The organism is Rhodococcus sp. NPDC127527 (genome assembly GCF_042672245.1).
Lineage (GTDB): Bacteria > Actinomycetota > Actinomycetes > Mycobacteriales > Mycobacteriaceae > Rhodococcus_G.
Map to the genome: position 1 here is coordinate 89,760 of NZ_JBHXVP010000007.1, position 40,824 is coordinate 130,583.

At 69.3% G+C, this 40,824-nt stretch carries 29 protein-coding genes (1 of these 29 cut by a window edge); 16 read left to right on the forward strand and 13 right to left on the reverse strand.

The annotated features are described in order from the left end of the window. The 3 genes in view from ACFVH2_RS13965 to rarD are tightly spaced (each overlapping or abutting the next) and all read left to right on the forward strand, a layout consistent with a single transcriptional unit that may run on beyond the window. Positions 1 to 734 carry the 3' portion of an RluA family pseudouridine synthase gene (locus tag ACFVH2_RS13965; protein ID WP_378426892.1) on the forward strand. It extends 193 nt beyond the left edge of the window, so the window shows 734 of its 927 coding nt (coding positions 194-927); its start codon lies off the left edge, out of view; it ends in the stop codon at positions 732 to 734. Next, a complete protein-coding gene (locus tag ACFVH2_RS13970; protein WP_378426893.1) occupies positions 727 to 1,416 on the forward strand; it encodes a hypothetical protein in 690 nt (229 codons plus the stop codon). The genes ACFVH2_RS13965 and ACFVH2_RS13970 overlap by 8 nt, the downstream gene beginning before the upstream one ends. Further along, entirely contained in the window at positions 1,413 to 2,342 is a 930-nt protein-coding gene (gene rarD, locus ACFVH2_RS13975) for an EamA family transporter RarD (RefSeq protein WP_378426895.1), read from the forward strand. Before ACFVH2_RS13970 ends, rarD begins: the two co-directional genes overlap by 4 nt. Before the next feature lie 4 nt (positions 2,343 to 2,346). On the opposite strand, the gene ACFVH2_RS13980 is transcribed toward rarD, so the two are convergent. After that, positions 2,347 to 3,354, reverse strand: a complete 1,008-nt coding sequence (locus ACFVH2_RS13980; RefSeq protein ID WP_378426897.1) for an alpha/beta hydrolase — start codon at positions 3,352 to 3,354, stop codon at positions 2,347 to 2,349. A gap of 166 nt (positions 3,355 to 3,520) precedes the next feature. On the opposite strand from ACFVH2_RS13980, the gene dnaE reads away from it, so the two are divergent. Continuing rightward, positions 3,521 to 7,060, forward strand: coding sequence for a DNA polymerase III subunit alpha (gene dnaE, locus ACFVH2_RS13985; protein ID WP_378426899.1), 3,540 nt, complete (start codon positions 3,521 to 3,523; stop codon positions 7,058 to 7,060). 33 nt (positions 7,061 to 7,093) lie between these two features. On the opposite strand, the gene ACFVH2_RS13990 is transcribed toward dnaE, so the two are convergent. Then, positions 7,094 to 7,336 (reverse strand): hypothetical protein, encoded by a 243-nt coding sequence (locus ACFVH2_RS13990; RefSeq protein WP_378426901.1) that lies wholly within the window; start codon positions 7,334 to 7,336, stop codon positions 7,094 to 7,096. A 112-nt stretch (positions 7,337 to 7,448) separates the two neighbouring features. Between ACFVH2_RS13990 and ACFVH2_RS13995 the strand changes: the two genes are divergently transcribed. From ACFVH2_RS13995 to ilvA, 3 genes are read left to right on the forward strand one after another with little or no spacing between them, the layout of a single operon-like run. Continuing rightward, a complete protein-coding gene (locus ACFVH2_RS13995; RefSeq protein WP_378426903.1) occupies positions 7,449 to 7,883 on the forward strand; it encodes a nitroreductase family deazaflavin-dependent oxidoreductase in 435 nt (144 codons plus the stop codon). 54 nt (positions 7,884 to 7,937) lie between these two features. Then, positions 7,938 to 9,713 carry a pyruvate dehydrogenase gene (locus ACFVH2_RS14000; protein WP_378426905.1) on the forward strand — a complete coding sequence of 592 codons (1,776 nt, stop codon included), beginning with the start codon at positions 7,938 to 7,940 and terminating at the stop codon, positions 9,711 to 9,713. A gap of 60 nt (positions 9,714 to 9,773) precedes the next feature. Beyond that, positions 9,774 to 11,114, forward strand: a complete 1,341-nt coding sequence (gene ilvA, locus ACFVH2_RS14005) for a threonine ammonia-lyase IlvA (RefSeq protein ID WP_378426907.1) — start codon at positions 9,774 to 9,776, stop codon at positions 11,112 to 11,114. Positions 11,115 to 11,149: 35 nt separating this feature from the next. Here ilvA and ACFVH2_RS14010 read toward each other — a convergent pair whose 3' ends face one another. After that, positions 11,150 to 12,679 carry a PucR family transcriptional regulator gene (locus tag ACFVH2_RS14010; RefSeq protein ID WP_378426909.1) on the reverse strand — a complete coding sequence of 510 codons (1,530 nt, stop codon included), beginning with the start codon at positions 12,677 to 12,679 and terminating at the stop codon, positions 11,150 to 11,152. Positions 12,680 to 12,885: 206 nt separating this feature from the next. Between ACFVH2_RS14010 and ACFVH2_RS14015 the strand changes: the two genes are divergently transcribed. The 7 genes from ACFVH2_RS14015 to ACFVH2_RS14045 are packed head-to-tail and all read left to right on the forward strand — an operon-like array spanning position 12,886 to position 22,167. After that, on the forward strand, positions 12,886 to 14,316 hold the full coding sequence (locus ACFVH2_RS14015; protein ID WP_378426911.1) for a gamma-aminobutyraldehyde dehydrogenase: 1,431 nt from the start codon (positions 12,886 to 12,888) through the stop codon (positions 14,314 to 14,316). Between the two features lie 49 nt (positions 14,317 to 14,365). After that, positions 14,366 to 15,721: a 4-aminobutyrate--2-oxoglutarate transaminase gene (gabT, locus tag ACFVH2_RS14020; RefSeq protein ID WP_378426912.1), complete on the forward strand. Its 1,356-nt coding sequence runs from the start codon at positions 14,366 to 14,368 to the stop codon at positions 15,719 to 15,721. Beyond that, on the forward strand, positions 15,714 to 17,666 hold the full coding sequence (locus ACFVH2_RS14025) for a primary-amine oxidase (RefSeq protein ID WP_378426914.1): 1,953 nt from the start codon (positions 15,714 to 15,716) through the stop codon (positions 17,664 to 17,666). Before gabT ends, ACFVH2_RS14025 begins: the two co-directional genes overlap by 8 nt. Then, entirely contained in the window at positions 17,659 to 19,116 is a 1,458-nt protein-coding gene (locus tag ACFVH2_RS14030; protein WP_378426916.1) for an NAD-dependent succinate-semialdehyde dehydrogenase, read from the forward strand. The genes ACFVH2_RS14025 and ACFVH2_RS14030 overlap by 8 nt, the downstream gene beginning before the upstream one ends. Before the next feature lie 52 nt (positions 19,117 to 19,168). Continuing rightward, positions 19,169 to 20,053, forward strand: a complete 885-nt coding sequence (locus ACFVH2_RS14035) for a universal stress protein (protein WP_378426918.1) — start codon at positions 19,169 to 19,171, stop codon at positions 20,051 to 20,053. Further along, positions 20,046 to 21,599 carry an APC family permease gene (locus ACFVH2_RS14040; protein WP_378426920.1) on the forward strand — a complete coding sequence of 518 codons (1,554 nt, stop codon included), beginning with the start codon at positions 20,046 to 20,048 and terminating at the stop codon, positions 21,597 to 21,599. The genes ACFVH2_RS14035 and ACFVH2_RS14040 overlap by 8 nt, the downstream gene beginning before the upstream one ends. 4 nt (positions 21,600 to 21,603) lie before the next feature. Then, complete coding sequence (locus tag ACFVH2_RS14045; protein WP_378426922.1) at positions 21,604 to 22,167, forward strand: hypothetical protein; 564 nt, start codon at positions 21,604 to 21,606, stop codon at positions 22,165 to 22,167. Between the two features lie 66 nt (positions 22,168 to 22,233). On the opposite strand, the gene ACFVH2_RS14050 is transcribed toward ACFVH2_RS14045, so the two are convergent. Both ACFVH2_RS14050 and ACFVH2_RS14055 read right to left on the reverse strand, forming a co-directional pair. Continuing rightward, positions 22,234 to 23,319: a hypothetical protein gene (locus ACFVH2_RS14050; RefSeq protein WP_378426924.1), complete on the reverse strand. Its 1,086-nt coding sequence runs from the start codon at positions 23,317 to 23,319 to the stop codon at positions 22,234 to 22,236. Positions 23,320 to 23,575: 256 nt separating this feature from the next. Next, positions 23,576 to 24,139: a TetR/AcrR family transcriptional regulator gene (locus ACFVH2_RS14055; RefSeq protein ID WP_378426926.1), complete on the reverse strand. Its 564-nt coding sequence runs from the start codon at positions 24,137 to 24,139 to the stop codon at positions 23,576 to 23,578. A 103-nt stretch (positions 24,140 to 24,242) separates the two neighbouring features. Here ACFVH2_RS14055 and ACFVH2_RS14060 point away from each other — a divergent pair, with 103 nt between their 5' ends. Further along, complete coding sequence (locus ACFVH2_RS14060) at positions 24,243 to 25,772, forward strand: MFS transporter (protein WP_378426928.1); 1,530 nt, start codon at positions 24,243 to 24,245, stop codon at positions 25,770 to 25,772. A gap of 10 nt (positions 25,773 to 25,782) precedes the next feature. Here ACFVH2_RS14060 and treZ read toward each other — a convergent pair whose 3' ends face one another. The 3 genes from treZ to ACFVH2_RS14075 all read right to left on the reverse strand — a co-directional run bounded on the left by treZ (position 25,783) and on the right by ACFVH2_RS14075 (position 30,381). Continuing rightward, the gene (treZ, locus tag ACFVH2_RS14065; RefSeq protein ID WP_378426930.1) at positions 25,783 to 27,540 is read right to left on the reverse strand and encodes a malto-oligosyltrehalose trehalohydrolase; all 1,758 of its coding nucleotides are present in this window, start codon (positions 27,538 to 27,540) and stop codon (positions 25,783 to 25,785) included. A gap of 65 nt (positions 27,541 to 27,605) precedes the next feature. After that, complete coding sequence (locus ACFVH2_RS14070) at positions 27,606 to 28,376, reverse strand: adenylate/guanylate cyclase domain-containing protein (RefSeq protein ID WP_378426932.1); 771 nt, start codon at positions 28,374 to 28,376, stop codon at positions 27,606 to 27,608. 172 nt (positions 28,377 to 28,548) lie between these two features. After that, positions 28,549 to 30,381, reverse strand: a complete 1,833-nt coding sequence (locus ACFVH2_RS14075) for a DUF222 domain-containing protein (RefSeq protein ID WP_378426934.1) — start codon at positions 30,379 to 30,381, stop codon at positions 28,549 to 28,551. Between the two features lie 230 nt (positions 30,382 to 30,611). Here ACFVH2_RS14075 and ACFVH2_RS14080 point away from each other — a divergent pair, with 230 nt between their 5' ends. Beyond that, entirely contained in the window at positions 30,612 to 31,304 is a 693-nt protein-coding gene (locus tag ACFVH2_RS14080) for a hypothetical protein (RefSeq protein WP_378426936.1), read from the forward strand. Positions 31,305 to 31,439: 135 nt separating this feature from the next. On the opposite strand, the gene ACFVH2_RS14085 is transcribed toward ACFVH2_RS14080, so the two are convergent. The 5 genes from ACFVH2_RS14085 to ACFVH2_RS14105 all read right to left on the reverse strand — a co-directional run bounded on the left by ACFVH2_RS14085 (position 31,440) and on the right by ACFVH2_RS14105 (position 40,614). Continuing rightward, positions 31,440 to 32,249 (reverse strand): mycofactocin-coupled SDR family oxidoreductase, encoded by an 810-nt coding sequence (locus ACFVH2_RS14085; RefSeq protein WP_378426938.1) that lies wholly within the window; start codon positions 32,247 to 32,249, stop codon positions 31,440 to 31,442. Positions 32,250 to 32,345: 96 nt separating this feature from the next. Then, positions 32,346 to 34,673: a malto-oligosyltrehalose synthase gene (gene treY / locus ACFVH2_RS14090; RefSeq protein ID WP_378426939.1), complete on the reverse strand. Its 2,328-nt coding sequence runs from the start codon at positions 34,671 to 34,673 to the stop codon at positions 32,346 to 32,348. Beyond that, positions 34,670 to 36,781 (reverse strand): glycogen debranching protein GlgX, encoded by a 2,112-nt coding sequence (gene glgX / locus ACFVH2_RS14095; protein ID WP_378426941.1) that lies wholly within the window; start codon positions 36,779 to 36,781, stop codon positions 34,670 to 34,672. Before glgX ends, treY begins: the two co-directional genes overlap by 4 nt. Positions 36,782 to 36,865: 84 nt before the next feature. After that, complete coding sequence (locus tag ACFVH2_RS14100; protein WP_378426943.1) at positions 36,866 to 38,569, reverse strand: Ig-like domain repeat protein; 1,704 nt, start codon at positions 38,567 to 38,569, stop codon at positions 36,866 to 36,868. Positions 38,570 to 38,625: 56 nt separating this feature from the next. After that, a complete protein-coding gene (locus ACFVH2_RS14105; RefSeq protein WP_378426945.1) occupies positions 38,626 to 40,614 on the reverse strand; it encodes an Ig-like domain repeat protein in 1,989 nt (662 codons plus the stop codon). Positions 40,615 to 40,824: the final 210 nt, after the last annotated feature.

Genomic DNA, 40,824 nt, shown 5'->3' on the forward strand with positions numbered 1-40,824 from the left:
TGCCGGAGCCGGCCCGACCCCTGACGGTCGAGGCGCAGCCGGTCGAGGGGATGGACATCCTCTACGCCGACGACGACATCGTGGCCGTCGACAAGCCGGTGGGTGTCGCGGCGCACGCCAGCGTCGGCTGGACCGGCCCCACCGTCGTCGGCGGCCTGGCCGCCGCCGGCTACCGCATCTCCACCTCGGGCGCCCACGAGCGGCAGGGCATCGTGCACCGGCTCGACGTCGGCACGTCCGGGGTGATGGTCGTGGCGACCAGTGAGCGGGCGTACACCGTGCTCAAGCGGGCGTTCAAGCAGCGCACGATCGACAAGCGGTATCACGCCCTGGTCCAGGGGCACCCCGACCCGAGCAGCGGCACCATCGACGCGCCGATCGGCCGGCACCGCAGCAACGACTGGAAGTTCGCCGTCACCGCCGACGGCAAGCCGTCCATCACGCACTACGACACGGTGGAGGCCTTCCAGGCGGCCAGCCTGCTCGACATCCACCTCGAGACCGGTCGGACCCATCAGATCCGGGTGCATTTCGCCGCCCTGCGTCACCCCTGCTGCGGTGACCTGACCTACGGCGCCGACCCCCGGCTCGCGGAACGTCTCGGCCTGGAACGGCAGTGGCTGCACGCCCGCTCGCTCGGCTTCGCGCATCCCGCGGACGGCCGCTGGATCGAGATCACCAGCGAGTACCCGAAGGACCTGCAACACGCGCTCGAGGTCCTGCGGGGTGCGTGACGGCGACTCGGTCGCTCCACAGGCTCCGCTCCGGGCCGGCGTGGCGACGAGCGTCGCCTGCGCCGTCGCCCTGGTCGTGCTCGTTCTCGTGCTCGGTGTGCTGAGGCCGCCCCGGCCGTCGTCGATCGCGACCGACCGGCTCGGCCCCGACTCGGGCGAGCAGGTCGCCGAGTACCTCGACCGCGCCCGCACGAGCCTCGCGGGCCCCGACGCCTCGAGCCCGCGGTGGGCGCTGGTCTCGTTCGATCCGGAGCAGACCGCGGCGCAGGCCTACCGGACCGCCGACGGCGTGCGGGTCTCCCAGGTCCTGTTCCGGGTGCCGCTCGACCGGATCCAGACACAGCTGATCGTCGTCGACGTCGCCGGCGAGGAATCGGTCCTGCGGGCACCGGCGGTCGCGGCGGGACGACTGTCCGGCAGCACCGGCGAGTGGGACCGGCAGGCCCGCATCGACTCGGTGTCGTCGTCGCGGCTGGCGCAGGACTGCCCGTGTGTGGTCGGTCTGACCGTGCGTGGCGACCCGGACCGGCTGCGTGCCCTGGCCGCGGCGCCCGGGGTGCGGGCGGTCGAGGCGCTGCCCGCGGACGGCGTGTTCGGCCGGTTCGCGGTCAACCCGTTGCTGCCCGAGCAGACGCAGACGGCCTCGCCCGGCCCCGACGACGGCGAGGTGCCGGCGCGATGAGCGTCGACGCGTCGAGTTCGGCGCGGCGGTCCGACGCCGAGATCGGCGTCGCCGCGGGTGTGGGCGCGCACCTGATGTGGGGGATGTTCCCCATCTTCTTCGGCCTGCTGGCCCCGGCCGGTCCGGTCGAGATCCTCGCGCACCGGATGCTGTGGACGCTGGTGCTGATGCTGGCGGTCGGCCTGGTCGCCCGCCGGATCGTCCGCTTGCGGTCGTTGACGCCGCGATCGATGCTGCTGGTCGCCGCCGCGGCGGCGATGATCTCCCTCAACTGGGGTGTCTACATCTACGGCGTCACGTCGGGCCGGGTCGTCGAGACCGCGCTCGGCTACTTCGTCAACCCGCTCGTCAGCGTGGTGCTGGGCATGGTGATCTTCCGGGAGCGGGTCAACCGGTGGCAGGCGGGCGCGTTGGGCCTGGCTGCGGTCGCGGTGCTGGTGCTCACCGTCGACTACGGCCACCCGCCGTACATCGCGCTGACGCTGGCGCTGTCCTTCGGCGCGTACGGGCTGATCAAGAAGGTGGTCCCGCTCGATCCCGTCACCAGTCTCACCGCGGAGGGATTGGTCACCGCCCCGTTCGCGATCGGATACCTGGTCTTTCTCGGGGTCACCGGTACCGGCACGTTCGTCGGCCACGGCGCCGGGCACGCCCTGCTGTTGATGACCGCGGGCGTGGTGACCGCGGCGCCGCTGCTGCTGTTCGGTGCCGCGGCCCAGCGGGTGCCGCTGGTCACGCTGGGGATCATCCAGTACCTGACGCCGTCCCTGCAGATGGCCTGGGGTGTCGCGGTCCTGCACGAGGACATGCCCGCGTCGCGCTGGGTCGGGTTCGCGATGATCTGGCTGGCGCTGGTCGTCTTCACCGGCGACGCGGTGCGGCGCGTGCGCGCCGCCCGCCGAGGGGTGCTCGAGCCGGTGCCGTGATCCGTCAGCGGGTGTGCTCCCGCAGGAACGTCACGGTCCGGTCGAGGGCGCGCAGGCCGTCCTCGTTGTCGAGGTTGAACTGGTACTCGTGCGGCAACGCCGGCTCGTGGTCCTCGGGATAGAACAGTGTGGTGACCGGAACGTCGAGTCCGGCGAGCTTGTCTGCGAGCGGTTCGGACTGCGAGTTCGTCAGCGGGTCGGCGTTGCCGCCGCTGAGGTAGGTCGGCGGGAACCGGTTCGTGACGTGCCCGAGCGTGGACATCTGGTCGGCGGGGGTCGAGCCCGCGTAATCGCGCAGGCCCGTGTACGCCCACATCGACCGGTCGACGCCCCAGCCGATGATCCCGGGACCGCCCGTCATCCGGCTCACGTCGTAGATGCCGCAGTTCAGCACCACGCCGCGCAGCTGATCGGGGTGCAGCGCCGGGGTGATCCCGAGTTCGCGGGCGTAGTCCGGGCTGGTGACGAGGGTGGCGAGCTGGCTCGACAGCTGGGCGCCCGCGGAGTCGCCGGCGAGCACGATTCGCGCCGGGTCGACGTGCAGCCGGTCCGCGTTCGCGAGGAGGTACGCGTGCGCGTCGTTGAGCTGGTGGACGGCGGTCGGGTAGGTGTGCTCCGGTCCGAGCGAGTAGTCGAGGGAGATCACCGTGAACCCCTGCGCGGCGATCAACCGGTAGTAGGGCGCGTAGTCGGTCTTGTCGCCCGAGATCCAGGCGCCGCCGTGGGTCCAGATCACGGTCGGCAGCGCGCCCGTGGTGCCGTCCGGAAAGTACACGTCGAGGAGGGCGTCACCGTCGCCCGGCCGGTACTGCTGGTCGGCGATCGACGCGACGCCCTCGGGAGCGTGCTTCTCCAGGGCCGCGGTCGTCCGGCCCGCGTCCCGGTCGAACACCGCGCGGACGACCAGGGCGCCCGGTCGCGGGCTGAGGGTGAAGGCGAGCACGACGGCGACGACGAGGGCGGTCAGCAGTCCGAGCGACCACCGCAACCAGCGGCCCGAGAGGATTCGCATCGGCCGAGTATCGCGCACCGCTTCGGCGGCGTCGGACATACCACGCGCGAGTTCGCGCACACCCCGGCGCGCATGCCCGAGGCTGTCGGAGCCACCGCCTACACTCGGGGCACCCCAGTCCTCCCCGGTCGACGCGACCGGTGACACCGAGCACGGAGAGGCGCGCGTGGCTGACTCGTTCGTTCATCTGCACAATCACACCGAGTACTCGATGCTCGACGGCGCGGCCAAGGTCGGTCCGCTGTTCAAAGAGGCTCAGCGACTGGGGATGACGGCCGTCGGCATGACCGACCACGGCAACATGTTCGGCGCCAGCGAGTTCTACAACGAGGCGAAGAAGCACGACATCACGCCGATCATCGGCATCGAGGCGTACATCGCGCCGGAGTCCCGCTTCAACACCAAGCGGGTGCTGTGGGGCGACCGCAGCCAGAAGTCCGACGACGTTTCCGGTAGCGGCGCCTACACGCACATGACGATGGTCGCCGAGAACGCGACCGGCGTCCGGAACCTGTTCAAGCTCTCCTCCCGCGCCTCGATCGAGGGCCAGCTCGGCAAGTGGGCCCGGATGGACGAGGAGATCATCGCCGAGCACCACGAGGGGATCATCGCGACCACCGGCTGCCCCTCCGGCGAGGTGCAGACCCGGCTCCGTCTCGGCCACGACCGCGAGGCGCTCGAGGCCGCCGCGAAGTGGCAGGAGATCTGGGGCAAGGACAACTTCTTCCTGGAGCTGATGGACCACGGGCTGTCCATCGAACGCCGGGTGCGCGAGGGCCTGCTCGACATCGGTCGCAAGCTCGGCATCCCGCCGCTGGCCACCAACGACTGCCACTACGTCACCAAGGACGCCGCGGAGAACCACGAGGCGCTGCTCTGCATCCAGACCGGTAAGACCCTCAGCGATCCCACCCGGTTCAAGTTCGACGGCGACGGCTACTACCTCAAGTCCGCCGAGGAGATGCGCGCGATCTGGGACGACGAGGTGCCCGGCGCCTGCGACTCGACGCTGCTGATCGCCGAGCGGATCCAGCCCTACGACGAGGTGTGGGAGCACCGGGACCGGATGCCGATCTTCCCGGTGCCGGAGGGTCACACCCAGGAGAGCTTCCTGCGCGCCGAGGTGCTCCGCGGACTGGACCGGCGCTTCCCGGACGGCCCGCCGCAGGAGTACCTCGACCGCGCCGACTACGAGATCGGCGTCATCAACAAGATGGGCTTCCCGGCCTACTTCCTGGTGGTCGGTGACCTGATCAACCACGCGAGGGAGGTCGGCATCTGGGTCGGTCCGGGACGTGGCTCGGCCGCCGGTTCGCTGGTGGCCTACGCGATGGGCATCACCAACATCGACCCGCTTCCCTACGGGCTGCTGTTCGAGCGGTTCCTCAACCCCGAGCGCATCTCGATGCCCGACATCGACATCGACTTCGACGACCGCCGTCGCGGTGAGATGGTCCGCTACGCCACCGAGAAGTGGGGCAGTGACCGCGTCGCCCAGGTCATCACGTTCGGCACCATCAAGACGAAGGCCGCGATCAAGGACTCGGCTCGGGTCCAGTTCGGCCAGCCCGGCTTCGCGATCGCCGACCAGATCACCAAGGCGCTGCCGCCGCCGATCATGGCGAAGGACATCTCGGTCTCGGGCATCACCGACCCCGAGCACGAGCGGTACAAGGAGGCCGTCGAGGTTCGGACGCTGATCGACACGAACCCCGACGTCGCGAAGATCTACCAGACCGCGAAGGGCCTCGAGGGCCTGATCCGCAACGCGGGCGTGCACGCCTGCGCGGTGATCATGTCCTCCGAGCCGCTGACCGACGCGATCCCGGTGTGGAAGCGCGCGCAGGACGGCGCGATCATCACCGGCTGGGACTACCCGTCGTGCGAGGCCATCGGCCTGCTCAAGATGGACTTCCTCGGCCTGCGGAACCTGACGGTCATCGGCGACACGCTCGAGAACATCAAGACGAACCGGGGCATCGACCTCGACCTCGACTCGCTGCCGATGGACGATCCCGCCACGTTCGAGCTGCTCTCGCGGGGCGACACCCTTGGTGTGTTCCAGCTCGACGGCGGCGGCATGCGCGAACTGCTGAAGCTGATGCAGCCCACCGGGTTCGGCGACATCGTCGCCGCCCTGGCGCTGTACCGCCCTGGCCCGATGGGTGTGGACGCGCACACCTCCTACGCCAAGCGCAAGAACGGGCTCGAGGAGGTCAGCCCGATCCATGCCGAGCTGGAAGAGCCGTTGGCGGAGATCCTCTCGGAGACGTACGGGCTGATCATCTACCAGGAGCAGATCATGCACCTGGCACAGAAGGTGGCCGGCTACTCGCTGGGTCAGGCCGACCTGCTGCGCCGGGCGATGGGCAAGAAGAAGAAGGAGATCCTCGAGGAGGCCTACGGCGGCTTCCAGCAGGGCATGCTGGACAACGGCTTCTCCCAGCCCGCCATCACCGCGCTGTGGGACACGGTGCTCCCGTTCGCCGGCTACGCGTTCAACAAGTCCCACTCGGCCGGCTACGGGTTGGTCTCGTACTGGACGGCGTACCTCAAGGCCAACTACCCGGCCGAGTACATGGCCGGCCTGCTCACCTCGGTCGGCGACGACAAGGACAAGTCGGCGGTCTACCTCGCGGACTGCCGGAAGATGGGCATCACCGTGCTGCCGCCGGACGTCAACGAGTCGGCGGTCAACTTCGCGTCGGTCGGCAGCGACATCCGCTTCGGCATGGGCGCGGTGCGCAACGTCGGCGCGAACGTGGTCGCCTCGATCATCAACGCGCGCACCGAGAAGGGGAAGTTCACCGACTTCTCCGACTACCTCAACAAGATCGACGTGATCGCCTGCAACAAGAAGGTCACCGAGTCGCTGATCAAGTCGGGGGCGTTCGACTCCCTCGAGCATCCGCGCAAGGGCCTGTTCCTGATCCACACGGACGCCATCGAGTCGGTGCTGGGCACCAAGAAGGCCGAGGCGGTGGGGCAGTTCGACCTGTTCGGTGACGCGGGCGGCGGCGACGAGTCGCTGTCCTCGGTGTTCGCGATCCGCGTACCGGACGAGGAGTGGGACACCAAGCACCGTCTGGCGCTCGAACGGGAGATGCTCGGCCTCTACGTGTCCGGGCATCCGCTCAACGGTGTCGAGCACATCCTTCGGCAGCAGTCCGACACCTCGATCGCCTCGATTCTCGAGGGCGAGGTCAAGGACGGCGCCCAGGTGACCATCGGCGGCATCGTCGCCTCGGTGGACCGCCGGGTCAACAAGAACGGTCTGACCTGGGCCATCATCCAGCTCGAGGACCTCGTCGGTGGCATCGAGGTGCTGTTCTTCCCGCAGGCCTACGCGGTGTACGGGATGGACATCGCGGAGGACTCCATCGTGCTGGTCAAGGCGCGGGTCTCGGTCCGTGACGACCGGCTCTCGCTGATCGGCAACGATCTCGCGGTGCCCGACCTCTCGGCGGTCGGGGTGGCGAAGCCGATCGCGGTGACCCTGCCGACCCGGCTGTGCACCCCGGACAAGGTGGGGGCGCTCAAGCAGGTCCTGACCAGGCACCCGGGCACCTCGGACGTGCACCTGCGACTGATCAGCGGCAGCCGGATCACCATGCTCAAGCTCGACGACAGCCTGCGGGTCGAACCGTCGTCGGCACTGATGGGCGACCTGAAGGCCCTCCTCGGACCGAGCTGCCTCGGCGGGTAGCTCCTGGCGCCCGATCGTTTCTCCAGGACGCAATCAGTCGGAGCGGCCGGCCCAGTACAGGCGGCGGGCCCACCACACGGCGACCGTCGCGGCGGCGGCCGCGAGGACCGCGGGCTGCAGCGTCTGCGCGACGACGAGCACCACCAGGAACGTCAGCAGCCCGACAACCAGTGCCTCGAGCTTGTACAGCGGCCACCGCGTGCCGGCGATGTCCACGGTCGCGCCGGGCCGCACGGTGCCGCGGTGCGGCGCGGGAGAGTATCCGGCGGTGGTCATCAATTCAGGCTACAAGCAGATTCGATTTCGGTCTACCGAACAATTGTCTTCCGGCCGGCTGGATCGGGGTGTCGGGCTGCGCGGGTCGGCGTCCTGGTGTTGACTGGCGAACATGCCTCTCACCGGTGAGTACGAACCGAGCCCGAGCGCGTGGGCCGCAGACCAGGTCGATCTCTACGAGCGGTCCGGAGGTCGGGAGGGGACGGTGATGCAGGGCAAGCCCGTCGTCATCCTCACGACCAAGGGTGCCAAGTCGGGCAAGCTTCGCAAGTCCCCGCTCATGCGCGTCGAGCACGGCGGCGAGTACGCCGTCGTGGCCTCGCTCGGTGGCGCGCCGAAGAACCCGGTCTGGTACTACAACGTCGTCGCCGACCCGCACGTCGAACTGCAGGACGGCCCGGTCAAGCAGGACATGACCGCGCGCGAGGTGACGGGCGAGGAGAAGGTCGTGTGGTGGGAGCGGGCCGTCGAGGCCTGGCCGGACTACGCGAACTATCAGCTCAAGACGGACCGTCAGATCCCGGTGTTCGTGCTCACCCCGCGGTAGTCCGGTAGCTTCGGCCCCCGTCGTCGGGCGGTTCGCTCCCGGAAGGATGGTCTCATGGCTGCGAAAACCGTTGCGGAACAACTTGTTTCCCAGCTGATCGACGCGGGCGTGCGACGCATCTACGGAATCGTCGGGGACAGCCTCAACCCGGTGGTCGATGCGGTCCGCAAGTCCGGCGGGGCGGCGGCCGGCGGCATCGACTGGATCCACGTCCGGCACGAGGAGGCGGCAGCCTTCGCCGCCGCCGCCGACGCGCAGCTCACCGGCGAACTCGCGGTGTGCGCGGGCTCCTGCGGTCCCGGCAACCTGCACCTGATCAACGGTCTCTACGACGCCGACCGCTCGGGTGCGCCGGTGTTGGCGATCGCCTCGCACATCCCGAGCGCGCAGATCGGCAGCGGATACTTCCAGGAGACCCATCCCGACCGGCTGTTCGTCGAGTGCGCCCGGTACACGGAGCTGATCAGCACCGCGGAACAGGCGCCACGGGTGGTGCACACGGCCATGCAGCATGCGATCGGACTTGCCGGCGTCGCGGTGATCATCCTGCCCGGCGACGTCGCGGACTGCCCGGCCCGGGGCACCGCACCTGCGTTGGTGCGCACCGGACCGCCCGCGGTGGTCCCGGCCGAACAGGACGTCCGCGCGCTCGCGGACGCCGTCAACGCCGCCGAGCGCGTCGCGATCTTCGCCGGTGCCGGGGTGTGCGGCGCCCGCGACGAACTGATCGCGCTGGCCGAGACGATCGGCGCACCGGTGGGGCACACCCTGCGCGGCAAGGAGTGGATCCAGTACGACAACCCGTTCGACGTCGGGATGACCGGGCTGCTCGGCTACGGCGCCGCGCACGACGGCATGCAGGACGCGGATCTGTTGCTGCTGGTCGGCACCGACTTCCCGTACGACCAGTTCCTGCCCGCCGACGTGCCGACCGCGCAGATCGACGTCGCGCCCGAGAAGCTCGGCAGACGAACCAGTCTCGACCTCGCCGTGCACGGTGACACGCTGAGCACCCTGCGGGCGCTCGCGCCTCTCGTGCGCCGCAAACCCGATCGAGCCTTCCTCGACAGCCAACTGGCCAGGCACCGCACCCTGATGGAGAAGGTGGTCGGCGCCTACACCACGCCGGTCAAACAGCGCACACCCATTCACCCCGAGTACGCGGCGTCGATCCTCGACGACCTCGCCGCCGAGGACGCGGTCTTCACCGCGGACACCGGGATGTGCAACGTGTGGACCGCGCGCTACCTGAACCCGAACGGATCCCGTCGGTTCCTCTCCTCGGCGCTGCACGGGTCGATGGCGAACGCGCTGCCGCACGCGATCGGCGCGCAGGTCGCCTGCCCGGGCCGGCAGGTGATCTCGGTGTCCGGCGACGGCGGACTGTCGATGCTGCTGGGCGAGCTGGTCACCGTCGCGGCCTACCGGCTACCGGTCAAGATCGTGGTGTTCGACAACTCGACCCTGGGCATGGTCAAGCTCGAGATGCTCGTCGACGGCCTGCCCGACTTCGGGGTCGACGTGCCCGCGGTCGACTACGCCGCCGTCGCCGCGGCGCTCGGAATCTTCTCGCGCCGGGTCGAGGATCCCGCCGACATCGAGTCCGGGCTGCGGGCGGCTTTCGAGCACGACGGTCCCGCGCTGGTGGACCTGGTGACGGACCCGATGGCGCTCTCGCTGCCGCCGACGATCACCGGCGGGCAGGTCAAGGGATTCGCCCTGGCCATGTCGCGGATGGTGATGAACGGAGGCGCGGGTGAGGCGGTGAAGATGGCGAAGTCGAACCTGCGCAACATTCCGCGTCCGTCGCAGTTCGACCCGCGCGGGTGATCCGTCGGGTCGATTCGCCGCACCTACCGGTCGAGTGGCAGCATTACGGGGGTGTCCAACATGCCGGAACTCGCTGACCTGAAGGCCGCGCTGCCGCTCGACGCGCGCGAAATCGATGCTGCCGCGGCGCGAATTTCCGACGTCATCGAGGCGACCCCGCTGCAGTACAGCGCGCGCCTGTCCGCGGTGACGGGCGCGAAGGTCTACCTCAAGCGCGAGGACCTGCAGGTGGTGCGCTCGTTCAAACTGCGCGGCGCCTACAACCTGATCGTGCAGCTCACGGACGAGGAGCGTGCCTCCGGTGTGGTGTGCGCGAGCGCCGGAAACCACGCCCAGGGCGTCGCGTTCGCGTGCCGCACGATGGGCATCCGGGGCCGCATCTACGTGCCCACCAACACCCCGCGGCAGAAGCGCGACCGGATCCGCGCGCACGGCGGCACGTTCGTCGAGTTGATCGCGACTGGGGAGACCTACGACGCGGCGGCCGCGGCGGCCGCAGACGACGTGCGCCGCACCGGCTCGGTGATGGTGCCGCCGTTCGACGATCCGCGGACCGCGGCAGGGCAGGGCACCATCGCCGCCGAGATTCTCGACCAACTCGGCGAGGAGCCCGGCACGGTCATCGTCCCGGTCGGCGGCGGCGGGCTGATCGCCGGCATCGCCACCTACCTGCACGAGCGTTCGCCGAGCACCGCGATCGTCGGCGTAGAGCCGAGCGGTGCGGCGTCCATGACGGCCGCGCTGGTCGCGGGGGCACCGGTCACGCTCCCCGAGATCGACCCCTTCGTCGACGGGACGGCCGTTCGCCGGATCGGCGACCTGCCGTTCGAGGTGATGTCGGCGCTCGGCGCGGACGTCGTCTCGCACGGCTCGCTGCCGCTGGTGGCAGAGCCGCGGTCGGGGGCGAGCGCCGGAACGTTCGCGATGATCCACGCCGACGAGGGCGCGGTCTGCACGGCGCTGCTCGAGCTGTACCAGAACGAGGGCATCATCGCCGAGCCGTCCGGTGCGCTGTCGGTCGCGGCGCTCGAGCTGGTGAAGGTGCGGCCGGATTCGACGGTGGTCTGCCTGATCTCGGGCGGCAACAACGACGTCTCGCGCTACGGGGAGATCCTCGAGCGTTCGCTCGTGCACCTCGGCCTCAAGCACTACTTCCTGGTGGACTTCCCGCAGGAGCCGGGCGCGTTGCGTCGCTTCCTCGGCGAGGTGCTCGGGCCCGACGACGACATCACCCTGTTCGAGTACGTCAAGCGCAACAACCGCGAGATCGGCGCCGCGCTGGTCGGGATCGAGCTGGGTGCGGCCGACGGGCTGCCGGCGCTGCTCGAGCGGATGGCGGGTTCGGGGATGACCGTCGAGCAGCTCGAGCCGGGTTCGCCGGCGTACCGCTACCTGACCTGAGCCGCACTCGACCGGGGTCTGGACGGCTCGGGCGGTCAGCGGGACTGCCAGGCGATGGTCGCGAGCAGCAGTTCCGCCCGCACCCGGGCCACGTCGAGTCGGCAGTCGAGCAGGGCCTCGACCCGGGCCATCCGGCTGCGCAGGGTGTGCCGGTGCACGCCGAGATTCGTGGCGGCGGACTCCCAGTGGCCGTTGGCATCGAGGTAGGCCCGCAGTGACACGACGAGCTCGGTGCCGTGCAGCCGGTCGTGTTCGGCGAGACCGGCGACCGTGTCGCGGGCCAGGTCGTCGAGCACCTGGCGCGAGGTGGGCGTGGCGAGCAGCGCGTTGCCGGTCAGCGCGGAGAACTCGAGCGGTGTGCCGCCCGACGTCGCGGCAGACGCCGCGAGGCGGGACTGCCCGACCGCGGCGCTCGTCTCGTCGAGCGGCAGGGCCGCGCTCACGCCGACCCGGAGTGATCGCAGCACCGGCGCGGGCAGCCCGCGCAGCAGCTTCCGGGCCGAGTCGGGTGTGTCGGATCCCCGGAGCAGCACGGCGACGTCGCTCTCGCGGCTGACCAGGAACAGCGGCCGGTCGGCCTCGCGCATCGCCCGGTCGAGGGCGCCGGCGACCCTGGGGACCGCACTCGGTTGCTCGCACATCACCGTCAGCGCGCGGACGGTGTCGCCGTCGTCTGCGGCGGCGCCGAGCAGCGACCGCGCCGGGGAGGTGACTTCCGATTCGGCGAGCACCAGGGCCAGGGCGCAGCCGTTGAGTTCGTTCTGCGCGGCGAGCAGGTGCTGCGGTTTCTCGTAGTCGAGGGCGAGCAGGGAGTTGGCGTGGCCGAGCAGGATCTGGTCCACGCTGCTCAGTGGCGCCGGGCTGAGCAGTGCCAGGTGGCCGTGCGTGGTGGTTCCGACGCCGATGCGCTGCACCGTGATCGACGAGCCGGACCTGCCGACCGAGACCCCCGAGGAGGCGGAACCCGTCTGCGTGGTGAGCACGGCCCGGATCTCGGTGGCGGTCGCCTCGTCGACCCGCGCCGGATGCGACGCGACGGATCGTCCTCGGCGGTCCAGGAGCACGGCCGTCGCACCGGTCGCCCCGGCGAGCTCGCGCAGGATCGCCGCGGCGCCGCCCTGCACGACGGCCCGGGTCATGCGGGGCTGGGCCCGGGAGGCGCGCAGCACGGCCTCGTACTGCAGTTCCGCGAGCCTGCCCATGATGCGTTTGGTGACCGCGGTGAAGGGCGTGGGCAGGGGCACCTCGAGCAGGGGCAGGCCCAGGTCCTCCGCCGTCGACACCATGTCCGCAGGCACCGTGGGGTGGGTCAGCCCGGTGCCGAAACCGACTGCGGCCACGCCGGATTCGTGGAGCCGGGCCAGGTAGCGCGCCCGGCCGGACCGGGTCAGCGGCAGCCGGAGTCCGGTGGTGAGGACGAATTCCCCGCCGGAGAGCCACTGGAACGGTTCGGGCAGTTCGGTGGTCAGGGCCAGCGTCACCTCGCGGTCGAGCCCGGACGTGCCTGCCTTGAGATCGAGCGCCAGTTCGCGCTGGGCGAGGATCCATCGCACCGGGACCGCCATCATTCCTCCTGCTCTCGCCCCGCCGGGCGTCAGCGCAACCGCGTCAGCGTCGCAGCGGGCCGACACTCGACGAAACGGAGCGAGAAGTGGTTTCGCACGCTCCATTTTGGCACGTGTCGAGGGCAGTGACGTGGCGCACACTTGTCACAACCCGCCACCGCGGATGCTGCTGCTGTGCCCGCCATCGGCCTGGAGGAATGGAACCCATGGGAACCGACCTGCTCGAGAACTTCATCAACGGCGAATTCGTGCCCTCGACCGCGGCGGAGACGATCGAGGTGATCAATCCGGTCGACGAGACGGTCGTGGCCAGGTCGCCGATCTCCGCGAAGGCGGACATCGACCAGGCGGTCGACGCCGCGAAGAAGGCCTTCGTCGCGTGGGGCAAGACCACGCCCGGCGCGCGGCAGGCGGCGCTGCTCGCGCTGGCGGACGCGATCGAGGCGCACAGCGACGAACTCGTCGAGGCGCAGAGCCGCAACACCGGCCAGCCCAAGGCGGTCATCGCGGCGGAGGAGGTCAAGGTCGGTGCGGACCAGCTCCGCTTCTTCGCCGGCGCCGCCCGGATGCTCGAGGGCAAGTCCGCGGGCGAGTACATGGAGGGCTTCACCTCCTACGTCCGGCGCGAGCCGATCGGAGTTGTCGGCCAGGTCACGCCCTGGAACTACCCGTTCATGATGGCGATCTGGAAGATCGGCCCGGCGCTCGCGGCGGGGAACACCATCGTGCTGAAGCCGAGCGACACCACGCCCGAGAGCACCCTCGTGTTGGCGCGTCTGACCAAGGGGATCCTGCCCGACGGCGTGCTCAACGTGGTGCTGGGCAACGGCGGCACCGGCGCGACGCTCGTCGAGCACCCGGCGATCGGCCTGGTCTCGATCACGGGGTCGGTCCGGGCCGGTATCGCGGTGGCGGTGTCGGCCGCCAAGCAGCTCAAGCGGGCGCACCTCGAACTCGGTGGCAAGGCTCCGGCCGTGGTGTTCGGCGACGTCGACGTCACGAAGGCCGCCGACGGGATCGCCGAGGCAGCGTTCTTCAACGCCGGTCAGGACTGCACCGCGGCGACGCGGGTGCTCGTGCACGAGTCGATCCACGATCAGCTCGTCGACGCGCTGGTCGCCAAGGCGAAGACGCTCAAGACAGGGCTGCCCGACGACCCCGAGACCTTCTACGGCCCGCTCAACAACGTCAACCACTTCTCCGCGGTGACCGGCAAGATCGCCGCGCTGCCGCCGTACGCCAAGGTCGTCACCGGCGGAAATCGGATCGGGGACAAGGGCTTCTTCCTGGAGCCGACCATCGTCACGGGTGTGCGTCAGGACGACGACATCGTTCAGGAGGAGACCTTCGGCCCGGTGTTGACGGTGCAGTCGTTCACCGACGAGGCCGAGGCCGTCGAGCTGGCCAACGACGTCCGGTTCGGGCTCGCGTCGAGCGTGTGGACCACCGATCACGCAACCGTGCAGCGACTCTCGGCCGCCCTGGACTTCGGTGCGGTCTGGGTCAACTGCCACATCCCGCTCGTCGCGGAGATGCCGCACGGCGGATTCAAGTACTCCGGCTACGGCAAGGACCTGTCCGCGTACGGGGTCGAGGACTACACCCGCATCAAGCACGTCATGAGCTCGCACGACTGACCGCGGCGACGAATGCCGCACGGCTACTTCCTATTCGAGGGATGAATCAATGACTGACATTCGCTACCGCCTCCCGCAGAAGCGGGCACTCGTCACCGAGCTGCCCGGACCGCGCTCGCTGGCCCTCACCGCCCGGCGCAAGGCCGCGGTGGCGGCGGGCGTCGGGTCCAGCGTGCCCGTGTACGCGGCCGACGCCGACGGCGGCGTCGTGGTGGACGTGGACGGCAACTCCCTGGTGGACCTGGGGGCCGGCATCGCCGTGACCAGCGTCGGCGCCTCCAATCCCGAGGTGGCGCAGGCGGTCTCGGAGCAGGCCGGTCACTTCACGCACACCTGCTTCATGGTCACGCCGTACGAGAGCTACGTGCGGGTGGCCGAGGAGCTGGCGGCGCTGACACCCGGCGATCACGAGAAGCGCTCGGTGCTGTTCAACTCTGGCGCCGAGGCGGTGGAGAACGCGGTCAAGGTGGCGCGACTGGCCACCGGACGCGACGCCGTCGTCGCGTTCGACCACGCGTACCACGGCCGGACGAACCTGACCATGGCGTTGACGGCGAAGTCGATGCCCTACAAGGCGCACTTCGGCCCGTTCGCCCCGGAGATCTACCGGATGCCGATGTCGTACCCGTACCGCGACGAGGCCGGGCTGACCGGTGAGCAGGCCGCGCGCCGGGTGATCAGCCAGATCGAGAAGCAGATCGGCGCGGACAGCGTCGCGGCGATCATCATCGAGCCCATCCAGGGTGAGGGCGGATTCATCGTCCCGGCAGCGGGATTCCTGCCGACCCTCGTCGCTTGGGCACGGCAGCACGGCGTCGTGTTCATCGCCGACGAGGTGCAGACCGGCTTCGCCCGTACCGGCGCCTGGTTCGCCAGCGAGGACGAGGACATCGTCCCGGACATCGTCACGATGGCCAAGGGCATCGCCGGTGGCATGCCGCTCGCCGCGATCACCGGCCGCGCGGAGTTGCTCGACGCGGTGCACCCCGGCGGACTCGGCGGCACCTACGGCGGCAACCCGGTCGCCTGCGCCGCCGCACTCGCCGCCATCGACTTCATGCGCGAGCACGACCTGCCCGCCCGCGCCCGGCACATCGAGGAACTGGCGACAAACCGGCTCCGCGCCCTCGCCGCCGAACTCGACGTGATCGGGGACGTTCGAGGTCGCGGCGCCATGCTGGCCATGGAATTCGTCGAACCGGGCGGCACCGACCCGGACCCCGACATCACCAAGGCGATCGCGGCCAAGGCGCTCGAGCAGGGCGTCATCCTGCTCACCTGCGGCACCTACGGCAACGTGATCCGGCTGCTGCCGCCGCTGGTGATCGGCGACGAACTCCTCGGCGACGCGCTCGACGTCGTCGAGGCCACCATCCGCACTCTGGCAGGGAGAAACCGTGGCTGACACCTTCCACCCGCTCGACCCGCTCGTCGCCGAGGAGTTCACCAAGGTCGCGGCCGTCCTTTCCCGCGCGCACGGGGTGGGCCCCGGCTGGCGGTACGCATCGATCGAGCTCGCCGAACCGAGTAAGGCCGCCGTCGCCGCGTTCGACGCCGACGGGGCGGTGCCGGACCGGCGGGCGCACGTGGTGTGTTTCGAGCGCGCCGAGAACAAGACCTACAAGGCGCTGGTCTCGCTCACCTCGGACTCGGTGGTGTCCTGGCAGCACGTTCCCGGTGTGCAGGCGAACTTCACCGTCGACGAGTGGGAGGAGTGCGACGAGGTCCTGCGCAACCACCCGGCCGTCGTCGCGGCCCTGGCCGAGCGCGGCATCACCGACATGTCCAAGGTGTTCATGGACACCTGGACCTACGGCGAGCCGGTGATACCGGAGCGGTACAAGGGCCGCAGGCTCGGCTGGTCCGACACCTGGGTCAAGGCGGCCGACGGCGCGAATCCCTATGCCGGACCGGTGAACGGCTTCCACTGCGTGATCGACGTGAACAGCATGGAGTTGCTCGAGATCGAGGACACCTTCCGCGTCGACCGTCCCGAGATCATGGGGGAGTACGTCCCACGGCACATCCCCGAGCGGATTCTGGGCGCCAGTACCCGGGAGCCGCTGAAACCCCTGGAGATCACCCAGCCCGAGGGGCCGTCGTTCACGCTCGAGGGCAACAAGCTCGAGTGGCAGAACTGGTCGCTGCGGGTGGGATTCAACTACCGCGAGGGAATGACGCTGCACGCGGTGTCGTACAACGACAACGGCCGCCGGCGCTCGATCGCGAACCGGCTGTCCTTCGCCGAGATGATCGTGCCGTACCGCGACCACTGCGACGACCACTACCGGCGCACCGCGTTCGACATCGGCGAGTGGGGCATCGGATTCATGACCACCTCGCTGGAACTGGGCTGCGACTGCCTCGGTGAGATCCGCTACCTCGACGCCACGCTGCACAACAGCAAGGGCGAGCCGTACACGATCAAGAACGCGATCTGCATCCACGAGGAGGACAACGCGGTCCTGTGGAAGCACGTCGACCACGACGGCGCCGAGGTCCGCCGGATGCGCCGGCTGACGGTCTCGTTCCACGTCACCGTCGCCAACTACGAGTACCTCACCTACTGGCGCTTCTACCAGGACGGCAACATCGAATGTGAGGTCCGGGCAACCGGAATCATGGTGGTCAGCCACTTCGACGAGGGCGCCGCGCATCCGCACGGCACGCTCGTCGACCGGCGCACCTACGCGCCGTACCACCAGCACTTCCTGGTCGCCCGGATGGACCTGGACGTGGACGGCACCGAGAACACCGTCTACGCCACCGAGACCGAGATGGTGCCGATGGGCCCGGACAACCCGTACGGCCTGTCGCTGCGGCAGAAGAACACCCCGCTGCGCACCGAGGAGGAGGGCAAGCAGGACTACGACTGGCAGTCGCAGCGGGCGTGGAAGGTGGTCAACGACAACACCGAGAACGGTCTCGGCACCTCGCCCGCCTACAAGCTGGTGCCCGGCGGGGCGATCCCGTCGATGTTCGACCCGGCCTCGCCGATTTTCCAGCGCACCCAGGTTATCGGGCACACCGTGTGGGTCACCCCCAGTGCCGAGGACGAGCGTTGGCCCGCAGGCGAATTCGTCAACCAGAGCGGCGTCGACCACGGACTGCCGGAATGGACCGAGGCCAACCGCAGCATCGAGAACACCGACGTGGTCCTGTGGTACGTCTTCGGCATCCACCACATCACCCGGCCCGAGGACTGGCCGGTGATGCCCGCGGACACCGTCAACTTCTGGCTCAAGCCGGTCGGCTTCTTCGACCGCAACCCCGCGCTGGACGTCGCACCGACGCCGCCCAAGGCCTGCCATGTATCCGAGCCGTGTCATGCAAAGGAAGATCATGAGTAACTTCGACGAACTCCTCGCGACCGTGCCGACCGGGCTGTGGATCGACGGCGGACCGTCCGACGCCGTCGACGGCGGCACCTTCCCGGTGCTGAATCCCGCCACCGGCGAGACGCTGGCCGAGGTCGCGGACGCGACCGGCAAGGACGCGCTGCGCGCGTTGGACTCGGCGTGCCGGGTGCAGCAGGAGTGGGCGGCCACCGCGCCGCGCAAGCGCTCGGACATCCTGCGGGCGGCATGGGAACTGGCCACCGCCCGCGCCGACGACCTCGCGCTGCTGATGACGCTGGAGATGGGCAAGGCGCTCGCGGAGAGCCGCGGCGAGGTGGCCTACGGCGCCGAGTTCCTGCGCTGGTTCAGCGAGGAGGCGGTGCGGATCCAGGGCCGATTCAGCGCGGCACCGTCCGGGAACGGGCGGATCCTGGTGACCAAGGCACCGGTCGGCCCCTGCCTGGCGATCACGCCGTGGAACTTCCCACTGGCCATGGGCACCAGGAAGATCGGGCCGGCGCTCGCGGCCGGCTGCACGATGATCGTGAAGCCGGCGGAGGACACCCCGCTGACCATGCTGCTGCTCGCGGAGATCTTCGCGGAGGCAGGGCTGCCGGCGGGCGTGCTGTCGGTGCTGCCTGCCTCGGACGCTGCCTCCGTGACGGCGCCGCTGCTCGCCGATCCGCGGTTGCGCAAGGTCACCTTCACCGGGTCGACCAGGGTCGGCAAGCTCCTGATCGAACAGTCCGCGCAGCAGGTGCTGCGCACGTCGATGGAACTCGGCGGCAACGCGCCGTTCGTGGTGTTCGATGACGCCGACGTGGACGCCGCGGTCGACGGCGCGATGGCCGCGAAGATGCGCAACGGCGGTGAGGCCTGCACCGCGGCCAACCGGTTGATCGTGGCCAATTCCGTGCGCGAGGAGTTCACCGCCAAGCTCACCGAGAGGATCGCGGCGATGACCGTCGGCGCGGGATACGAGGACGGCACCCAGATCGGCCCGCTGATCAACGAACGCCAGCGTGGCAGCGTCGCCGCGCTGGTGGACGACGCGATCGCGGCCGGGGCGCGGGTGCGAACCGGCGGCGGCGCCGTGGACGGGCCGGGGTTCTTCTACCAGCCCACCGTCCTCGACAACGTGCCCGCCGACTCGCGGATCGTCGCCGAGGAGATCTTCGGGCCGGTCGCCGCGATCACCGGCTTCGACACCGAGGACGAGGCGATCGCCGCGGCGAACGGCACCGAGTTCGGCCTCGCGGCCTACATCTACACGCAGAACCTGGACCGGGCGATGCGGGTCGCGGACGCGCTCGAGTCCGGGATGGTCGGCGTCAACCGCGGTGTGATCTCGGATCCGGCCGCGCCCTTCGGCGGCGTCAAGCAGTCCGGCCTCGGCAGCGAGGGCGGAACCGAGGGCATCGAGGAGTACCTCGACACCAAGTACGTCGCACTGACCCCGTAGTCGTCCCGTCGGGACGACTACGCCCCCTACCGATCGACGAAGGTTGGCCGACATGCGTTTGGTCGTTGGATATCTCGCCACCCCGAGCGGCGCCGACGGTCTCGCCCTCGCGGTACTGCTGGCCCGCAGCCTCGGGGCGGAGATCGACATCTGCCTCGTCCTCCCGCCGGAGGAGCCGGTGGGCGTGCGGATCCCGACCGAGGCCGCGTACGAGGACCTGCTCGCAGACCAGGCGGTGGAGTGGTTGGTCGAGGCCCGCGCCACCGTCCCGGACGACGTGGTGGCGCGCACCCATCTGCGGTATCACGAGTCCTTCGCGCAGGGTCTGCTCGATGCGGCTCGGGAACTGGACGCATCGGTGATCGTCATCGGCGCGGCCGGGGACGGGCTCCTCGGCCGGCACTCGATCGGCTCGGTCACCGGCGAGCTGCTGCACTGTGCGCATCTGCCGATGGCGTTGGCGCCCAGGGGGATGCGGCACTCGACCGCGAAACGGATCGGTCAGGTGACCTGCGCTCTGGGCACCCGCGCGGGTGCCGACGTGCTGCTGCGGGAGGCGGTGCGGGTCACCGAGCTCTCCGGGGCGCCGCTGCGGCTGGTGTCGCTGGTGTCGCTGGACGCGTCCACCCGCCGCCGGTCCGACACCCAGGCCTCCGCGCGCGAGCGCAGCCTCGCGCATGCCGACGTCGTCCTCGAGACGGCGAAGTCCGCTCTGCCGAAGGGGATCTCAGTCGAATCGCAGGTCGCGGACGGAACCAGCGTGGAGTCCGCGGTGAGCAAGCTGGAGTGGACGGACGGGGACGTGATGATGGTCGGCTCGAGCCGGCTCGCGCGGCCGCGCCATCTCTTCCTCGGCTCGACGGCGGCCAAGATGCTCCGTGTCGTCCCGGTCCCGATGATCGTCGTCCCGAAAGAGGAGTACTCCGACCATGACTGACGACAGCGAACGCGAATCCACCGGGCTGGTCTCCAAAGGACTCGCGGCCGGGAAGGTCGGTACCCTCTCCGGCGCGATCATCGGGATCTCCTGCGTGGCACCCGGTTACACGCTGACCGCGAGCATCGGCCTGATCGTGGCCGCGGTGGGGCTGAAGATGCCCGCGATCTTCATCGCCGGATTCATCCCGATGTTCCTCACCGCCTACGCGTACCGGGAGCTCAACTCCGAGTCGCCCGACTGCGGCGCGTCGTTCACCTGGTCCACGAAGGCATTCGGGCCGTACGTCGGCTGGATGTGCGGGTGGGGCATGGTGATGGCGACGATCATCGTGCTGTCCAATCTGGCCGCGATCGCGGTGCAGTTCTTCTACCTGTTCCTGGCGAGGGTCTTCGACCAACCGGGCATCGCGGACCTGGCGGGGAACAAGGCGGTCAACATCGCCACCACGCTCGCGTTCCTCGCGCTGGCCACCTGGATCTCGGGTCGGGGCATCACCACCAGCGAGCGGCTCCAGTTCATCCTCGTCGGATTCCAGATGGTCGTGCTCCTCGCGTTCGTGATCACCGCGTTCGTGCACGTGGCGAACGGATCAGCGCCCGCGAACCTCAGCTTCAGCCTGTCGTGGTTCAACCCGTTCAGCGGTCTCGCCATCGGGGCCTTCGTGGTCGGGGTGACCGGCTCGATCTTCGCCTTCTGGGGCTGGGACACCTGCCTGACGCTGGGCGAGGAGTCCAAGGACCCCAAGAAGACGCCCGGCCGCGCCGGCCTGCTGTGCGTGGTGTCGATCCTGATCACCTACCTGCTGGTCGCGGTCGCGGTGATGATGTACGCGGGGGTGGGGGAGGACGGGCTCGGGCTCGGCAACCCGGACAACTCGGAGAACGTCTTCGGTGCACTGGCGGAGCCGGTGCTCGGGCACTGGCCGGGGTTGCTGCTGTTCCTCGCGGTGCTGGCCTCCTCGGCGGCGAGCCTGCAGACGACGTTCCTGCCCGCAGCCCGCACCATGCTGGCGATGGGTGCGTACCGCGCGTTCCCGAAGAAGCTCGCCGAGGTCAACCCACGGTTCCTGGTGCCGACCTACGCCACGGTGGTGGCGGGCGTGGTCACCGGCGTGTTCTACACCGTCGTCACGTTGCTCTCGGAGCGAACGCTGCTCGACACCATCGCGGCGCTCGGCATCATGATCTGCTGGTACTACGGCATCACGGCATTCGCCTGCGTGTGGTACTTCCGCCGTGAGTTGTTCACCAGCGCACGCAACTTCGTGTTCAAGTTCTTGTTCCCGTTGCTCGGCGGGCTCATGCTGGCCGCGGTGTTCGTCATCTCGATCGGGGAGAGCATGAACCCGGACAACGGCAGTGGCGCGTCCATCGGCGGCGTCGGGCTGGTGTTCTTCATGGGATTCGGTGTCCTGCTGCTCGGCGCTGTGCTGATGGTGATCATGCGGATCAGGCAGCCCGACTTCTTCCTGGGCCGGACGTTGACCCGCGACACCCCCGCCCTCGTGGGCGAGGAGGATGTCGCCGCGGTGACCCGAGGCTGAGCGGATGGACGTTCTCGCAGGTCGGGCCGCCGCGGCGACGAGCGGTGTCGCGGCGGGCGCACACCTGGTGCTCGCGGTACTGCTGCTTGGTCAGTCTTTCGTCCTGGCAACGGTTCTGGGTGCGATGGCGGGCTGGTGTCTGAACTGCGCGCGGCATCTCTGGCACGCGCCGAGCCTGCGCACGTGGACCGTCGCGGCGGCGGGAGGGGCGGCGATGCTCGTCGCCCACGCCGGGTCGATGGCGGTGATGCCGTTGTTCTCCGGGCCCGGCGCGAGGCATCACCACGGCGGATCCGCCGTGTCCGCGGCGCCGAATGTCACGACCGGTCGGGTGGTCGACCTGGGCGGGCTGATGTCCGCGTCGATGTGTGCGGTCCTGGTCGCCGAGGCGCTCCTGCTCGCCGGCGCCGCGGTGATCGCGCTGCGGAACAGCCGGTCGAACCGGGACACCGTCGCGGCGAAGGGTCGCGCACACCGAGGTGCTGTCAGATCTTCGGGTCGATCTGACCGCCGGTTACGTGCTGTCGGCCGCCGGGTAGGTTCCGGGGCCTGGGCGCGGCCTGCATAGGCGTGCGCACGGTCGAGCCCCGCAGCGCCGTTGGTGGCAGTGCGGGGCTCGTGGTAGCCGTGGGTGTCAGTTGTTGGTGACGGTGAAGCCCTTACCGACGGTGCTGGGATGGTCGGGATGGTTGATGCTGTCAAGGATGTTCTTGGCCGAGGTGTTGACCCAGAAGCCCGCACCGAGGGTGGCCGTGATGATACCGACCCACTTGCCGGTTCCCCGCATGACAACCGGACCACCGGAGTCGCCGTGCTGGAATCCGGCGAGACTGTAGATGATTCCGCTGCTGGTGACCGAGGTGACGACGCCCCAGTTGGGAGCCACCGCATTGGCCGCCGGCCACGGGACGCGCGCCGACCAGGCCCCGAAGTTCTCGATACTGTTGATCAAGGGTGTCGGGAGCGCGGGCGCGCTGTTGGAGCCGTAGACGGAGTTGACTTTGAAGAGCTTGCCCCCGCCCGCCGTGCTCGTGACTGCCTTCCCGTCCTTGTCCAGTACCTGGCTGGACAGTTGTACCCCGGGTGCGAATTCGATCACCGTGTAGTCGGTGCGGCTGTTGACGTTGACGTCGGTGTCGGAGTAGCCCTTGTCGTAGTAGGTCGCCATGTCGGTGATGGCCTCGGCTGCCGGATCGCGCGGGCACTTCTTCCCGTCCGGACCCGTGTCTCCGGCCTTGCAAACATCGCCGTCTACCCAGCGAATCCACCCGATGGGTGGCACCGTGGTCCCTTGGTCGCGGGCGTAGAGGACTGCGTTGTGGTCATACACGGGATGGTCGTTGTCGCTGACGGGTACGCCGCGGGGGGCGCCGACGTACTTGGGGATCATGACATTCGAGAAATCGGGGGTGTTGTTCCTTTGGGTGGTCTTGGGGTTGCAGTGTCCAGCGGTGATACCGACATTTCGACCTGCGGAATCGGTGCCGACCACTCCGAGGGTGCAGGTGTTCCCGACCATGCCGGGGCTCGAATCCCCGTCGAAGTCGATGTACATGCCAGGAAACGCGGTCGGCGTTGCTGGCGGCGGGTAGGGCGTGGGTTCGTCCTGCTTCGGTTCGGCCAGGAGAGCACTGGCCGTCGGGGCGACCGTGGTGGTGACCCCCATCGTGAGTGCGAGGGCGGCGAGGGATCCGGCGAGAACTCTGGTGACGCGCTTCATCCAAATGTCCTTCTGTGGTCGGCAACGAGCGCGACAGTACCGACCGGTCTTGTTTCTGGGCTGAAATGTCGAAGTTGCGATCCGCCTGCGATGCTGCCGCCTGAACCGCGTCGTCGAACTGCGGGGCGCAGACCGTCGTCCCATGACTGGGTCATGACGATGACCGCTCGCTGCACCTGGCTGTCGTAGTCGAAGGGGTGCCCTGCTCGACCGGTGGAGCGGCACATTCGTGGCGCGGGTCGGGGAAATGCGGCCCCTATGTGGATGCGCCGCTACGTCTGTCGCCTTCCCGATCCAGCAGCCGGTTCACCACCTTGCGATGAAGCTCGGGGTCGGGCTGCGGCAGGCCCATCAGCGCGGCGAGGTAGAGGCCGTCTCCGACGAGTCGCACGATCTCGGCTTGGACCGGGTCGGCGATCTCGGACCGTAGACCGTCGTCCCACGACCGCATCATGTCGATGACCGCCTGCTGTACCTCGCCCTGCTTCCCGTCGACCGACCGCAGCGCCGCGATGGTGGACTGGAACAGGGCGAGCTCGTTGGTGGTTCCGGCGTCCAGGGTCTGCAGGTACCACTCGGCTACCGAGGATCCGGACTCGGCGAGTTGCTGGTCGGACCGTTCGCCGAGTCGCCGCACCATGCCCGCGAGCAGCGCCTCCTTGCTGCGGAAGTGGTAGAGCAGCCCGCCCTTGGAGACGCCTGCCTCGGCGGCCACGGCCTCGAGGGTGACCTGGGAGAGCCCGCGCTCGAGCAGTAGTCGTTCGAGGGCGTCGAGGATTCGGTCGCGGGTGCTCGCCGCGGGTGTCGCTGTCACAGACATCACTGTACCGGCTGGACGGTTCACTGCTAACCTGGTGCGGTCACTGTACCGGCTGGACGGTTCAGTGCGGATTCTTCTGATATCGAGCTGAGTGGGAGCAACCGTGTCTGTCACCACAGACAAGAAACCGATCGACCACGCGTCCGACGTCCGGGCGAGCGGCCGCGACTGGCTGGGCCTGATCGTGCTGGCGCTCGCCGTCTTCCTGATCTCCGTCGACTCCACGGTCCTGGACCTCGCGCTGCCGTTCCTCAGCGCAGATCTCGCGCCGAGCAGCACCCAGTTGCTGTGGATCATCGACATCTACTCGTTCGTCCTCGCCGGACTGCTCATCACCATGGGCACCCTCGGCGACCGGATCGGTCGCCGCCGGTTGCTGCTGATCGGAGCCGCCGGATTCGGTGTCGCCTCGGTGATCGCGGCGTTCTCGGCGAGCCCGGAGATGATGATCGCGGCGCGCGTTCTGCAGGGCGTCTCCGGCGCGACGCTGATGCCCGCGACGCTCGGCCTGATCCGGACCATGTTCGTCGACCCGCGTCAGCGGACCACCGCGATCGGCGTGTGGGGAGCGATGGCAGGCGGCGGCGCCGCGGCCGGACCGTTGGTCGGCGGTTGGCTCCTCGAGCACTTCTGGTGGGGTTCGGTGTTCCTGGTGAACCTGCCGGTGATGGCCGCGCTGGTCGTGTTCGGACCGATGGTGATCCGGGAGTCCAAGGATCCGAACCCCGGTCGTTTCGACCTGCCGAGTGCCGCGCTGTCGATGCTGACGATGGTGCCCCTCGTGTACGCGGTCAAGGAGTCCGTGGCACACGGCCTCGACCTGACCCTGGCGGCGGTCGGTGCGGTGGGCCTGCTCGCCGGCTACGCCTTCGTGCGCAGGCAGTCGCGGCTCGAGAACCCGATGATCGACCTTCGGTTGTTCCGTCGCCCGGCCTTCACCACCGCGGTGCTGACCAACCTGCTCTCGGTGTTCGCGCTCGCCGGTGTGCTGTTCTTCGGCTCGCAGTACCTGCAGTTGGTGCTCGGCAAGACTCCGCTGCAGGCCGGGCTGCTGATGCTCCCCGGAACCGCGACGAGCATCGTGTTCTCGTTGCTGGCCGCGTGGTTCGTGCGCAGGTGGCGACCGGGAACGGTGCTGTCGATCGGGCTCGCGGTCGCCGCTGTCGGTGCTGCCGCGATGATGTGGCTGCGCGCCGACGGCGGCCCCGCGATGTTCGTGGGCGGCTTCGTGCTGATCGGATCCGGTGTGGGCATCGCGCTGACACTGACGTCCGACCTGGTGGTCAGCTCGGTCGAACCCGAGCGGGCCGGTGCGGCGTCGGCGGTGTCCGAGACGGCGTACGAGCTCGGCGTTGCGCTCGGTGTCGCGATCCTCGGCAGTGTGGTCCTCGCGATGTTCCGTCGGGGACTGGACGTCTCGGCGCTTGCCGACGATGCCGGGCACGCCGCGCAGGAGACCCTCGGCGGTGCGGTGGCGGTCGCGCAGTCCGCGCCGCAGGAGATCGGGGCCGCCCTGGTCGAGTCGGCGCACCAGTCCTTCGTCAGCGGTATGCACGTGGCCGCCGCGATCACCGCGGTGATTCTGCTCGTCACCTCGGTGCTCGTTCGCCGGTTGATGCGGACCGGTCAGTGACCAAGGTTCGCTAGTTCGCGCCCAGGATCACGAACGAGTGGCCGGGAACGACGGTGGCCGCGGCGGTCTGGTCCTGGGTCGGCGGGTCCCACCACAGCAGTGGGCGCCCGCCGACCGGGACCGTCACCGGGCCCGATCCGAGGTTGCAGGCCAGTCGGATGTCGCCGCGCTGCAGCACGATCCAGCGTTCGTCCTCGTCGTAGTCCACGACGAGGTGTTCGAGCCACGGATCGGTGAGCTCGGCTCGCTCGGCTCGGAGTGCGATGAGCGCGCGGTAGCAGTCGAGGAGGCGCCGGTGATCGGGCTCGGCGAGCTCGCCCCAGTTCAGCTTGGACCGCAGAAAGGTCTGCGGGTCCTGCGGATCGGGCACCGCGTCGCTGTCCCAGCCGTGCTCGGCGAACTCCGCGCGCCTGCCCGCGGCGGTGGCCACGGCCAGCTCGGGTTCCGGATGCGAGGTGAAGAACTGGAACGGGGTGCTCGCGCCCCACTCCTCACCCATGAACAGCATGGGGGTGTAGGGCGACCCGAGCACCAGTGCCGCCTTGGTCGCGAGCTGGCCCGCCGACAGGTAACTCCCCGGACGGTCGCCGACCGCACGGTTGCCGACCTGGTCGTGGGAACAGGTGTACGCGAGCAGTGCGCTGGCGGGGGTGCGTCGCACGTCGAGCGGGCGGCCGTGGGCGCGGCCGCGGAAACTGGAGTAGGTGCCCGCGTGGAAGAAGCCCTGCCGCAGGGTGCTCGCCAGACACTGCAGCGAGCCGAAATCGCCGTAGTAGCCCTGCCGTTCGTCCGACACGGCGGCGTGCACAGCATGGTGGATGTCGTCGTTCCACTGTGCGTCGAGGCCGTAGCCGCCCGCCGACCGGGGCGCGATCAGGACCGGATCGTTGAGATCGGACTCCGCGATCAGCGTGAGCGGCCTGCGCAGGTGGGTCGAGAGTGCTTGCGTCTCGACGGCAAGGTCCTCGAGCAGGTGCGTGGCGGTGCGATCGTCGAGCGCGTGTACCGCATCGAGGCGCAGACCGTCGATGTGGAAGTCGCGCAGCCAGCGCAGCGCGTTGTCGATGATGTAGCGACGCACCTCGCCCGAGGACGGCCCGGAGATGTTGACGCCTCGACCCCACGGGTTGGCGGTCTCGGACAGGTAGGGCCCGAAGCGGTCGAGATAGTTCCCGGACGGGCCGAGGTGGTTGTAGACCACGTCGAGGATGACGCCGAGACCGCGGCGGTGGCAGGCGTCGACCAGGCGCCGCAGGCCGTCCGGGCCGCCGTACGGCTCGTGCACCGTGTACCAGAGGACGCCGTCGTAGCCCCAGCCTCGCTCGCCGTTGAAACCGTTGACGGGCATCAGTTCGACGAAGCCGACACCGAGGTCTGCGAGGTGGTCGAGGTGCTCGATCGCGGCGTCGAATGTGCCCTCGGCGGTGAACGTTCCGACGTGCAGTTCGTAGACGACGCTGCCGGCGAGTTGGCGTCCGGTCCACTGCTCGTCGGTCCAGGTGTCTGGGTCGAGTGTGTGCCGTTGCGAGGCGGAGTGCACCCCGTCGGGCTGTCGCGGGGACCTCGGGTCGGGCAGCACCGTCGGATCGTCGTCGAGAACGAAGCCGTACCGACTGTCGTCGCGCGCGGGAACATCGGCGCGCCACCAACCGTCGTCGCTGCGGGACATGGGGTGCAGGCCGCCGTCCAGGTGCAGCTGAACTCGGCTTGGAAGTGGTGCCCAGACCTCGAATCGGTGCTGGGTGGCTGTCGCGCCAGATTCGGTCACGGTGCCAGCATGCCGCACTCGGCGGAGCAGCGCAGGCGAGCGGGGCTACCGAGTCATGGAGACGTTCAGGGGAATTCCTCGTGGTGGACGGGTTCGGCGATGACGGTCGGCTCGGCGCGACCCCTCAGCGTGACGCTCCGGTCGGTCGTCCAGTGTTTCGCCTCTTCGTCCGCTGCCGCCGCCACGGCGTGCCCCGACGCGAAGGTCCGGGTGCCGCACGTCTTCGCGATGCCGGACAGTCGCGCGGCTTCGTTGACCGGATCGCCGATGACCGTGTACTCGTAGCGCTGCTCGGCTCCGATGTTGCCGGCGAAGACCTCCCCGAACGTGACACCGATTCCGAAGTCGATCGTGTGGAGCGCGCCCAGGGTGCGCCGGAGGCACCGAGCGGTCGCGAGGGCGAAGCCCGCCGGGTCCAGCACCGGTCGCGGGGCGCCGAAGATGGCGAGCGCCGCATCGCCCTCGAACTTGTTGACGAAGCCGTGGTGACCCTCGACCGCGGTGACGACGATCCGAAAGAACTCGTTGAGTACGGCTGCCATCGCGGCCGGCGGCCGGGTGGCCGCCAGTGAGGTGGAGCCGACGAGGTCGAAGAACAGAATCGCGGCCTCGGTGATTTCGCCGCCCGCCAGGGCGTCGCCTTCCTGCAGTGAATCGTGTTCGAGTGCCAGTCGCGCCACGTCGCGCCCGACGTGCCTGCACAGGAGGTCGTGCAGGCGCTCCCGCTCGGCCAATCCGCGCACGACCTCGTCGAACTGCGCCGCCTCGTGAGCGGCGTCGTGTCGTGGGAGGGTCGGGTCGATGACCGTGGTGAGGTAACGCTCGTGGCTGAACATTGCCCCGACTTCCTACTCGTGGCGGTATCCGGACAGGTCCGGGATGCTTGCAGGTCAATCGTGGGCCGGAGGTGTCGGGATGTAGCCAGTAGTCGACTACTCCAATCGCGGCCCGCACATCGGCCGGCCGCTGCGTAGTCGACCCCGGCCGCCGGCCACTCACCCGCAGTCCTCAGAACGGTGGCGGGTCGTCCGCGGTCTCTGCGTGCTCGGGTATCGGTGGGGCGGCTCGCCGGGTCGTGACCCTCGGCGCGGGCGTCCCCGGGTCGGGGTGGCCGTGTACGGCGGCGGGGAGTGTGACGGCGCGGGTGCCCGTGGTGGTGGAGGTCCAGAGCAGTGCGTGGCCGGTGGTGGCGGGGTGGCCGAGCGCGGTAGCGGTCCAGAATCCGAGTGTCTCGAGTTGGTGGTGGAACGCGCAGAGGCATTGGAGGTTGGTGACGACGGTCCAGCCGCCGCGGATGGGGTCCCGGTGGCGGTATTCGACGATGTGGTCGAGTTGGCATCCGGTGGCGGGTCGGTGGCAGCCGGGGAACCTGCAGTGGCCGTCGCGGGCGCGGACGAGTGCGGTGGTGGCGGCGTCGGGTCGGTAGGTGAGGGCGCGGGGTGGTGGTGTGAGGAGTCCGCCGTGTCCGTGGCGGAGTCCGGTGGCGAGGGTGGGGGCGGCGTCGACGGCGGCGAGGATGGCGTCGGCGAGGGTGCCGACGCTGGTGGGTGCCGCGGGCGTGATCGCGGCTGGCGGCGCCGCGGTGGGTGGGAGGTGTCCGGCGCGGCGGCGACTGCCTCGGGCGAGGAACGTGCGCACGGTGAAGTGCGGTGTCGAACTGGTCGGGGCGACTGGTGGTGGCGAGTTCGGCTCGGCGACAGGATCGTTGGATCGTTCGTTGTCGTTGTCGTTGTCGTTGTCATTGTCGGTGTTGTCGAGGAGGCCGAGGTGTTCGGCGAGTTCGAGGGTTTCGGTGAGGAGCATCTGCCAGGTGCCGTCGGTGGCGAGCTGGCGTGCGAGGTCTGGGTCTATGGGTCCGTGGCCGTGGAGGTGAGCGGGTTCGGAGAGCAGGCCGAGGAGGGTTTCGACGCTGACGGTGATCTGGGTGAGGGGTGTGCGTCGGCCGGGGGCGGCGTCGGGTCCGGTGGCGGTGCAGTCGTTGCGGCCGCATGCGCAGGTGAGGTGGCGTTCGCCGTGGACGAGGGCGAGGACGGCGTCGACGAGGGCGCTCTGGCGGCCGCGGTGGTCGTGGGGGCAGATGGTGGCGGCGATCTCGGTGAGCACCTGCATGGTTTGTTCGGCTTCGTCGGGGGAGAGGCCGACCTCGATGGTGGTCGAGGTGCCGCGGGAGCGTTTGACGACCTTGCGGGTTTGGCGGAGGTCTTCGTCGCGGGCGGCGGCGGCCTCGTCTGGGGCGTGGCGTGTGATCAGTCGGGTGATTTCGGCGGCGAGGGGTCCGGGGGTGAGGTGGCGGGCGGCGGCGACGACTTCGGGTTCGAGTGTGGTGAGGGTGTCGGGTGTCAGTGCGGTGGTTTCGCGGCAGATGACGCGGACGCGGGCGAGGTCGAGGTCGCCGGCCTCGAATCGTTGCCGGGTTTCGGGCAGGCGGAGCCGCAGGTCCATGCCGATCTCGGCGTAGGCCTGGGCCGTGGTGCGGGAGCAGCCGAGGCGGACGGCGATCTCGGCGATGGCGCCGTTGCCGCAGTCGACGATGTCGCCGGAGCCGAGGCGGACGTCGCGTTCTATCCAGTTCTCCCAGAGGCGGGCGGCCCAGGTGATCTTGCGGGCGGCGGCGCGGTTCTCGTCGCGGGCGTGGTCGCTGATCGCGGTGAGGGTGGTGGTGTCGGAGAGGATCTCGGCGACGGCGCCTTCCATCCGTGAGCCCATCGCGGCGATCGCGTGGTCGCTGTGGACGGTGGTGCGGAGGGGTTCGGGGTCGATGGTCAGGTCGGTGAACACGCGCCAGGACGACCCCTGCCCGGTGTGGGCGGTGATGACGACTCGACCACGCGACTCGAACATGTGTGCGAGTCTGCATGTCGGTGCCGACACTGTCCCGGTTTCGCCGAAGATCGCCGCTGTAACGGCGGGCGAGTCGACCAACTCGTCGTCAGCCGAAACGGAAATTGCAGTCTGAGGTTTCCCGTCTGGGCGAGGCTGTCGCCTGCCGCTCCGGCCCGCACACGTCGGGCGTCTCGTCGGATTCGGCGAGTGGCGGGCTCGGTCGTGTCGAAGCGGGCTAGATTCCGGGTATGAGCGAGCGGGTGTCGATCGCTGCCGGTGAGTTGGCGCGCCGGCTGGGCCGCATCGAGGCCGCGCCGGGCTCGGACGCCGAGGTCGCGGACCGGATGCTGCGGGGGTCGGGCCTCTCGCTGCGTGGGACCGTCGTCCAGCTGATTCACAGTGCGCTCGATCACCTGGACCTGGCAGGCCGGGACGCGGACCCGCACGAGTTCGCACACCCGACCCTGGTCCGCTCCGCCATCACGACCGCGGCCACCGCGCTGTGGCTCATGGCCGGTCCGATCGACGAACAGTGCTATCGCACACTGCAGTTCGGCTACCGCGACCAGGTCTACCGCCGTCAATACCTGGAGACGAACCGCGCTGCGCCGGGCGAGTGCGCCGACGCCGACGCGAAACGTGCGGAGTTGTTGGCCGCCGCCGGGACGCTGCGTCCCGGACTGAGTGAGCGCCGCTTCCGCGCCATCGACTCGGACAGTTTCATCGTCGCCCAGGCCGGCTTGCTGATGCCGCAGGATGCGCTCGGCGGGCCCGATCCGGCGACGGAGGTCACCGCTCAGTGGAACCTGCTCAGCGCCTACGCGCACGGCCGGACCTGGGCGGCTGTCGAGACGGGCGACCGGGTGGACAACGCCGAGGTCGCCCTCGCGGTGGCACAGGCGGCGGTGGCCCGACTCGAACGGCTCAGCACCGCGTTTTGACGCGTGCCGGGCGGGATCGCGAAACCGTTTCGAGTGCAGCCGGTTTCGACATGTTCGACGACGAGCCGCCGACCGGACGGCTTCCGGTCGGCGGCTCGGCGGACGTCGACGATGCGGCGTTGCCGTTCGGCCGCGTCAGCGGGCGGCGTTGCCCAGGTCGATCGGCATGTTGATGCCGGTGATGTGGTGCGCCTCCTCGGAGCAGAGGAACGCGACGACGTTCGCGACGTCCTCGGGCTCGCTGAAGCCGTAGGGCAGCGAGGGCATGAACGCCGGCGCGAGGGTCTCGGCGAACCGCTCCATCAGCGGGACCACGTCGGTCATGACCATGCCAGTCGCCACGCCGTAGGGGTGCACGCTGTTGACCCGGATCTTGTGCATGCCCAACTCGTTGGCCATGGTCCGGGTCAGCCCCGCCATGCCGGCCTTGCTCGCGACGTAGTGGCCGAAGAAGGGGGCGCCCTTGAGGCTCGACACCGAGCTGGTCAGGACGATGGCACCGCCCTCGCCCTGCTCGATCAGCTTCGGGATCGCGGCCTTGCAGGTGAAGAACGCGCCGGTCAGGTTGACGTCGATGGTCTCCTGCCACTGTTCGGGGGTGATCTCCCAGGACAGCGCCGCCGAACAGATGCCCGCGTTCGCGACCACGGCGTCGAGGCGACCGAACGCCTCGATGCCCGCGTCCAGCGCGGCGGTGACGGCGGCGAAGTCACGGACGTCGGCCTTGGTGGCGACGATCTTGCGGCCCTGCTCCTCGACGAGGCGGACGGTCTCGGCGAGGTCCTCCTCGGTGGCGCCTTCGTAGGGGGTGGAGGCGAACTTCGTGCACGCGTCGAGGGCGATGATGTTCGCGCCCTCGGAGGCGAACTTGACCGCCTCGGCCCTGCCCTGACCGCGCGCTGCGCCGGTGATGAATGCGACCTTGCCCTCGAACCGATTACCCATGTGCGGAGTTCCTTCGCGTGCGTCGTGAACTGTGTCTCCGGTCACGTTAGGTGGTCATTCGTCATCGTGTGACGAAATGTCTCGGCCAGTGGAACGTCACTGGCGCTCGCGCACGAAGAGCGCTACCCCGCGTCGCGCGAAGAGGGCCTCGAGATCGACGGCGCCGCTGGCACGCCGGCCGTGCAGTCGCTCCGACCAGGTTCCCGGCGGCAGGTGCAGCACGGTGCCGCCCCAGCCGTGTTCGGCGAGGGCGACGGTCAGCCGCGTCGCGACGGCGATCACGTCCTCGCCACGGGCGAACCCGACGAGGTGTGCGGCGGCCGGGCCGTCGGCGAACACGGGCCGGTAGCCGCCGCCAACGAAGCTGTCGGGTCGCTCGCGGCGCACCCGCAGCGCTTCCCGCACGACCAGAAGCTTCACGGAGTCGTCGACGGCAGTGTCCGGGTCCACCGCGGCGAGCAGCCTGCGCCGGAGGTCGAAGTCGACCCCGCGGCGGTTGTCCGGGTCGACCAGGGAGTCCTCCCACAGCTCGGTGCCCTGGTACACGTCGGGAACGCCAGGAGCGGTGAGCTGGAGTAGCTTCTGGCCCACCGCAACGGCCCGCCCGTGCGGGGCGAGGCGGCGCACCAGCGTCGACATCGATTCGGCCACCGGACCGTCGAACACCGCGTCCAGCCACTCGTGCACCCGCGACTCGAAGACCGAGTCCACTCGCTCCCAGGAGGTGTGCACGCCTGCCTCGCGAACCGCCTTCGTGGCGTAGTCGTGCAGCCGGCGCCGGACCTCGGCGTCGGGTCTGCCGTCCGCGGGCCAGACGCCGAAAACGTTCTGCCACAGGAACAGTCCGGTTGCGCCGTCCGGGCTGGGCGTCGAGGACTCCCATTCGGCCACCGCCTCCGACCAGTGCTCCGGGACCTGCGAGAGCACCCCGATGCGGGCGCGCACGTCCTCCCCGCGCTTGGTGTCGTGGGTGGACAGGGTCGTCATGGCCGCCGGCCACCGGCGCGCCCGCTCGGCCTGCGCCAGGTGGAACTGGGCGACGGGCACGGCGAAGGCGCCCGGGTCACCGCCGACCTCCTGCGTCGACACCAGCCGCGCGGTCCGGTAGAACAGGCAGTCCTCGACGGCCTTGGCCCTTGCCGCGCCGCACACCTGCTGCAGCCGGGCAGCGGCCTCACCGTTCGCGAGGACCGCCGCCGTCAGCGCCGAGAGCGGCTCGGCCAGGGTGGGATCGGACGTCGCGGCGCGCGCGAGCGCCGCGCCGAGCATGCCGGCGAGCGGGCCGTAGTCGGTTCGGTAGGCGGGCACCTCGGCGACGGTGGCGACGACCGCGCGGGTCAACGCCGCGTCGTCCGCCGAGGTACCGCTCTCGCGGCGCACCGCACGAACGAGCCGGCGTACCTCCGGGGCCAGCGCGGTGCGCAGCACCTCGCGCTCGAGTTCGTGTGCGCTTCTCGCGAGCGTCTGCGCGTCGCCGGGGTCACCGGCGCGTTCGACGTGCAGGCGGCCGAGTTCCTCGGCGCCGGACGGGTCCACGAACACGCCACCGAACTCGGCGAGCGCGTCGTACCCGGTGGTCCCGTCCACCGGCAGTGCGGGGTCGAGGGGTTCTCCGGGGGCGAGGATCTTCTCGATCACCAGCCAGCGATCGGGGCCGAGCAGCCCGCGCAATCGGGTCAGGTAGTCGGCCGGGTCGGCCAGTCCGTCGGGATGGTCGACCCGTACCCCGTCGACAAGATCGTCGGCGAACCAGGACGCCGGCTCGCGATGCGTCGCGACGAACACCTCCGGATCCTCCTGGCGCAGGGCGGCCAGGGAATTCACGGTGAAGAAGCGGCGGTAGCCCACCTCGCCCGAGCGCCAGTGCACCAGCTCGTAGGCCTGGCGGCCGTGCACCCGCAGCGGGTCGCTCCCCTCGGTGCCGGGGGCGATCGGGAAGCGGTGCTCGTGATAGGCGAGCATCGGCTCGGGGCCGTCGTCGTCGATCACGACCGCGGCGAGACCGTCGTCGCCGAGCACCGGCAGGGCCAGTCGGCCGCGTTGCCAGTCGATGTCGAAGTACGTGGCGTACTCCGAGCCGCGGCCGTGCATGAGCACGTCCCACCACCAGCGATTCTGCCGCGCGTCGGCGATGCCGACGTGGTTCGGGACCAGGTCCACCACCACACCCATCCCGCGACGGCGCAGCTCGGTGACCAACGCCACCAGGGCCTTCCGGCCGCCGAGCGCAGTCGAGACCGTGGTCGGATCGGTGAGGTCGTAGCCGTGTGTGGAATCGTCCGCGGCGGTGAGCACCGGCGACAGGTACAGGTGCGAGACGCCGAGGTCGTCGAGGTAGTTGGCCAGGCCGCACGCGTCTCGCAGGGTCAGCACGTCCGCCCGAAGCTGGAGCCGGTACGTGGCATTGATCGGCTGCACGCTCACCGCACCCGGCGCAGCACGGTCAGGGCACGGGCCTCGACCTTCAGGCTCGCCCCTGAGCTCACGACATCCTCGGAATGTCCTGTGGGAGTGGCCGTGTCGAGCACGCTCACCCAGCGCGCGTCGTCGTCGCCGGGGACGGTGAATTCCAGCGCCTCGTCGTGGGCGTTGAAACAGAGCAGGAACGAGTCGTCCACGACGCGCTCGCCTCGACCGTTCGGCTCGGCGATGGCGTCGCCGTTGAGGAAGGCGGTCAGCGACCTGCCGAACCCGCTGCCCCAGTCCTCCGCGGTCATCTCCACCCCGGACGGGGTGAGCCAGGCGATGTCGCGAGCCTGCTCGCCGGACCGGGTCGGCCTGCCCTCGAAGAACCGTCTGCGCCGGAACACGGGATGCGCGGTGCGCAGCGCGATGGCGCGGCGGGTGAACTCGAGCAGGTCCGCGTTGGACTCCGCGAGCGACCAGTCCATCCACGACAGCGGTGAATCCTGGCAGTACACATTGTTGTTGCCCAGCTGGGTGCGGCCGATCTCGTCGCCGTGCGCGAGCATCGGGGTGCCCTGGCTGAGCAACAGGGTGCCGAGGATGTTGCGCCGTTGCCGGGCACGGAGTTCGAGGATGGCCGGGTCGTCGGTGGGGCCCTCCACGCCGCAGTTCCAGGATCGGTTGTGGCTCTCGCCGTCCTTGTTGTCCTCGCCGTTGGCCTGGTTGTGTTTCTCGTTGTAGGACACCAGGTCCGTGAGGGTGAAGCCGTCGTGGGCGGTGACGAAGTTGATACTCGCACTGGGGCGCCGCCCGGTGGACTCGTACAGGTCCGAGGAGCCGGTCAGACGGGAAGCGAACTCGCCCAACGTCGCCGGCTGCCCGCGCCAGTAGTCACGGACGGTGTCGCGGTACTTGCCGTTCCACTCGGTCCACAGTCCCGGGAAGTTTCCGACCTGGTAGCCGCCCTCGCCGACGTCCCACGGTTCGGCGATCAGCTTGACCTGGCTGACCACCGGATCCTGCTGCACCAGGTCGAAGAACGCGGAGAGCCGGTCCACGTCGTGCAGTTCCCGTGCGAGGGTGGAGGCGAGGTCGAAACGGAAGCCGTCCACGTGCATCTCGGTCACCCAGTACCGCAGCGAGTCCATGATCAGCTGCAGTGTGTGCGGGTGCCGGGCGTTGAGACTGTTCCCGGTGCCGGTGTAGTCCATGTAGTGCTCGGGTTCGTCGTCGACCAACCGGTAGTAAGCGGCGTTGTCGATGCCGCGGAAGCTGATGGTCGGGCCCTCGTGGTTGCCCTCGGCGGTGTGGTTGTAGACCACGTCGAGGATCACCTCGATGCCCGCCGCGTGGAAGGCCCGCACCATCGCCTTGAACTCGGCGACCGCGCCGCTGGCCTTCGCCGCGGACGAGTACTCGACGTGCGGTGCCAGGAAACCGAAGGTGTTGTAGCCCCAGTAGTTTCGCAACCCCTGGTCGAGCAGGATCTGGTCGTGCATGAACTGGTGGACCGGCATCAGCTCGATCGCGGTGACACCGAGCGAGGTCAGGTGGTCGATGACCACCGGGTGCGCGAGGCCGGCGTAGGTGCCCCGTAGTTCCTCCGGCACACCGGGATGCGTGGCCGTCATCCCCTTGACGTGCGCCTCGTAGATCACCGTCTCGTGGTAGGGCCGTTTCGGGGCACGGTCGGACGCCCAGTCGAAATACGGGTTGATCACCACCGTGGTCATGGTGTGGCCGAGGGTGTCCGCCCCGAACGTGGTCAGCGACCGATCCCCGTCGAAACTGCCGTCGAAGGCCTTCCCGTACGGGTCCAGCAGCAGCTTGCTCGGGTCGCAGCGGTGCCCGGCTCCCGGTTCGAAGGGGCCGTGCACCCGGTAGCCGTACCGCTGACCCGGCACCACCGTCGGCAGGTAGGCGTGCCACACGTGGCCGTCGACCTCGGTCAGCGGCACCCGGACCTCGCTGCCGTCGCGGTCGATCAGGCACAGTTCCACCGCGTCGGCGACCTCGGAGAACAGTGAGAAGTTGGTGCCCGCGCCGTCGTAGGTCGCGCCGAGCGGGTAGGCGCTGCCGGGCCATACCGACGGTGGGCGGGTCGCATCGTTGCCGGGCAGTGCCATCCCTCGACCCTAGCGGCCGGTTCGGCTCGCCCGCGCGTTGTCACCCACGGCACAGCGCGTTCGAGCCGGCGGTGCGCCCGTAGCTCAGGACCCGAAGAGAGTGCCGACCGATCCGTCGAGGCTGCCCGTGCTGCTGCCGCCGGTGTCGCCCGAGTTGATGGTCTGGAGCACGGTCAGGGTCCGCGGCGCCGATGCGGAGTCGACAAATCCTGCGCCGCCCGTGAACTCGGCGGTGACGTAGTAGGTGCCCGGGCCTGTGAACGTGGTCGCCAGCGTGGCGACGCCGCCGACGACCGGCACCGCGTCGCCTCGCGCAGTGGTGCCGATCCGGAACTGGACGGTGCCGACGGCGCCCACCGGATCGACCGTCGCCCGCAGCGTCACCGACTGACCGTTGTCGACGGTCCCGACCTCGTCGAGCGTGGTCGTGGTGGCCGTTGCCCCTGCGGGTACGGCGGTGACGTCGACCGGGAAGGCGGGTGCGACAGACGCATCGGTGCTCGGGCCACCGGTGTATCGAGCGACCGCGCTGTGGGCGCCGGCGGCGGTGAAGGTGTAGGAGACGACCGCCGCACCGTCGGTTCCGAGCGTGCCGGTCACCGTGTCGCTGCCGTCGACGGTGAACTCGACGGTGCCGCCCGGCACGGCGGGGGCGACCGTGGCGTGCAGGTTGACGGCCTGGCCGACCTGCGCACTCCCGGGTGCTGTCATCGTCGTCGTGGTGGCCCGGCGCACGGCGCTGACGGCGTAGGTGGCGAGGACGGCCTTGTGATCGGTCGGCCACGGCGTCGGCGAGGCGGCGAAGTTGTCCTGACCGGTCTCGGCCACTCGTTGGTTGCGCACGATCGTCGAGCGGGGTCCGACGATGCCGGCGTCCGACAAGGTCAGCATCGAGGCATTGTCGGTGAAGATGTAGTCGATGCGGTCACGTTCGTCCGCCGTCGGTGCCCAGGTGAGCTGCGATGTCGATTTGGCGGGATTGTCCGACGGCCAGGTGAAGCCCGGATGGGTCACCGGATCCGGGTACCTGCTGCGGTAGGCGTCGACGAAGCCGGCGTCGTGCAGGTGCTGCGTCGATGCCCACGGGACGACGACCCCGTTGTGGTCGAACAGGTCCTTCGTCGCGTCCGTCCAGTCCAGGGTGGACGGCTCGTTGAAGTCGCCGCCCATGATGATCGAACGGCCCCTGGCCTTCTCCCGCTCCGCATCGGCGATGAAGTTCGTGACGGCCAGGGGGCGGCCGGAATTGACGTTGACGCGCTGGACGGTCTCGACGTCGGTGACGGGTGCGGGCATCTTGTTCCAGCCGTACTGGGAGAACTCGCCCGAGGGAACGCCGGCTCCGTATCCGCGGGGCAGGTAGGTGGCGTACGAGGTGTAGTTCAGATGTGCGGCATACGTCGCGATTTGAATGTCGTCGACGGTGATGACGGTCTTGGTCATCGAGTCCAGGCTGGATGTCTCGGAGATCGGGAACTGGGAGAGGATGCCGGTGTCGGACGAACCCGCCGCGTAGAACTTGGTGCCCGCGTTGGTCAGCCTGGTCGCAATGGCGTTGGTTGCGCTGCTGTTCGACTCCGTGAGCAGCACGACATTGGCGCGGGTGGCGGTGATGATGTCGGCGACCATCTTCTGGCCGCCCGACACGCTCGTTCCGTTGACCCAGATGTTGATCGCCAACACGCGAATCTCCGTGCCGGGGGCGGCCCCGGCGAAGGAAGTTCTGGTTCCCAGTGCCACCGCGCCTGCGGTGACGGCCACGGCCTTGAACATCTGTCTGCGCGTCACACCATTCATCGAAAGTCAGCTTCCGTCGTTTGAGGGGTAGGTCAGCGGGGTGCGAGTCAGGAGCCGAAGAGGTTCTCCAGGCTGCCCAGTCCGCCGCCACCAGGGTTGCCGGGACCGGTGTCGCCCGGCACGGTCAGCGTCTGCGGGGCGGACGCCGAGTTGACGAAGCCCGCCGAGGCGATGAATTCCGCGGTGACACTGAAGGTTCCGGACGCCGCGAAGGTGGTCGACAGCGTCGCGACGCCGTTCGACACCGCCACCGGACCGCCGAGCGGGGTGTCGCCGAGCTTGAACTGGACCCTGCCGTTGGCGCTGATCGGATCGAGCTTGGCCCGCAGGGTGACGGGGGTGCCCTTCTCGACGGTGCCGACCGGGTCGAGCGTGGTGGTGGTCTGGACGTCGGTCGGCGGCGCGACGGTGACGTCGACCTGGAATTCCGGCGCAACCGAGGCCTCGGCACCGGTGGTGCCGGAGTACCGGGCGACCACGCGGTGGATGCCTGCGGCGGCGAAGGTGTACGGCGCGACCGCGGTGCCGTCGGTGCCCAACGTGCCGGTGACCTTGTCGCCGCCGTCGACGGTGAACTCCACGGTGCCGCCCTGGACAGTGGGGGACACCGTCGCGTGCAGGTTCACGTCCTGACCGGCGAACGCGCTGCCCGGCGCCGTCATCACGACGGTGGTGGCGACGGGGTCGGTGCCCACGTTGACTTGTTTGACCTCGGAGGTGGAACCGACGAAGCCGGGCGATCCGGAGTACACGGCCGTGATCGAGTGGGCGCCGTTGGTGTCGAAGGTGCGCGTGATCGAGGCCGTGCCGTTCGTGACCTCGACCGGTCCGCCGAGAGGTGTTGTGCCGTCGAGGAACTGGACGGTGCCGCCCTGTGCGGCCGGATCTATGGTCGCCGTGAGGACGACCTCGGCGCCGTTCTCGGCCGAGTCGGGGGCCGCGACGGTGGTGCTCGTCTCGACATCGGGGGTCGCGGTGTTGATCTGGTAGACCGCGAGAACCGCCTTGTGGTCGGTCGGCCAGGAGGTCGGTGAGGTGATGAAGTTGTCCTGGCCGGTCTCGGTCACTCGCTGGTTGCGCACGATGGTCGAGCGAGGCCCGACGATGCCGGCCTCGGTCAACGAGAGCTTCGACGCGCCGTCGGTGAAGATGTAGTCGATTCGGTCGCGCTCGTCGGCGGCCGGTGCCCAGCTGATCTGTGACGGAGACTTGGCGGGGTTGTCCGAGGGCCAGGTGAAGCCCGGGTGGGTCACCGGATTCGGGTACTTGCTGCGGTACGAGTCGACGAAGCCGGCCTGTTCGAGGCGCCGGGTGGTCTCCCATGGGATGACCACGCCGTTGTGGTCGAACAGGTTCTTGGCCGCGTCGGTCCAGTCGAGGGTCGACGGTTCGTTGAAATCTCCGCCCAGGATGATCGAACGCCCCTTGGCCTGCTCGAGTGCGGCGTCGTTGATGAAATTGGTGATGGCTTGCGGTCGGCCGGAGTTGATGTTGACACGCTGGACCGTCGTGACGTCGGTGACGGGCGCCGGCATCTTGTTCCAGCCGTACTGGGAGAACTCGCCCGAGTCATTGCCCGGCCCGTATCCTCGCGGGAGGTAGGTGGCGTAGTACTTGTAGTTCAAATGTGCTGCATACGTGGCAATTTGAACGCCGTCCACGGTGATCACCGTCTTGGTCATCCAGCCCAGGCTGGACGACTCGGAGATCGGGAACCGCGAGAGGATTCCGGTGTCGGACGTGGACGTCGCGAAGAACTTCGTGCCGGCGTTGGTCAGTGTGTTCGCCACCGAGTTCGTTGCACTGCTGTTCGACTCCGTGAGGATCACCACGTTGGCACGCGTGGCGGTGACGATGTCGGCGACCATCTTCAGGCCGCCGGACACGCTCGTTCCGTTGAGCCAGGTGTTGATCGCCAGTACGCGAATCTCCGTGCCGGGGGCCGCCCCCGCGATGCGCGTGCCGGTGCCCAGCGTCACCGCGCCCGCCGTGACCGCCATGGCCTTGAACATCTGTCGGCGTGTCAAACCATTCATCTTCGAACCAGCTTCCATCGTTTGCGCGAGAGTTATGAGGACATGGGGCCGCCTTCACGGTTGGTGACGGAGGTGCTGCGGAGGGAAAGCTGGCGCCGGGGTTGTGGCCAGCTGCCGCAGTTGTGCGGAGGGCGCCGAGGGCGGGTTGGGGGGCGGGCCCGCCGGCGAGGGGGGAGATAGCGGCGGTGCCGGCGCGGTGGGGGCGGGGCC

Coding starts and splice junctions, on each gene's coding strand:
- rarD (WP_378426895.1), top strand. CDS start 1,413: ATGAGCGTCGACGCGTCGAGTTCGGCGCGGCGGTCCGACGCCGAGATC.
- ACFVH2_RS13980 (WP_378426897.1), bottom strand. CDS start 3,354: ATGCGAATCCTCTCGGGCCGCTGGTTGCGGTGGTCGCTCGGACTGCTG.
- ACFVH2_RS13990 (WP_378426901.1), bottom strand. CDS start 7,336: ATGACCACCGCCGGATACTCTCCCGCGCCGCACCGCGGCACCGTGCGG.
- ACFVH2_RS13995 (WP_378426903.1), top strand. CDS start 7,449: ATGCCTCTCACCGGTGAGTACGAACCGAGCCCGAGCGCGTGGGCCGCA.
- ACFVH2_RS14000 (WP_378426905.1), top strand. CDS start 7,938: ATGGCTGCGAAAACCGTTGCGGAACAACTTGTTTCCCAGCTGATCGAC.
- ilvA (WP_378426907.1), top strand. CDS start 9,774: ATGCCGGAACTCGCTGACCTGAAGGCCGCGCTGCCGCTCGACGCGCGC.
- ACFVH2_RS14010 (WP_378426909.1), bottom strand. CDS start 12,679: ATGGCGGTCCCGGTGCGATGGATCCTCGCCCAGCGCGAACTGGCGCTC.
- ACFVH2_RS14015 (WP_378426911.1), top strand. CDS start 12,886: ATGGGAACCGACCTGCTCGAGAACTTCATCAACGGCGAATTCGTGCCC.
- gabT (WP_378426912.1), top strand. CDS start 14,366: ATGACTGACATTCGCTACCGCCTCCCGCAGAAGCGGGCACTCGTCACC.
- ACFVH2_RS14030 (WP_378426916.1), top strand. CDS start 17,659: ATGAGTAACTTCGACGAACTCCTCGCGACCGTGCCGACCGGGCTGTGG.
- ACFVH2_RS14035 (WP_378426918.1), top strand. CDS start 19,169: ATGCGTTTGGTCGTTGGATATCTCGCCACCCCGAGCGGCGCCGACGGT.
- ACFVH2_RS14040 (WP_378426920.1), top strand. CDS start 20,046: ATGACTGACGACAGCGAACGCGAATCCACCGGGCTGGTCTCCAAAGGA.
- ACFVH2_RS14045 (WP_378426922.1), top strand. CDS start 21,604: ATGGACGTTCTCGCAGGTCGGGCCGCCGCGGCGACGAGCGGTGTCGCG.
- ACFVH2_RS14050 (WP_378426924.1), bottom strand. CDS start 23,319: ATGAAGCGCGTCACCAGAGTTCTCGCCGGATCCCTCGCCGCCCTCGCA.
- ACFVH2_RS14055 (WP_378426926.1), bottom strand. CDS start 24,139: ATGTCTGTGACAGCGACACCCGCGGCGAGCACCCGCGACCGAATCCTC.
- ACFVH2_RS14070 (WP_378426932.1), bottom strand. CDS start 28,376: ATGTTCAGCCACGAGCGTTACCTCACCACGGTCATCGACCCGACCCTC.
- ACFVH2_RS14075 (WP_378426934.1), bottom strand. CDS start 30,381: ATGTTCGAGTCGCGTGGTCGAGTCGTCATCACCGCCCACACCGGGCAG.
- ACFVH2_RS14080 (WP_378426936.1), top strand. CDS start 30,612: ATGAGCGAGCGGGTGTCGATCGCTGCCGGTGAGTTGGCGCGCCGGCTG.
- ACFVH2_RS14085 (WP_378426938.1), bottom strand. CDS start 32,249: ATGGGTAATCGGTTCGAGGGCAAGGTCGCATTCATCACCGGCGCAGCG.
- glgX (WP_378426941.1), bottom strand. CDS start 36,781: ATGGCACTGCCCGGCAACGATGCGACCCGCCCACCGTCGGTATGGCCC.
- ACFVH2_RS14105 (WP_378426945.1), bottom strand. CDS start 40,614: ATGAATGGTTTGACACGCCGACAGATGTTCAAGGCCATGGCGGTCACG.